The organism is Dongia soli, from assembly GCF_034044715.1.
Taxonomy (GTDB): Bacteria; Pseudomonadota; Alphaproteobacteria; order Dongiales; family Dongiaceae; genus Dongia_B; species Dongia_B soli.
Window position 1 is genome coordinate 1,089,441 of the sequence record NZ_JAXCLW010000002.1, and the last position, 57,671, is coordinate 1,147,111.

The following is a 57,671-nucleotide window of genomic DNA, read 5'->3' on the forward strand; positions in this document are numbered from 1 at the left end:
CAGATTCCCTTGCAAAAATAGGGCTTTAGGGACTTCTCCTCCACAAGCCGGGGCTTGTCTTCGGACGGGCGATGCCCAACTATGGCTTAACGTGATTCACGATCATTGGATTCTCCCGGCATGAGCGAAGCCTTTTTCCTGCTCCCCGATACCCGCAGCGTCCTTGCCCTTACCGGCGCGGACCGGGCCGCATTTCTCCAGGGCCTGATCACCAACGACACCGCCAAACTCAGCCCCGAGCGTGCGATCTATGCCGCCTTCCTGACACCGCAGGGAAAATACCTGCATGATTTCTCGATCGCCGTGCTGAAGGATGCAGATGGCGAAGAACGCTATCTGCTGGATGTCGAAGCGGCCCGCCGGGCAGATCTGCTGAAGCGCCTGTCGATGTATCGCCTGCGGTCGAAAGTCGCCCTTGCCGATGTGGGCGGCGATTTTGCCGTCGCCATTCTGTATGGCGCGGATGTCCCGGCCACCCTCGGCCTGCCCGCCGAGCCCGGTGTGACGAAGGCATTTGGCAATGGCGTCGTCTTCACCGATCCCCGTCTCGCGGCCTTGGGCGCCCGCGCGATCCTGCCGCGCGCCGAAGCGGCCGCCTGGCTGTCGAATGCCGGTCTGAAGCAAGGCGAGTTGACGGCCTATGACCGTTTGCGCCTGGGGCTCGGCGTGCCGGAAAGCGGCCGTGACCTCATTCCCGATAAATCGATCCTGCTGGAATCTGGCTTCGATGAACTGAACGCCGTCGATTGGCAGAAGGGCTGTTATATGGGCCAGGAGCTGACAGCGCGGACGAAATATCGCGGTCTGGTTCGCAAGCGCCTGCTGCCGGTGAAGATCGAGGGCGCCGCGCCGGAAACCGGCACCCCTGTCATGGCCGGCGACAAAGATATCGGCGAGATCCGCAGCCACAGCGCCGACGGCACGATCGGTCTCGCCATGCTGCGCCTCGAAGCGCTCGATGCCTTGCGCCAAGGTGGCACCGTAACGCTGCAGGCCGGCAATGCAACGCTCACCCCCCTCCTGCCGGATTGGGTGCGGCTGCCCGAAGCCGAAAGTGCGACGGGATAAACTTCCGGTTTCTTCCGATGGCGGCTAATGGCCAAGCCCGCGCGGCTCTGTTATAGAGCAGGCTCCTCTTTCATCCGTTTCGGGGGCTGACCATGAGCGTGTCTTCTGCGAAACCGCGCCTGCGCGATCTCGGCATCACTCTTGGCCAAATGGCGCCCGGATCGCTCAATGCCATTACCGATGTGGCGGGCGTCAAGGTCGGCTATACGACCGTCATCACTGATACGCCCCGTGTGGTACGCAGCGGCGTCACCGCGATCTGGCCCTCGGACAGCATCTACACCGATCACCTTTTTGCCGGCTATCATTCCTTCAACGGCAATGGCGAGATGACCGGCACCATCTGGCTACAGGAACAGGGAACCTTGGCCGGCCCGATCGGCATCACCAATACCCATGCCGTCGGCGTGGTGCGCGACGCGATCTGCCGGCTTGCCGCCGAACGCTTTGTCCAGAATCCCTGGCATCTGCCGGTGACCGGCGAGACCTGGGATGGCTGGCTGTCCGATGCCGAGACCTTCCCCATCACCACCGACCACGCCTTGGCCGCCTTCAAGACAGCGCAAGGCGGCGCCATTGCCGAAGGGAATGTCGGCGGCGGCACCGGCATGATCTGCCACGAATTCAAAGGCGGCACCGGTACCGCGTCCCGCAAGCTGAGCGAGGCGCAGGGCGGCTGGACGGTAGGCGCGCTGGTGCAGGCCAATTACGGCATGCGCGAGATGCTGCGCTGTGGTCATGCGCCGGTCGGTCTAGAGATCACCGCCGATATCGTACCCAGTTCACGCGACGAGCCGAAGGACCAAGGCTCCATTATCGTCATCCTGGCGACCGATGCCCCGCTGCTGCCGATCCAATGCCAGCGCCTTGCCCGCCGCGCAACGACCGGCCTTGCCTGGGCCGGCGGCTTCGGCGCCAATTCCAGTGGCGATATCTTCCTCGCCTTCTCTACCGGCAATGTGGTGCAGGCTGGCGCAAGGATGACCGACATCCGTATGCTCGGCCTCGATCAATGCACCCCGCTTTTCCAGGCCGCCGCCGAAGCGACCGAAGAGGCGATCTGGAATGCCATGATCGCAGCCGAGACGATGACCGGGTTCAAAGGCCGCACAGTGCATGCCATTCCGCATGATCTGCTGCGTCAGGCCGTGGCGCGTTATCGTCGGCAAGACTGACTCTCTCATCCATTTGAATGAGATGATATGAAGCAAAGTCGCTCTCCGTCATACACGTCGTGGTCGATGCATATGGCGGAGCGCGAATTTCTTTTCATTCGACATACTATTGCATGCTTGATGCTTGTGATGCCGCATCGAGCGTTGTATCCTCTCATTATCCACTGAACATGAATTTCAACCGCCGAACTTCTATGAGGTAGCGGCGCGCGTCAGACCACCGCAGCAAGAGCTGCTTTGCGTTGGCTGTACGAAGTGTGACGGCCTTGTCTCAAGCAAGGACCGATCGCTCGTACCAATGATGACGATTGGCGATCACCAATGTGGTGATTGATGGGGCGGCGCTGTTCTTCAGCGTTGCGTCACGATTTTGATCATCTCCATTTCCATTCCGCTCGTCGCTTTGCGACCGGGCATGGTTCACTTCGCCTATATGTCTGCGCTGCGACGATGACAGGAGTACGCCATGGCAAGAAATCGCGAGCTGAGGGACTTTTCGCAATTGGAACGCGAATTCGAACTCGAGATGGAGGATGCAGGCTCCATCGAGCAGGAATTCGATGATATGGAAAGCGACGAAGAATTCGAGGAAGACGAGGCAGATGACGAGGCCTTCGAACTCGATGAGCAATTCGAGCAGGATGAGGAATTCGAATCCGTCGATGATGAAAGCGGCGATGCTTCGGGACAAGACCAGGAATATGTCGAACGCTTCCTGGAAATAGCTGCGCGGGAATTCGAATCCGAAAGTGAAGTCGATCAGGCGATGAACGAAGTCTTGGACGACATGTCACGCGAATATCTTTTCGGTGGCTTGGTGCGCGGCATCAAGAAGCTCAGCAAAAACAAAATCCTGCGATCTCTCGCCAAGAAAGGGCTGAAATATGCCGCCGGCAAATTCTTTCCCGGCGTCGAAGCGGCCATGCAACTGGCCAAGGGCAATGTCAAAGGCGCCCTCCTGAATATCGGCAAGCAGGCGCTCGGCACGGTGGTCCCGGGCGGAACAGCCACGCTCGATGCCGTCAAATCCTTGGGCCTTGCCGCCAGTGAATATCCCGAACGCAATCAGCAAGCCTGGGAGAATTACGTCACCCTGGCGCGCGAAGCCTATGAATATCTTGCCGATAATGTCACCGAGAATGCCGACAGACCGGCCGAGGCCGCGCGGCTGGCAAATAACGCCATGCGCCATGCCATCACCCGGGCGCAGTCGCGGGCGGCAAGCATGCGCCGCTTACCAGGGAGAGGCATGCGGCGGCGCGGACGACATGGCTACGCGACTTCTCTCGGCCAGACGGTACAGCATGGCCAGGCGCGCGTCATTCGCCTGAAGGTCGCGCCGGGGCAGCGGATCAAGCTGATTATCATCGGCCGCTAACCCGACAAGGCGATGGTCAACCGCAGCAACTACCTGCAACAGCGGGCGGAATCCTTGCTTTTCCGCATCGGCAGTCTGAGCAGTTTGAGGCGTCTCGTGAATCTTCCGCCACAGCAGGATATTTCGGAGCGTCAATGGGCCGTCCTGGAGCCGCAACTTGCTGCCGCGACCGCCCGCCTGTCGGCGCGCGTCAAACGGGCCACCGATCAATTGCTGCCGCATATCGATGATGGCCGGGCGACACGGCGGCTGAACGCAGCTCTCGGCCAGATCGAACTGGACCTGTCGCGTGCCTTTCTCTTCTTCGACACCTACATGGATGTGCTGACCCAGCGCAATTCGGCTGAACTTGGCGCTATCCTGCGCGGTTGCGATGCGTTGGCGATGGATGCAATGCGGCGCGACCATCCGGCACTTGGCATCATCGAGCCGCCTTTGGTCTATTGCGATCGCGGCTTCGGCGCCTCCATCGTGCGTGAAAGCGTGCCCTTTCCCGATACATCGCCGAACCCGATGCCGCTGTTGCAGATTCCTTATGGCCGGCTGAAGGAGAAGCACAACCTCACCTCCATCCTGCATGAATCCGGTCACCAGGCCCTGGCGCGGCTGCAACTGGTCTCCGCTTTGGCAGATACGTTGCGGGATGCGCTGGCGCGGGCCGGCGCACCGGAACAGATCCGCCACCTTTACGCACTCTGGTCTTTCGAGATTGGCCCCGATTTCTGGGCTTTCGCACTTTCCGGCATTGCGGAGGCGGCCGCGATCCGGGACCTCTTTGCCCTGCCCTCGGGCCATGCATTGCGGGTTTCCTATCACGACCCCCATCCGCCGCCTTATCTGCGGGCGCTGCTGACCTTCGACTGGTGCCGCCGCGCCTGGGGACAAGGTGCTTGGGATGATTGGGAGAGGCAATGGCTGGCCGCCTATCCGCTCGATGCCGCGCCGACCGAGACACGGCGCGTCCTCCTGCAGGCGCGGCGCTTCATCCCCGTGGTCGGCCAGACGTTGTTTGATACGAGATTTCGCGTGCTGGGCCGGCGCCGGTTGCTCGATCTCTTCGATCTCGCACCGCTGGCGCCCAATGAATTGAAGCGCCGGGCAAGCGGCATCCGCGGCGGCAAGCTCGATCTGACCGGCCTGGCGCCGAGCGTGCAGCTCGCGGTCTTTCGCATGGTGCGCGAATGGTACCCGATCGGCGAAGCACAGCTCGACCGCCTCATGTCGGATTGGCTGATGCGGCTCGGCCGGAGCTACCGCCACAGCTTATGAGGACAGATCGCTGAAACGGCTGACAAGGAGAGGATCAAGATGGCAAAGGAAACTGAAAACCAGCAATCGGGCCAATCCTCCGCCCAATCAAATGCTGCATCAGCGGGCAATGCATCCGCCGCCCAAACCAGCCCGGCCTCTCTTGTGATCAGGATGGAGCGGCCGCCGGTCGTCAATACCACAGACCTGCTGCGGGACAAGCGTCGCCTGACCGTGGCCTTTCCGCCCTGCACGGACGAACTCCTCGCCCTGATCCGCACCAGCGATAGCGACGACGTAACCAAGTTCTTCAAGGACTATTTCAAGTTCCGCCGCCACCATATCCTGGGCCAGACAAAAATCGGTGGTTCGGGGCAATGGGAAGATATCGAGAACCATCTCGATACCGTGCTCGATCCGGCACTGCTGGATTGCCCAAACGGCATCATCCTCGAGCGGCAGGAATCAAGTGCCCATTATGATTATGACCAGCAGGACTGGCCAAGCGAATGTTGCCTCTGCTCTCCCTGCGTCACGTTGGATGGCGAGCGCAATTTGCCGCCGCAACCAACCGTGCCGAGCATTCCGAACGGTATCCGCCGGCTTTTCGTCGCCGATGCCCTATGGCTGTTCTATTTCGAGCGGATGGGCATCCAGCAGATCCTGGGCGTCATTCTGGATGCCTTTGCCTATAACGGCCGGCTGCCGATTTCCAATGGATCGCTCAGCATGGCGATCAAGGACGATATCGTCGCGCTGGTGCTGGAAGTCATGGTCAGGCAGACCAAGATGGGACTGGCGCCGACTGTGCGGGACCGGGCTTGCCTCTACCGCACCACGCTCGGCTGGACCTCGAAAACCGGCCGGGGCCTCAATCTCGATACCGAGGTCAATACCGGCTTCAGCACCCTCTTCCATCGTTTCATCGCCAATGCCTTGGATTACTACAAGGATAAGCGCCTGGCCGTCGCCATTCGCGGCACCGCCGTGCCGGACGCGCCCCCCTCGGTGGCGACGCTGATCACCATCAGCAACACGATCGACGTCCTGAAAAAACGTTTCGAGGCGTTCGCCTATGGCCGCAATTACTACAACACCCTTGCCGGCATTGTCTGGACCATTGCCGGCATGGCGATGATCCGGGAGCTGCGCGAGACACTCGGCATTCCACCCGCTTATGGCGATGCCCATGAATTCATCCCCGCCGCCTATGATATTCTCGTCCTCAAGCGGTCGGTGACCCATGGCGAGATCAATCCCTATCTGGAGCATAAACGCTGCGCCGAACATGGCCGCGACCTTCTGCTCGATCTTGAAGTGATCAATCACGAACAGAACGCCCCGGGTCAGGAATTGGATAACTGGCTTTACCAGGTCGAGACGAAAGTGGAAGCCTATCGGACCGCCTATCGCAGCCTGACCGGCGTCGATCTCGGCGCGCCGGGAACACCGACCATCGAACAGCAAGTCTGAAGACGGCTTTCACGACCGAGAGGTTCCGATGCGAGAGCGACTTCATATGGAACAGGAATTCCAGATCCTGCTGCGGGAGTTCGACAATCCGCAGGATGCGAAGAAGGCCGCACAGGCCAAGGCAGCCGCGGCAAAGGCGGCAGCGCAGGCAAAGGCGGAACGGGCGAAGAAACTCGCATCGGCGCAGAAACAAGCCAAGGAGCTTCAACCGTTTTTCAAACAGGTCCTCTCGCGGCAGATCAAACCGGGTGGCGCGAAGATCACTTATGGCCCGGCGGTCGGCGCTAAGGTCAGTCTCGCGGTCATCGCCGATGGCGATTTTGAGAAAGCCAATGAGGCCGAGGCAAAGCGTCTTGCCGCGCAGTTGCAGAAGAAGGCCTTGAAATTCGCCCCCGACTCTGTGCAACGGAGGCTGATCGCCTTCTACAACGCCCAGGGAGAAGCCTTGCCAAGCCGTTTATCGGTGGTCGATGAGAAAACCCGCCTGACGCCCGATGAAGACGCCGCTGTCTTCTCGATCGCACGCGCGATGACTATTGCTGACACCAAGAGCGAAGCCGCTAAAGTGGACGGATTCTATTCGTCCACGACGAAAGCGATCTCGCTCCGCGAATCCGCGATAACCGCCGGCGCCATCGCCCACGAAATGACCCATGCTTACGCCCATCCGAATTGGCACGATTTTATCTATCTGATGCGAGTGCGGGGCATGAAGGAAACCGACAAGCTTAATGAAGGTATGACGAGCCATCTTTCCGGCCTCGTGATCGATGCATGGTTTGCCAAACAGAGCGGCGGTACGATACCGAGCACTGGCTATGGGCCCGATTACATCGCGATCGCGAATGACTTCATCAAAGAAGTTGGACAGGAAGCCGCCTTTACAGCGTTCTTCGGCGGTTTCGTCGATTTCACCGATAACGATAAGCCGGAAGACTTCCTGCTGATCGGCAGTGCAAAAAAGAAATGGAAATGGAAGTGGCGGTGATCGCCGTCACTCTCTCCACGGCTTAACCCCGTGACCGGTCATCGACCGTTGTGTTAGCCTGCGCAACGATACACGATGCCGGCAGCGTTGCCATGTACCCGTAGCCACCGTCTCATTGGCCGGCATGCCTGAATTACCGCGACATCTATTTCCGATAGGTGGATATCATGCCAGCCAATGCTTCACTACCGGTCTCGGCCAGCGATCTGGTCGATCGTCTTGCCTTGCAGCCGCATCCCGAAGGCGGGTTCTTTCGCGAAACCTATCGCGCCTCGCTGACCTTGCCGGCCGCCGGTCTGGCGCCGCATTTCTCCGGCGCCCGCCAGGCATCGACAGCAATCTATTACCTGCTGGCGGCTGACGACCGGTCACGCTTGCACCGGATCCGCTCGGATGAGGTCTGGCATTTCTATCTGGGCGATCCGCTCCAGGTCATCGAACTGACGGAGAACGGCGAGGTCCAGGTGACGCTGCTTGGCACCGATTTCGCCGCCGGCCAGGTGCCGCAGCATGTCGTGCCGGGCGGCCGCTGGTTCGGCGCCTGCCCGGCTCCCGGCTCGGCCTATAGCCTGGTCGGCTGCACCGTGGCGCCGGGTTTCGACTTCGCCGATTTCGACATGGCCGATCGGCCGGCGCTGCTGGCGACCCATCCCGCCGCAGCCGATTGGATCAAGCGCTTGACCTGATCAGCTATTATCCGGCGCTGAACAAGCCCCAAAGAGCCCACCACACCGGCGGCGCCAGCAGGACCGCGATTGCCACAAAGGCGACCCGCGACGACCAATGAAAGAAGCGCATCTTGCGCTCGGCGATCTTGCTGTTGATGGCGATCTGCGTCATCAGGTCGTCGATATAGGCTTGCGAAATCGACTGGCCCTCGGCCGGCAGGTAGCGGGCGACGAAGTGGGCCTTGAAATCCGCGATCTCCAATGGCGCGATATCGCCGAAGAACAGCAGATTGCGGTGCTTTTCCTGCGCTTTCCCTTTCGCGCGATTCATCAGACGCGGCGCGATCGACCAGACGCTGAGCATGGCGGCAATGGCGAACAGCATCAACGCAATGGTCAGCGCAACCACATATTCCCGGGACAAGCCGCTACCGGCCTTCAGCATATTCACGCTGGCGATGATCCAGGCGGAACAGAAGGTCAGCAGCGCCGCATTCTTCGTTTCGGCAAAGCGCAGGATGTCCACCGCCCGCGCGAGATTGGCCGTTACGATGCGTTCAAAGGCCGCGTTCCTGTCATCGTTGCCCATGCCCCTTCCCCCAGATCTACAGGTTCCTGACTCGCCGTGTCTCTAATGGAAAAAGTGGAAAGATACTATCAGGAAATGGCCGGTCGGATTTCCCTCGCAACCATAGGGATAAGGCCGCGTGATCGGGCTCCCCCGGGTGTCATGTTTGCTGCAAGTGCGCGTTGGCGGACCGCCATTTTTCCCGCGTTAGGCGGTAGAGCACGTGTCGCCGCAAGGGATCACCCACTGGCAAGACAGGATGGTCGAAATCCTCGGCCGGGTCATGGCTCATACCCAGCCGCTCCATTACCGCGCGCGACCGGCGATTGACCGGCACGGTGAAGGACACGATTTCGTCGAGATCGAGGCTTGTGAAGCCATAGGCCAGCGTCGCCCGGGCCGCTCCGGTCGCATAGCCTTGACCCCAGCCCTCACGTGCAAGAAGCCAGCCGATTTCCATACAGGGTATGAAAGGCGCTTCGAAGCTCGGCCGATGCAGGCCGACGAAGCCGATGAAATCGGCGCCACCTCGCCCCTCGACCGCCCCAGAAGCCGAAATCCTGGATCGTCATCAGCGTGCGGATTCGTGCCGCCATCGCATCGCTTTCTTCGCGGCTGAGTTGCTTCGGCAGGAATTCCGTGACCTGGGGATCGGCATTCAGCGCAGCGAAAGCCGGCAGGTCGCTCTCGCGGCAGTTACGTAACAGCAGGCGCGGTGTTTCAATCATACCGTATGGTGAGTCGTCCTCGACACTGTTCTGCGCTTTCACATCCGCGCCGGACAGGCCGGCGATCTGTCGGCCGGCAATCGAAGCGGCGGCGAGTCGCCGTCAATTCGAGAACAACTGGCGTGCCGACCGCCTGTGCCAACCACAGGATAGCCGTCTCGCCGATCTTTTTCAGCGCCCATCCCGGCAACTTTTTGACCGATTGGGCAGATATCGTTTACCTGGATGACACAACCATGATAGCGTTTCCCGCCCTCTCCGACCGAGACGCCGCATGGCGTGGTGCGGGGCGCGGATGGTGAAAAACCATCGGGGAACGCAGGACGGCAAACTGGGAGACATTTGATGAGACTGCTGACGAAATCGGCCGTGGCGGCGCTGATGCTGACGCTGGCTGCTGGTAGCTATGCTGCTGGCCATGCGGCCCATGCTGCGACGCCGAAAGACATTCTGGTCATGGCCTATGTGATTGACGATCTGATCTCGCTCGATCCGGCCGAGATTTACGAATTCTCCAGCTCGGAATATCAGGCCAACGTCTACGACCATCTCGTCGTGCTCGACGTCAAGGATACCTCGAAGATCCTGAACCGCGTCGCCGAGAGCTGGACCATCGGCGACGATGGCAAGACCTGGACCTTCAAGATCCGCTCCGGCATCAAGTTCCAGTCGGGCAACGAGCTGACCGCCGAAGACGCGGCTTTCTCACTGCAGCGTTACGTGATGCTGGACAAGAGCCCCGCCTTCATCCTGGGCCAGTTCGGCCTGACCAAGGAAAATGCCAAGGAGAAGATCCGCGCGAAGGATGCCTCGACGCTCGAGGTCGAACTGGACAAGGCCTATGCCCCCAGCTTTTTCCTGAACTGCCTGACCTATGTCAGCTCGATCGTCGACAAGAAGCTGGTCATGTCGCATGAGAAGGACGGCGACATGGGCAATGGCTGGCTGAAGACCCATTATGCCGGTTCCGGCCCCTTCTTCCTGAAGGATTGGAAGCCCAACCAGTCGCTGATCCTGGAAACCAACCAGCACTATTGGAACGGCGTGCCGAAAATCAAGCGCGTCCTGATCAAGAACGTGACGGAAAGTGCGACCCAGCAATTGCTGCTGCAAAAGGGTGATGTCGATATCGCCCGCAATGTCACCGGCGACCAGTTGACGGCGCTGGAAGGCGACAAGAACGTCAAGATGGAATCCGCTTCCAAAGCGACGCTCTGGTATCTCGGCTTCAGCATGAAGAACCAGTATCTGTCGAAGCCGGAAGTGCGCAAGGCGCTCAAATATCTCGTCGATTATGACGGTCTCGCCAAGACCCTGTTCAAGGGCGTCGGCAAGCCGCACCAGACCATCCTGCCGGAAGGCCAGCTCGGTGCCTCCGACGAGATGCCGTATAAGCTGGATGTCGCCAAGGCCAAGGAATTGCTGAAGCAGGCGGGCCTCGAAAACGGCTTCAGCGTGACGATGGACACCACCAACAAGACCGAGACCATGGAACTGGCGCAGGCGATCCAGTCGACCTGGGCGCAGGCCGGGGTGAAGCTGGAAATCAAGCCGGCCGACAACAAGCAGACCCTGACGCGCTATCGCGCCCGGCAGCATGATATCTATATCGGCCAGTGGGGTTCCGACTATCAGGATCCGCATTCCAATGCGGAAGGCTATGCCACCAATGCCGATAACAGCGACAATGCCAAGAATAAGCTGCTGGCCTGGCGCAATTCCTGGTTCGTGCCGGATCTGACCAAGGAGGTCTATGCCGCGCGCGACGAAAAGGATAATGCCAAGCGCGTGGAGATGTATGGCGACATCCAGAAAAAGGTGCTGGATGACGGCCCATATCTGATCATGTTCCAGCAGATCGAAACCGCCGCCGTGAACAAGAATGTCGACGGTTTCGTCGTCGGTCCGACCTTCGATCTCAATCTCTATCACGACGTCGTCAAGCACTGACGTCGCTCAGGGATTGAGGTAGAGCGGCATGAAGGCGAGCATCCGGGTTCTAGTATCGGTCATCACGACCCTGTTCGGTCTGTTGCTGGTGACCTTCTTCATCGGCCGGGTTCTCCCGGCCGACCCGGTGCTCGCCGTTGTCGGCGACCATGCCTCGGCCGAGGTCTATGCCCGCACCCGTCAGGAAATGGGCTTGGACAAGCCGCTCTGGGAGCAATTCTTCACTTATGTGAGCCATGTGGCGCGGGGCGATCTCGGTGTTTCGCCACGGACTGGTCGGCCGATCCTCGAAGATATCGCCCAGGTTTTCCCCGCCACCTTGGAACTGGCGACGGCCGGGACGCTGATCGGCGTCATCATCGGCGTGCCGGCCGGCGTCTGGGCGGCGATACGCAAAGACAAATGGCCCGACCATCTGGTGCGCTTCCTCGGCCTGTTCGGTTATTCGGTGCCGGTCTTCTGGCTGGGCCTGATGGGCCTGCTGCTATTCTATGCGAAGCTCGAATGGCTGCCCGGTCCTGGCCGGCTCGATTTCGGCTATGAGGATATGATCGAGCCGGTCACCGGCATCATGACCATCGATACGCTGATCAGCGGCGATATGGAGATGTTCAAGAACGCCTTGATGCATTTGCTGTTGCCGGCCTCGATCCTCGGCTATTACTCGCTGGCTTATATCAGCCGCATGACCCGCTCGCTGATGCTGGGCCAGTTGCGCCAGGAATATATTTTGACGGCGCGGGTGAAAGGCGTGTCGGAAGGCAAGATCATCTGGCGCCATGCCATGGGCAATATCCTGGTGCCGCTGCTGACCGTGATCGTGCTTTCTTATGCCAGCCTGCTCGAAGGGTCGGTGCTGACCGAAACGGTCTTCGTCTGGCGCGGCCTTGGCCTTTACATCACCGACTCTCTCTTCGCCCTCGATATGACGGCGGTGCTGGGCGGAACTTTGGTGGTGGGCTGCGCCTTCATCTTCATCAATATGCTGACCGACCTCGCTTATCGCGTTCTCGATCCGAGAGCGCGATAGTCAGGTGCAAGGGTAACGCGATGAGCCTCGCCAACGACAATCTCCCGCCGTCGATGAGCTGGCGCGGCTGGCTGCTGACGGAAACCCCGCATTCGCGGATGCAGGCAAGGCTCGGCCGCGCTTATCTCGGCTGGCGCGGCTTCCTGCGCAATCCGCTCGCCATGGCAGGCCTGTTGATTTTCATCATCCTGGTGCTGACGGCGATCTTCGCACCGCTGCTCACCAGCCACGATCCACTGGCCGGCGACCTCGGCCGCCGCCTGTCGCCGCCGACCGACGCCAATATCCTCGGCACCGACCAGCAGGGCCGCGATTTGTGGAGCCGGATCGTCTACGGCTCGCGCATCACCCTGATGATCGTCTTCCTGGTCGCCATCACCGCCGCCCCGATCGGCCTCGTCATCGGCACGGTCGCCGGCTATGCTGGCGGCTGGGTGGAAGCCGTGCTGATGCGCGTCACGGATGTCTTCCTGGCCTTTCCGCGCCTCATCCTCGCCCTCGCCTTCGCCGCCGCGCTCGGACCCGGCATCGAGAATGCGGTACTGGCCATCGCGCTGACCGTCTGGCCGCCTTATGCGCGCCTCGCCCGCGCCGAGACATTGGCGGTGCGGCATTCAGACTATGTCGCCGCTGCGCGCATGAGCGGCGCCTCGCCCATACGCATCATCATCGGCCAGATCATGCCGATGTGCATGTCCTCGCTCATCGTCCGTGTTTCCCTCGACATGGCCGGCATCATCCTGACCGCCGCCGGGCTCGGCTTCCTCGGCCTCGGCGCCCAGCCGCCTTCGCCCGAATGGGGCGCGATGGTTTCCAGCGGACGCGAACATCTGCTGGACCAGTGGTGGATCTCAACCTTTCCCGGCATCGCCATTTTCGTCGTCAGCCTGGGCTTCAACCTGATCGGCGACGGCTTGCGTGACGTCTTCGATCCGCGCGAGCAGTGAGGATGGCCGGATGACGATGCCGCTGCTTCAGGTCGAGAACCTCAATATCCGCTTCGATACGCCGACTGGTGTCTCTCATGTCGTGCGCAATATGAGCTTCAGCATGGGCCGAGAGAAGCTCGCCATCGTCGGTGAATCCGGTTCCGGCAAATCCCAGAGCGTTCGCGCCATTCTCGGATTGACGCCGGGCAAGGTGACGGCCGACCGGCTGGATTTCGACGGAAAGTCCCTGCTCGGCCTCACTGCCGCGCAATGGCGGGCGATCCGCGGGAAACGCATCGCCATGGTGATGCAGGACCCGAAATATTCGCTCAACCCGGTGATGCGGATCGGCGATCAGCTGCTCGAAGCCTGCCGCGACCGCTACCGCGGCAAAGAAGCCAAGGCGCGGTCGATGGAGATGCTGGAAGCGGTGCGCATCCGCGATCCGGAACGGGTCTATCTCGCCTGGCCGCATGAATTGAGCGGCGGGATGGGGCAGCGGGCGATGATCGCCATGATGCTGATCACCGAGCCCGAACTGCTGATCGCCGACGAGCCGACCTCCGCCCTCGATGTCACGGTGCGGCTGCAGGTGCTGGCCATCCTCGACGATCTGGTGCGCAAACGCGATATGGGCCTGATCTTCATCAGTCACGATCTCAATCTGGTGGCCTCGTTCTGTGACCGGGTCCTCGTCATGTATGCCGGGCAGATCATGGAAGAGGTGAATGCCAAGCATCTCCACCAAGCGCAGCACCCCTATACAAAGGGCCTGCTCGCCTGTCTGCCAGAGCTTGGGAAGCCGATGGAAGCCTTGCGCACGCTCGCCCGCGACCCGGCCTGGAAAAAGCCGCTGCCGCAACATCCGGTGACGCGATGATCCCCGCAAATGATCCACGTGCCATCGATGACGATGCGATGATCGCCGTGCGCGACCTGACCGTCAGCTTCGGCACTGGGAAGCAGGAAGTCGCGGCGGTCAAGCAGGTCAGCTTCCAGGTCGACAAGGGCGAGAGCTTCGGTCTGGTCGGTGAGTCCGGCTCGGGTAAGTCTACAGTGCTGCGCGTGCTCGCCGGACTCAATCCCACCTGGCAGGGCAAGGTCGTCATCGCCCGCCACAGCCTGGCCGCGAGGCGCGGCAAGAATTTCTTCAAAACCGTGCAGATGGTGTTCCAGGACCCCTATGGGTCGCTGCATCCCAAGCATACCGTCGACCGCATCCTTTCAGAGCCGCTCGCCGTCCACGGCATCAAGGATGCGGAGAGCAAGGTCCGCGCGGTGCTCGATCAGGTGCAGCTCGGCTCCTCCTTCCGCTTCCGCTATCCGCATCAGCTTTCCGGCGGCCAGCGCCAGCGCGTCGCCATCGCCCGCGCCCTGATCCTGCGGCCGCAGGTGGTCCTATTGGACGAACCTACCTCTGCGCTCGATGTCTCGATCCAGGCGGAAATCCTCAACCTGCTCGCCGAACTCCGGCGCGATCTCGGCCTTACCTATCTGCTGGTCAGCCACGACCTCGCTGTGGTCGGCCAGATGTGCAGCCGCCTCGCCCTTATGCGCAAGGGCGAGATCGTCGAACTTGCCGATGCCGCGCAACTCGCCGCCGGCAACCTCACCCACCCTTATTCCAGGCAATTGCTGGTCGCCAGCAAAGGTTACGACCGCGCCGCCATCGACGCCTTCGCGGATTTTTGAACTCAGCGCTCCAGATCAGGCGACGGAATGTAATCGGCATCCTTATCGAAGGCACCGAGGAAGGTCGTGCGTTCATTGACTGCCCCACGCGTCATCCTCAGCTTTCAGGAGGGGCTATTGTTATCTCGTTTTACGATTAACAAATAAAGATGTTCTACTTTTAGAAAAACCGCTACACGCCCCTAGCATGGCCTCTGTGACCGGGCCAATCCGGCGCCGCCTCTCAGAGTTGTGCATGGGAGCCACGCCAGAAACATCATTGGCGCTTCCGAACATTATCCTGTATCAAGCGCCTTTCGCCGCTTTCGCGATGTTTCTGCTGCCGGGTCCGATTGATCGACCGGGCGTCATCTTGCGGCCCAGTTCCTGACAGATTGAAAGACAATGCCTTTTCCTGCGATCAACCCGGCTCTCGACCGCGCCCTTGCCGAGCGCAATTATCTTGAACCGACGCCGGTCCAGCTTGCCGTGCTGCAGGACGAGGCGGCCGGCCGCGATCTGCTGGTCTCGGCGCAAACCGGTTCCGGCAAGACCGTAGCTTTCGGCCTGGCTTTCGCCCCGACCATCCTGGGATCGGCAGAACGCTTCCCCCGCCCCGGCGCCCCGCTGGCCCTGATCATCGCACCGACCCGCGAACTGGCCATGCAGGTACATGGCGAATTGAGCTGGCTCTATGCCGCATCGGGTGCGCGGGTCGTTTCCTGCGTCGGCGGGATGGATGCCCGACGCGAGGCCCGCGCTTTGGCCGATGGCTGCCATATCGTGGTCGGCACGCCGGGCAGGCTGCGCGATCACCTGGAACGCGGGCAGATCGACACATCGGAATTGCGGGCGGTCGTGCTGGACGAGGCCGACGAGATGCTCGATCTCGGCTTCCGCGAGGATCTCGAATTCCTGCTGGATGCAACGCCGCCGCAACGGCGTACCCTGCTGTTCTCAGCCACCATCGCCAAGGATATCGCCGCTTTGGCGCGGGAATATCAGCGCGACGCGCTGCGCATCGACACGCTGCAACAGAATGAGCCGCATGGCGATATCGAATATCGCGCCATTCGCGTTGGCGCCCGCGATACGGAACACGCGGTCGTCAATGTGCTGCGCCATATCGAGCCGCGCGCCAGCATCATCTTCTGCCACACGCGCGAGGCGGTGCGGCGGCTGCATGGCAGCCTGCTGGAACGCGGCTTCGATGTCGTCGCCTTGTCCGGCGAGCTGACGCAGAATGAACGCAGCCATGCTTTGCAGGCGTTGCGCGACGGCCATGCCCGGGTCTGCGTCGCCACCGATGTTGCGGCGCGCGGCCTCGATCTGCCGGATCTCCGCCTTGTCATTCATGCCGATATCCCGACCAACCGGGCGACCTTGCTCCATCGCAGCGGCCGGACCGGCCGCGCCGGCCGCAAGGGCATCTGCGTGCTGATCGTGCCGCATGCGAAACGCCGCCGTGTGGAGCAGCTGTTGAACGGGGCCAATATCAAATCCGTCTGGAGCGATCCGCCGACGGCAGATGCGATCCGGGCACTTGACCGGGAGCGCATGCTGCAGGACCCCGTCCTGACCGAGCCGGTGACGGAAGAAGATCTGATCCAGGCGCGCGCGCTGCTCGACGCCCGCTCAGCCGAGGAAGTAGCGGCGGCGCTGATCCGCCTCTACCGCGCCCGCCTGCCGGAGCCGGAGGACCTGTTCATCGAACCGTTCCGGGAAGAACGTCGACGTCCGCGCTACGAGGATGATGGCGAAGGTGGCGGCCGGGGTCGTCGCCGCTCAGAAGGCCAGTCGGAAGGCCGCGTGCCGCGCGAATATCGCGATGGCGGCGAGAATATGGTGCAGTTCCGCATCAGCGCCGGCCGCCGGCAGAATGCCGATCCCAAATGGCTGCTCCCCATGCTCTGCCGGCGCGGCCAGATCTCGAAGAAGGAGATCGGTGCGATCCGCATCTTCGACAATGAGACGACCGTCGATATCACCCAGGACGTCGCCGCCCGCTTCATCGACGCGATCCGACAGACCGGCGGCAATGATGTCCGCATCGAACCGGCAGATTCGCCGCGCGGCAAACGCGGCGAACGCCCGCCACGCCCTGCGCATGCCGATGGCTCGGCGCCTGACCGGAAGGAACATGGCGAGCGGAAGGGATATGGCAAGGACAAGAAAAAAGATAAGCGTCCCGCCAATGGCGCCAAGCCGGACCGCAGCAAATCGGAAGGTGGTGACCGTCCGCCGCGCCGCGACAAGCGCGAAGCTGCCGAAGCCAACGCCAAGAAGTTCAAGAAGAAGCTGAAGAAACTTCAGAAGCGGTGATCGCGCGAAGTTCGTTCGGTACCTACGCTTACATCTCAACCGAGAATATTTTTTCATATCTCTTTTTTCAGTTGCAGATCGGATCGCCGCAATTTATTTTCCTATTGTTGGGGGAACGAATTGAAGGCGGGAGCTTTCTGCAGCCGAGAATTCCCACGTCGGCTGCCGACGCCATGAATCAAAGCCATTAGATGCGACGCTCATTCTTGGGCTGCCCTTCGCTCTTTCCCTTCGTCGTTTTAAAGCAACTAAGGGGGCAATCGTGTTGCTTAGAGCTACCAGTTTGGTCGCACTTCTTCTTACCGCGGCTTGCAGCTACCCGGTATCCGTACCACCGTCGCCAGCTTTAGACGTTTACGCTTCATATACAGATAAGATCACGGGTAAATACGCTTTGTATGTGGATGCTACATCGTTCACGCGAACCGTGTCCGCAACGGGCGAAATTTGTAGCGCGCATAATTATCCCATTAATGCCAATGATGCATTCAAGGCATCCGCCGTAAAGACACTTGAGCAACTGGTTGAAAATGTCGAAGTGGTCGACGCGCCCATCGCTCGAGAAGCGCTTGCCGAGCGGGGTTACAGGGGCATGATCGTGATCAAGTCCGACGAGTATAGTGCAAGACTGATGTTCGTACCTGGCTTCTGGCAAGCGACAGCGACAGCTTCCGCAGATATCTCCGCACGTATTCTTGTCGATGGTCCCGAAGGGCGCTTGTTCGGCACGTCGGGTTCAGCCTCACGATCCTATGATTCAAGCACCGGGAGTTGCGGCGGTGGTGCCGAAGCACTGAGCCACGCGACATCAATGGCGATGAAAGAGATGTTCGAGCGGCTGGGTGAACGTTTCGCAAATGAACCGAAACTCCGCCATCCCCAACCACAGACGGCTACCTCGCCCTCCAGCTAACGACCGCCGGCAGCGGCAGCAGGGGATGAGGCTGCTGCCGCTGCCACGGGACGCCGCGATAGCAGGGGATGAAGCTGCTATCACGCCTTGAGATGCCGTTGCCGTCGTGGCGGCCGGCAATCGGCATCCCGCCTTGGTTCGTTGAATCCGAACCCCTGGCCAACTTACACATTAGCTAACTCACAAGCCGGCTAACTGACAAAGCCGCGCTTGACTGGAATCAATTGATAAATGAGGCCAGGTTCGACGATGACCTCGCCATCGCGCATATTGCGGACATCGTAACTACCGTCATCTTTCCGCGGTGCCAAACCGGCGAAAATATAGCGATACCCCCGTTCGTCCCTCACGACATCCGTCACCGGTTTTTCCCGGAAGAAGCAAACAACATTGCCTTCCGGCTGAGCGCCAACCAACATGTAATATTCGGCCGGCGGCTCAATATTGCGATAAATAAGTGGCATAGGCCGCACGATAATCTCCGGATGAATGTTCACATCCGGGAGCAGAGATATCGCCGCCGGGGATAAAGAAACGAGATGAGGTTGCGAGCAGCCGCATTAAGCCGAAATAAACCGCGGTAGTGAGATCATAAAACGGGCTGGCAGCATAAAAACGGCATAATGTCCGGAGATTGTTACCGCCAACGTTCATCCGGCCGTCATCTAATCCGACAGAACCTCGCGCAAGCGCTTTGCCAGATCCTGCAATCGATAAGGCTTGCTGAGCAGGCCGACGGCCTCCGGATGCGGTTCGTTCCCTTGCAAAGACGCTTCGGTGAAACCCGAGGTCAGGAGCGTCTTGATGCCCGGCCGACGGCGAGAGGCTTCGGCAACCAGTTCGATGCCGTTCATCTTTCCCGGCATGACCACGTCGCTGAAGATGAGATCGACCGGCTCGCCGCGGTCGAGCACGGCCAAGGCCTCGTCGGCATTGGCCGCCGCGACGACCCGGTAGCCCAGAGCGGTCAATTGCTTGGTGACGACAGCGCGGACTTCGTCATTGTCCTCGACCGCGAGGATGCTGACATTATTGCCTTGAGAGGTCGATGTCTGCTGGGCATGTCCCAACCGCGACGCGACGTCATCCGTCGCAGCACGCGGTAGATAGAGCCGCACCGTCGTGCCATGTCCAACTTCGCTATAGACTTTGACATGACCATGGGATTGCTTGGCGAAGCCGTAGACCATGCTGAGCCCCAATCCGGTTCCGCGTCCCTCCTCCTTGGTGGTGAAGAAGGGCTCAAAAATGCGGCTGAGGATTTCCGGCGGGATCCCGTCGCCGGTATCGGAGACGGCGAGCATGACATAGGCTCCGGGCTTTACGTCGAGATTCTCGGCCGCATAGGCATCATCCAGCACCCGGTTGCCGGTTTCGATGACCAGGCAACCACCGCGCGGCATGGCGTCGCGGGCATTGACGGCAAGATTGGTCAAAGCGGATTCGACCTGCGCGGGATCGGCAAAGACCGGCCACAAATCCGGCGCCAGCTTCGACTGAACCTTGATCCCCTCGCCCAGGGTTCGCACGATCAGCTCTTCGACATCGCCAACCAAGGTGTTCAGATCGAAGGCAATTTGCTCCAAGGCCTGCTTCCTGGCAAAGGCCAGCAATTTGCGCGTCAGATCGGCGGCCCGCAAACTCGCTTTCAAGGCTCTCCCTGCCAGTGCCGTCGCTTTCTCATTGCCGCGGATTTCCTCTTCAAGCAGATCCAGATTGCCGATGATCACCGCCAGCAGGTTATTGAAGTCATGAGCGATGCCGCCGGTCAGCTGGCCGACGGTTTCCATGCGCTGGGCGTGGTTCAGCTGGCGCTGCAGCGAGCGGCTATGCGTCACATCCTCGAGCACCAGGACCGCTCCCGCGAAATTGCTTCCGGCGGTTTCGCCATCACGATAGAGGGGCGCTGCTGAAAGGCGGATCTCCTGATCTCCGGAAGGTCCGCGATGCAGCAGATCGATATCCTGCAGCAACTCGCCGCGATTCAGGCGATCGAAGAAGTCGATGAACCGGGCCTCGCCGAAAGTCTTGACGAGAGGACACGCCTGGCCAATCACATCATTCGTCGCATGACCAAAGGTCCGTTCGGCGCTGCGGTTCCAGGTCAGGACCGTGAAGTCGGCTGCGAGGCTGACGATTGCCAAAGGCGAGGATTGCAGAACGGCTTCCAGCCGCCGGTTCGCCTGCCGCGTCAATTGCAGCATTTGTTCCCGTTCCGTCACATCGCGGACCATGACCGTAAAGGTCGTATCTCCTTCCTCGGTGCTTTGGGAGATGGACAGTTCCACCGGAAATTCAGATCCGTCGCTGCGCCGTCCGATGGACCTGCGGCGCTCGATCATGCCGCTTCCTTCCTCGGCGGCGAGTTTCAAGTCGGGCAGCAGGCTACCGATGTCGCGGCCCAGCATCGTCTCATTGCGATAGGCAAACAGGATAGCTGCCGCACGATTGAAGACGGTGATGCGGTGGTCCGCATCGGCGGCGATAAAGGCGTCGGGCGCCAGGGTCAAGATCTGCTCAAAGCGCGCCTGAATGGATCTCTGCGCCGCTTCGGCCCGGGCATGGGCGCGACGCCTTTCCATGTCAGACAATCCGCGCTTGACCGCCGGCGCCAGGCGCTCAAGATTTCTCTTGGCAACGCAATCCTGGGCGCCGGCCCCCATGGCGGCGACAGCGACATCTTCGCTTATACTGTCGGATAGGAAGATGACAGGAATCTCGAGGCCGCGCCGACGTATTTCCTTCAGTGCCTCGGCGCCGTTTAAGCCCGGCATCGCGTAATCGGCGATAACGATATCCCAGCTATCTTCTTCCAACGCTACAGCGAGGTCCCCAGCGCTGTCGACGTGGCGATGATGGATCAAACCGAAATCGCCGCGCGTCAAGGCAAGCAGCGAAAGCTCCGCATCCTCTTGGGAATCGTCGATGACCAGAACGCGCAAGGACCGCATACGACACATCCTCCTTCACATCGCCTTTGCCTGGTCGGATATCGCGGACCGTCTCGATCGGAGAAACGACGCCGACTGATGACTAACTTGAGGAGATCATCCCTCCTGGGGAGCGAGCTTTCCAAAGGGCGAGGTTCCGGGGCTAAGGGACAGGGCGCCGAGCCGCTTCAGCCCTTCCCGGCCATAGCGCTCTTTGATCGCCTGCTTCAGCCAAGCCTCCGCCTGGTTATGGCGCTGAATATCCAACCGGGCATTGGCCTGCAGCCAGGCGAAATGATCGGCTGCACTGTCGATCAGTCTCGCGATCCCTTCCCCGCTGGTGGCGCTGACGGTCAGGACGGCAATCGGCCACGCTTCCGGGTCCGTCAGCGCCAGGGAAAGAGCGCCCTTCACATCGGTTTTGGCCCGGGTCGCCGCCTTCCCCATATCACCCTTCGTGACGACGACGATATCGGGAATTTCGACGATCCCGGCTTTCATGAATTGCAGGCTGTCGCCCGAACCGGGTTGGACGCAAAAGACCACCGTATCGGCGGCCATGGCGATGTCGGTTTCGGATTGGCCGACGCCGACCGTCTCCACCAGCACGATATCGAACACCGCGCGCATCAGGATCATGGCGGCATAGGTCATCTCCGCCAGCCCGCCCAATTGGTCGCGGGCCGCCATGGAACGGACGAAGATGCCATTATCTTCCGGATCGGTGCGCAGCCGCGTGCGATCGCCGAGCAGGGCGCCGCCCGATCGCCGCGAGGACGGATCGACCGCGATGACGCCGATGGCCTTGCCGCGTAACCGGTAGTCGCGGATGAGTGCGCCGATCAGGGTGGATTTTCCCACACCCGGCGGTCCGGTCAGCCCGATCACCTGGCCGAAAGGCCGGGCAAAGGCTTCATCCAACAGTGCGACCATTGCGAGATCATCCGGCGCAGCCTCCATCCTGGCCAGTGCCTGCGCCATCTGCACCTTGCCGCCCGATTTGAGCTGATCGAGGGTCAGCGCCATAGGGCATCTCCCGCTTGTCCACGCATCATCGAGCCAGCTGTCCCTCTCGCCAATTGCAATTGCATGTCAGCCAGATTGTGCTGTTCGGTCAAGCACTTCCATCGCCGCGCCGACTTCGCTAGAAAGGCATGGCCGGCCGGTTCTGAAGAGAGACCGACCGCTAGCGCGGCGACATAAGGATTTACGATGAAACGCCTGATCACCGGCCTGCTTCTCGTCGTATTCGCGGGTGCCTTGCTGGGCGGCTGCAGCGAGACCGTGCTGACCCGCGGCCAAGCCGCTAATGTCAAGACGGTTGGCGTCATTTCAGCCATCGGCAATGAACTGACGGTCCGGGATATCGTCGCGCAAGACCCGGCCGGCAGCCAGGGATCGCTGGCGGCATTCGGCCTCGACCATTATGCCATCGAGCAGGTCAATCGCTTGCTGGCCGACCGCTACAGCCTCATTCCCATCGCATATCAACCGGACGACTTTTATCAGAGCGAAAAGGAGCGCGCGGTCCAGAGCTTTCTGATCGGCGGCGTGCCGGTCGGCCAGATCATCAGCCATCGCACGCAAATACCAACCGGCACAACCGCCGATACGGGTCTTGGCGCGGATATCTATGTCGTACTGCTTCCAGGCAAGGCCGCGCTCGAGGATGTCGAGAAGCCGCTTTACGGCGCCAGCCTGGTCCGGCTGGCAGGCGGCCCAAATCTTGGCATCGTCTATCGCATCATCGTCGTCGACGGCCATACCTTGCAGCCGATCGCAAATGTCGACGCGATGGCGGATCATGCAGTCGATAACAGCTATTGGGCCGAGAGCTTCGCTGCGCTCAGCGAGAGCCAGAAGCAGCAGATCGCCGACACCTGGAAACAACGCCTCGACCGCAGCCTGAAGCCGGCTTTGCAGAAACTGAACCTCCTTCCCTAAAGCAGGTTTCGAGCCGGCAACTCATCCCGCAAAAACATTAGGCCCCGCTTCAAGCGGGGCCCGAGTTTTTCGAACAGAAGCTGCTTCGGTGAGCGATCAGCCTTCGCCCTTGCGACCATCGCCTGACGAGGTCAAAGCGGCCTGGGCTGCTGCCAGCTTGGCGATCGGCACCCGATAGGGCGAGCAGGAGACGTAGTTCAATCCCTGCTGGGCGCAGAAATGGATCGAGGCCGGATCGCCGCCATGTTCGCCGCAGATGCCGAGCTTGATATCGGGCCGCGTCTTGCGGCCGCGTTCCGCCGCCAGTTTCACCAATTCGCCAACGCCATCGGCGTCGAGGGTGATGAAGGGATCGCGAGCCAGAATACCCTGGCGTTCATAGGCCTGGATGAAGCGCGCGGCATCATCGCGGCTGAGGCCGAAGGTCGTTTGCGTCAGATCGTTGGTACCGAAGCTGAAGAAGGCCGCATCCTTGGCAATCTCACCCGCCAGCAAAGCGGCACGCGGCAATTCGATCATGGTGCCGACGGAGTAAGGCAGCTTCACTTTGCTTTCAGCCTCCACCTCCGCTGCGACGCGATCGATGATCGCCTTCATCAGCGTCAGTTCCTTCGGGATGCCGACCAGCGGGATCATGATCTCGGCTTCCGCCGTGTCGCCGGAGGTCTGCTTGACATGTGCGAGGGCCTCGAAAATCGCGCGGGCCTGCATCTCGTAGATTTCCGGATAGGTGATGCCGAGGCGGCAGCCGCGATGGCCCAGCATCGGATTGCTTTCATGCAGGGCGGCTGCGCGGGCCGCCACCGCATCCACCGGAACACCGGCCGCAGCAGCCACTTCGGCCATTTCCTCGGCGGAATGCGGCAGGAATTCGTGCAGCGGCGGATCCAGCAGACGGATCGTCACCGGCAGACCCTTCATGATCTCGAACAATTCGACGAAGTCCTGGCGCTGCATCGGCAGGATCTTGGCCAGGGCCTTCTTCCGGCCCTCGACATCCTCAGCCATGATCATTTCGCGCATGGCGACAATGCGGTCACCATCGAAGAACATGTGCTCGGTGCGGCAAAGGCCGATGCCCTCGGCGCCGAATTTCCGCGCCGTGCGGGCATCCAGCGGAGTCTCGGCATTGGTGCGGATCTTCAGTTTCCGCGCTTCGTCGGCCCAGCCCATCAGCGTGGCGAAATCGCCGGAAAGCTGCGGCTCGATGGTCGGCACGGCCCCCGCCATCACCTCGCCGGTCCCGCCATCGATGGTGATCAGGTCGCCTTCCTGAATCTTGTGACCCTTGACGATCATCACCTTGGCCTTGCCGTCGATGCGCAATTCACCCGCACCCGAGACGCAGGGACGGCCCATGCCGCGCGCCACCACAGCCGCGTGGCTGGTCATGCCGCCACGCGTCGTCAGAATACCGACCGCCGCATGCATGCCATGAATGTCTTCGGGGCTGGTCTCGACACGAACCAGGATCACCTTGTCGCCCTTGGCCGCGCGGTCTTCGGCGTCGTCGGCAGTAAAGACCACCTTGCCCGAAGCGGCGCCCGGGCTGGCCGGCAGGCCGCGCGCGATGACTTCCCGCTTCGCCTTGGGATCGAGGGTCGGATGCAGCAATTGATCCAGCGAGGCGGGATCGATCCGCGCAACCGCGGTCTTCTTGTCGATCAGGCCCTCGTTGCAGAGGTCTACCGCAATCTTCAGCGCCGCCTGGGCGGTGCGCTTGCCGTTGCGGGTCTGCAGCATATAGAGCTTGCCCTTCTGGACCGTGAACTCGATATCCTGCATGTCGCGATAATGCGTTTCCAGTTGCTGGCGCACATCGTTGAGCTGGCTGAAAACCTCCGGCATCACCTCTTCCATCGCCGGCAGCGTGGAATTGTTCGCCTTCTTGCCGGCGAGCGTCAGATGCTGCGGCGTGCGGATGCCGGCAACGACATCTTCGCCCTGCGCATTGACGAGATATTCGCCGTAGAATTCTTTCTCGCCGGTCGAGGGATTGCGGGTGAAGGCAACGCCAGTGGCGCAATCATTCCCCATATTGCCGAAGACCATGGCCTGGACGTTGACGGCCGTGCCCCAATCTTCCGGAATGTTGTTCAGTTTGCGATAGGTGATGGCGCGCGGGATGTTCCAACTGGCGAAAACGGCGCCGATCGCACCCCAGAGCTGGGTGCGGGGATCCTGCGGGAACGGCTTGCCGAGCTCCTCCTCCACCTTCGCCTTGTATTCGGCAATCACCTTCTTCCAGTTCTCGGCAGTCAGGTCGGTATCCAGCGAAACGCCGAGATCGCTCTTATGCAGATCGAGGATCTCCTCGAAATGATGGTGCTCCACGCCAAGCACGACATTGCCGTACATCTGGATAAAGCGGCGATAGGAATCATAGGCAAAACGCTCGTCACCCGATTGTTTGGCAAGGCCGGCAGCGGTTTCATCGTTGAGGCCGAGATTGAGAACGGTGTCCATCATGCCCGGCATCGAGACGCGCGCACCTGAGCGAACGGAAACCAGCAAGGGCGCATTGGGATCGCCGAACTTCATGCCGACGATCTTCTCGATATGGGCGACGCCGTCATCGACCTGCTTCTTGAGATCGTCCGGGAAGCCCTTGTCATGGGCGTAATAGTAAGTGCAGACCTCGGTCGTGATGGAGAAGCCCGGCGGCACCGGCAGGCCCAGGCTGCTCATCTCCGCCAGATTGGCTCCCTTGCCACCCAGCAGATTGCGCATATCCGCGCGACCTTCCGCCATGCCATCGCCAAAGCGGTACACCCATTTCGCCATGATCTCTCTCACCCTTCGATCTTGGAAAAGTCAGCAACCTTGTTCAGTGTCGAACGAATTGCCGACAGCAATCTAAGCCTATTGATCCGTTTTTGCGGGTCATCACAATTCACCGTGACCTTGTCGAAGAAGGCATCGACAGGGCGCCGCAAATGCGCCAGAGCGGACATCGCGGAAGCGTAATCTTCCTTAATGATCGCCTGCTCAGCTTGGCCCGCCGCCGAGGCCAAAGCAATCTGAAGTTCTTTTTCTTCCATTTGCTCCAGCAAGGCGGCATCGATCATGCCGTCATGGCTGACGCCGTCTTTCTTTTCCTCGATGCGGACGATATTGCTGGCGCGTTTATAGGCGGTCAGCAAATTGGCGCCATCCTCGCTTTCGACGAAAGCTTTCAACGCATCGACGCGGGCCAGCAAGCGTACGAGATCGTCTTCATTGCCAAGCGCGAAGACGGCGCTGATCAGATCATGGCGCGTCCCCTGTTCCTTCAGCGCGACCTTCAAGCGATCGGCGAAGAATTCCATCAGCTCGGCAATCACCGCCTTCGGCTGGTTTTTTTCGAAACCGCCATCCTTCGACCCGCCATTGTCATAGTAGCCGCTATAGGCGCGGGCCAAAACATCGCGCAGCTTCAGGCGCAGCTTGTTTTCGATGATGAGGCGGATGATCCCAAGAGCCGCCCGGCGCAGCGCAAAGGGATCTTTTGACCCGGTCGGCTTCTCATCGATGGCGAAAAAGCCGGTCAAGGTATCGATCTTATCGGCCAGGGCCACGGCGATGCTCACCGGAGCGTTGGGGCAGGTGTCGGTCGGCCCCAGGGGCTTGTAGTGATCGGCGATGGCATCGGCGACGGCATCCGGCAATTTCTCCAACTGCGCGTAGTAACGTCCCATAATGCCCTGAAGTTCCGGGAACTCTCCGACCATGCCGGAGACCAGGTCGGCCTTGGCAAGCCGCGCCGCCTGTTTCGCCAAATCGATATCGGCGCCGATATCCTTGGCCAACTCGCCGGCCAGGTCGATATTCCGCGCCACCTTCTGGCCGACGGATCCAAGTTTGGCATGGTAGGTGATGCTGCCCAGCGACCCCACCCGGTCGGCCAGCTTCACCTTCTGGTCCTGGCTCCAGAAGAATTCCGCATCGGAGAGACGGGCCCGCAGCACCCGCTCATTGCCGGCGATGATCTGCGCGCCGCCGTCGCTGGCCTCGATATTGGCGACCACGAGGAAATGCGGCGCCAGCTTCCCATCCTTGCTTTCGACCGCGAAATATTTCTGGTGGGTGCGCATGGAGGTCGTCAGTACTTCCGCCGGCACCGACATGAATTGCTGATCGATGCCGCCCATCAGGACGACCGGCCATTCCACCAGCCCGGTCACCTCGTCCAGCAAGCCATCATCCGCCTTCACCTCGAGGCCCTGCTTGGCTGCCAGCTCATCGGCCTGACGCTTGATCGAAGCTCGGCGCTCGGCCTGGTCGAGGATGACCTTGGCTGCGCGCAATTTCGCCTGATAACCGGCAAAATTGCTGACGGTGATTTCTCCCTGCGAGAGGAAGCGATGGCCGCGCGTCACGCGATCGAAGGTGACGGCGCTGCCGCCAAGATCGAATTTGCCTTCCAGGACCTTGCCGTCGAACAAGGCGATGATGCCATGCAACGGCCGCACCCAGCGCTGGGTGTAATCCGCCCAGCGCATGGATTTCGGCCAGGGCAGAGCCGCCATGGAATCCAGGATGGTGCCGGGCAGAACGGCGGCGGTCGCGGCGCCCTTCTTTTCGATCACGGCGAAATAGAAGACGCCCTTGCCGGTATCGCGTTCCTCACACTGATCGAGCGAGGCCAGGCCGGCGGATTTCAGGAAGCCGTCCACCGCCTGTTGCGGCGAGCCAACCCGAGGGCCCTTCTTCTCTTCCTTCACATCCGCCTGGGTAACCGGCAGACCGTCGACCACCAGCGCCAGGCGCCGCGGGGTCACATAGGCATCGGCCCGTTTGAACGCGAGGCCGGCGGATTTCAGCTTCTCGGTGACGAGGCGTTTCAGATCCTCCGCCGCGCGCGCCTGCATGCGGGCGGGAATTTCTTCGGAGAAAATCTCTAAAAGCAATTCGGCCATGATCTTACCCGGCCTTATTCATGTTGGCTTCAGCCGGGCGCTGGGTCGCTTCCCAGGCCTCGCAGCAGGATTTCGCGAGTGCCCGGACGCGGCCGATATAGGCCTGGCGCTCGGTCACGGAGATCACGCCGCGCGCATCCAGCAGATTGAACAGATGACTGGCCTTCAGGCACTGGTCATAGGCCGGCAAGGGCAGCGCCTTGGACAGGTTCAGCAGCGCGGCACATTCCTTTTCAGCATCCTGAAAATGCTGAAATAACAGCGCAGTATCCGCATGTTCGAAATTAAAAGCTGAATATTCCTGCTCGGCCTGGAGATAGATGTCGCCGTAAGACAGTCCGGCCGGGCCCTCAACCCCGTTGAAGTCGAGGTCATAGACGTTCTCGACGCCTTGCACATACATGAAGAGCCGTTCGAGACCATAGGTCAGCTCGGTTGAGACCGGGTCACATTCCAGACCGCCAACCTGCTGAAAATACGTGAATTGGCTGACTTCCATCCCGTCCAGCCAAACCTCCCAGCCGAGGCCCCAGGCCCCGAGGGTCGGACTCTCCCAATCATCCTCGACGAAACGGATGTCGTGCTTCAGCGGATCGATGCCGATCGCCTCCAGACTGCCAAGATAAAGCTCCTGGCTGTTTGCCGGCGATGGCTTCAGGATCACCTGGAACTGATAGTAATGCTGCAGCCGGTTGGGATTCTCGCCATACCGGCCATCTTTCGGCCGGCGCGAGGGCTGGACATAGGCGGCGCGCCAGGGCTTGGGGCCAAGCGAGCGCAAAGTGGTTGCCCAATGGAAAGTCCCGGCGCCGACTTCCATGTCGTAAGGCTGCAGGATGGCGCAGCCCTGGTTCGACCAGTAATTCTGAAGTTTCAGGATGAGCGCCTGAACGCATGTTTCCGGATTGGCGATACGCGCCATTGGGAACCCTTTCTGACTCCGTCCGGACAGCCCCCACAGCACCGGCCCGGCTCTTCATAGTGCACCGCAAAATAATGGGGCAAGCCTCAAGAATCAAGGAAACTACGCCCTAGATCTGGGAGCCGGACTGGTAGCGCAAACAGGCTGCCCGCTGCTGCGGCAGCCCGCCTTTGTCAGCTAGCTTATTTGCCGTTTTTGCAATCGCAAGCGCTGCCGGCGGCGATATAGGTGCCGCAGGACGGGCATTTCACCAGATCTTCGACAGCCTTTTGCTTTGCCGCGCCCGCGTTAGGCGCTGCGCTGCGTCGATTGCCGTTCCGGACCTGCGACTCGCTGCGATCGGACTGCACGGCCGGACGACGGAACCACCACCAGACGACGGCAACGACCGCAACGACGAGGAAGAGTTTGGGAAAGCTGGGTAGACTGAACATGATGCCGCCATTTAGCGGCGCGGTCACAAAGCGGTCAAGCAGCATCCCGGCGCTCATGCCGGATTGTTACACTTTATTGGCCCGACTGCCGGATAATGATTTCCTCGCAACAGCAGCTACGTAATTTCGCCCGTGAACCCGCAATTTGCGCGCGAGGTCGACCGCGAATTGTTCCTTCAGAACCGAACCGATCTCATCGTGTTTGCGAACCAGATCGTGCAAATCATCGGCAGGAATCGAAAAACACCGACAATTATCGCCGGCACGGACCGTGGCAGATGCCTTGCCATCACCTAGAAAGGCCATCTCGCCGATATAGGCGCCGGGCAGGATGCTGGCGATCGGGTCCCCATCGATATCGACCGTCGCCCTGCCGCGCACCAGCAGATGGACCATCTCGACCGGCTCGGCCTGGCGCGTCAGCTCGGTGCCAGCCTGATAATCATGCCATCCGCCCACGGATAGCAGCCGGCCGAAATTGACATGGTCGAGTTTGCCAAAGGCGCTTTCGTGCAACATCCTCTCCTCCTCGGTCAGCTTGACCCGCATCCGGGCCCGGACGAGAAGCGCCAATTGAACGATGTTGATCGCAACGAAAACGCAGGACCAAAGGATCCCGACCCAGAGCTCGCGATCGCCGGCCATATAAAAGTAGATTGCTTCGGCGACGATGGCGATGATGGCCAGCATGCGCAGCCAATACATATTGGTGACAAGATAGGAGGCGGCCAAGACAACGTAGCTCGCGGTCCCGATCCAATCGCTCCAATCCATCGTCATGTCTTACCTGTTCCGCCGTCAGGGCGGTCTCATAGGGCAAGCGCTGCCGCCGCCCGAAGAACCGCTTCAGCCTCTGCGGTAAAGCGGCCGTCGGCCTCATGCAACACGACAGGCGCGAGCAGCCTGGACGGGGCACGGCTGCCCCGCTGTCCCCGCACCAAAACACGGCGGGCCGGCTCGTCCGGTTTCGGCTGGATCGGCAGGATCGCGAGGCCGCCGATGCATTCCTGCATCAAAGACAGCAATTCCGGTAGGCGGTCGGCCCGGTGGATGAAGGTGACATGACCGCGCGGCGCCACGATGGCGCGGGCGGCGGCGACCCAATCAGCCAGCACCGCATCGGATTCCACATTCGCGAGCGCCTTGACCGGGTGATCCGAGACGCTGGCCCGGCCCCGTGGCAGATAAGGCGGATTGGCGATGACATGATCGGCAGGGCCGACGTCGCGGAGGCGTCGGTGATCGAGGATATTGCCCTCAATCGCCCGGTAGCGACCGGCAAGCCCGCTGGCCGCCGCATTCCTGTTGGCAAGATCGACCAAGGCCGGCTGGACATCGATACCGAGACAGGAAACATCCGGCAGCCGCGCCAAAAGACACAGCCCGGCAGTCCCGACGCCACAGCCGAGATCGACGATGCGCCCCGCTCCCCCCGCTGTCATCGTGCTGGCCGGAACAGAGGCTGCCAGCAGCACAGGATCGATGGCGGCGCGATAGCCCTCGATCGGCTGGAACAAGCTCACCCGGCCGCCCAGGACCTGGTCGAGGGTCAGTTCGACATTCTCCGGCATCAATTGCTCAGCCATCAATCCTCATCGCCTGCATCTTCCGCAGCCGATACCGGCTGCAAAATCGCTGCTTCCGCGTCACGCATCAGGCGCGTTGCGCGGCTAAGATCCTGCTCAGCCACCATCAGGCGCTGTTCCAGCATATTAAGACTGCCCTGAACGATGCTGGTATGGCTGTCCAGGATAACGCTCTCGATACCCGCTTCCGAAAGCAGGGAGGTCAGAAAGGACAGTCTGATCGGGTCGTTGCTCCGGGTCAGTTCCCGCATTCCTCACCTTTCACTGCTAGAGCCGGATCGTTTTAGACGGAATCGCTTCGCGATTTGTCTGAAACGTGAATCCGCCTCTCATCAATAAGATAGAGAGCGATTCACGTCTTTGATGGAAGCACAATGCTTCCGTCAAAGACGATCGCGTTCTTATGCGCGCATTGGTCGCAGAATGGGGCAACATGCCACCACCCTTGACCTATCATATTATGTTTCTATGCTCGGCGGCCATAAGGCCGGCCATCGGAAAATTGCGATCACCGGAACGCGACCCTGAATCAAACAGTTAGTAAAGAAATCGGGGGCATGATCCGGCGGGCTGGCATAAGGTATAAGGAATGATAACGTGGCGGTGATCATCAACCTCGACCAGGAACGCGAGAAAGAACAACCGGACGCCCTGACCCGTCTCTGCGATCTGGTGCAGGACGATCTGGAAAACGTCAATCGCCTGATCATCGAGAACATGCACAGCCCGGTCGAGCTGATCCCCCAGCTTGCCGGCCATATCATTGCTGCCGGCGGCAAAAGGCTGCGCCCGGTCCTGACCCTCGCGGCCGCCCAGATGTGCGGCTATCACGGGCAGCGTCATGCCGCCCTCGCCGCCTGCGTCGAATTCATTCATACCGCCACCCTGCTGCATGACGATGTCGTCGATGAAAGCACCCTGCGCCGTGGCGAAGCTTCCGCCAATGTGCTCTGGGGCAATAAAGCAAGCGTCCTGGTCGGCGACTTCCTGTTCAGCCGCGCCTTTCAGCTGATGGTCGCCGACGGCAATCTGCGGGTGCTGGAAATTCTTTCGGCCGCCTCCGCCATTATCGCCGAGGGCGAGGTGCTGCAGCTCATGACCAGTAACGACACGGCGACTTCCGAACAGGCCTATCTCGAAGTGATCATGGGCAAGACCGCCGCCTTGTTCGCCGCTGCTTGCGAAGTCGGTGCCGTGGTTGCGGACCGGCCGAAGAAGGAGCATGAAGCACTTGGCTCCTATGGCATGAATCTCGGCATCGCCTTCCAGCTGATCGACGATGCGCTGGACTATTCCGCCAAGCAGGAAAATCTCGGCAAGACCATCGGCGACGATTTCCGCGAGGGCAAGATCACCCTGCCGGTCATCCTGGCCTTCCTGCGGGGCGACGAATCGGAGCGCGATTTCTGGCGCCGGACCTTGGAACGACAGGAACAGGACGACGCCGATCTGCGTCAGGCGATCCAGCTCATGGAACGTCACGGCACCTTGAAAGACACAGTGCAGCGCGCCGCCCATTACGGCGCCATCGCCCGCGACGCTTTGGGTATTTTCCCCGATAGCGCCGAAAAACGCGCTTTGACCGATGTGGTGGAATTCGTTATCCGGCGCGGCCACTAAGTCCTGGGAATGGCCGGCGCCAAGCCCCGCGGCCTAGGTTAATTTCCCCCATCGAAGGGCTTGCACTGTCACCGGCTTGTCGCTATAACCCGCGTCACCCTACGGGGGCGCCAGCGCCCTACTGAAGCGTGTCGGAGTGTAGCTCAGCCTGGTAGAGCACTACGTTCGGGACGTAGGGGCCGGAGGTTCGAATCCTCTCACTCCGACCATCCATTCAAACCAGCGACTTCTCCCTCCATAAGCAGTTCTCGCGTGATCGGAAATGGATCATCGCAAGAATGGTTTTCGTTTGCTCGCGCGCGCGGCCCTATTAGAAGATCAAACGAAAGCAACCGGGGAACCGTCATGAGTTTATGGGCTGCGTGGCTGGCTGTGGGCCTCACGATCTCCCTGAACGTCTATAGCCAGATTGCTATAAAGAAGGGGGTCCTGCGCGTGGGGCTTGGCGGGCGTGTCTACCGGTTTGCCCGGGTTTATCTGGATCCTTGGATCCTGAGCGGCCTCGGCGCCGCCGTGCTGGGCAGCTTCTGCTGGATCGCGGCGATGACCAAGCTTCCGCTGAGCCTGGCCTATCCCTTTACCAGCCTGGGGTTTGTTTTGGTTTCGGTATCCGGCGCCCTGTTCTTTGACGAGCCGATCAGCTGGAAGCGGCTGGCAGGTTTGGCACTGGTCGTCACGGGCTTGTCGCTGGTCGCGATATCGAGTTAGCAGAGGAACTCCGTTTCGATCCGTCCCGTCTCCGGCCCACTCGTCTTGAAAAGCCAAGGGAGCGATCTAGATAATTGACGACATACCGGCGGGACGACCCGGCGGACTTCGACGACGAGTCGGGGACGACCCTGGCAGCATTAATGTGGAATGAATGATGCCTTGGGTTCTTCTTCTCGCCGCCGGCGGCCTGGAAATCGTCTGGGCTATCGGTCTTAAGCAAAGTCACGGCTTCACCCGCCTTCTCCCCAGCCTCGTTACCATCATTGCGATGCTCGGCAGCTTCGGCCTGCTTGGCCTGGCCGTCCGCGATCTGCCGATGGGCATTGCCTATGCGGTCTGGACCGGTATCGGAACGCTCGGCGTCGTGCTGATCGGCGCGCTGTGGCTGCGCGAAGGACTGAGCATTGCGCAAATGCTCTGCATCTTCGCGATTGGCGGCGGCATTCTCGGGCTTAAGCTGCTGACCCGCGCTTAATCTCAGGCCGCGAGCTGATTGAGCTTGGATAGGAGATAATCAAGATCTTCGGCCGCAAGGTCTTCAAACTGCGTGAGGATGCGTTCGATGACCTTGGCGGCGAAGCGCCGGCGATCTTCGTCGCCGCCGTCGTAATCCGCTTCCCGTGCCACATCGAAAGCGACCCGGAAGGCCGGATAGAGATTTTGCGGCAGGCTGGTATGGGCATAGATCGTCTTCAGGCCCAACCGTCCCTCATCGTGAATGAGCAAACGCGCATTGACGATCGCTGTATTGGAGAGAACCGCGAGGCTCGCCTCAAAAAAGGCGATGTCGCCGGTGCAGAGCGTGCGGAGGATCAGCGACGGTGTCAGCCGGCGATTGTCGCGCAGCTGCTTCACCAGCTCCACCACATCGGTGCTGTTCATGCCGCTCGGCAACAAGCTGACCGTCGCCCGCTCGCGCGCCTGGATCACCAGATCGGCTGCCATTTCGGATGACAGGTCGCGCTGGTCGACCAGGAAATCCCGCAGCCGTTCGGAGGCCATGTTGACCAGGCGTTCTGCGATCGTGATGGGCAATTGGCCACGGCCCAATACGGCATTGGTGACACCGATGTCTTCGCCGTGCTTGTCGAGCGCTTTCTTATATTCCGCTTCGCCGAGATCGGCACCCTGATTGCGCATCAATGCAGCGACCACGGCCGCATTCTTGCTGTGATCGATCAGGGCATTGGCGAGTTCGCTGGAAACGGTTTCACGTTGTGCGACCGCCTGCTGCTTTTCGGCGCTGGCGGTGCGGACGATCTCGATCAGATCCGCATCGCTGAGGACCTTTGAAAATTCCAGCACCGGTAGGGAGACAGATTCGATATCGCGCGCCAGTGCAATGGCGACGTCGCGCGGTAATTCGGAACTGGCTTTGAGATGACTGGCCAAAGCACCGCGCACCATGGCTTCGGCATCCTTGGCCATGACGCGGAGAATCTGCTTGGCGAGATCGCGTTCCTTATCGGAGAGGCCGACGGTGTTGAAGGCTTGGGATACCTTGATTGCCGTCGCTGCGCGCACATCGCTGGATGGGCTGGTGATCAGCCGTTGCACATCCGCTTGCGTGAGGATTCCCCCCATCCAACCATCTCCGTCCAAGTCGCCCTCCCGGGGCTGATATCCGGGACTACATGAGCAGGACCGGCGACCGGCCGGCCGTCTCACGCCATCTGATCAGATGAAACATCGAGAAAGTTAATATTCTGATACCAAGCATGGCGGAAATGGCCCTGGATGTTTGCCCAAAGCTCCGTTTGGGAACGGAAAAGGTCACAATCTTCAAGGGTTGGACATTATCGCGGCGACGCCGATAGCCCGCCTGGCCGCCCGAGGGCCTTAACCATGAGCGGGCAGCGGGGAGCCAGATCAAGCCCCTCGCCCCAGGACCTGGCCGATCGCCAGGGAGAGCTTGTCCACCAATTCGTCGAGCTGGCTGTCGGTAATATTATAGGGAGGCGCCAGGACGATGTGATCGCCGTTCCGGCCGTCGACGCAACCGCCGGAAGGATAGCACATCAAGCCCTGCTCCATCGCCGTCTGCCGGATTTTCAGCCAAATGCGTTTTGCCGGGTCGAAGCAGGCTTTGCTCTCCCGGTCCGCCACCAGTTCCAAGCCCAGGAACAGGCCTCGCCCGCGGATATCGCCGATATGGGGATGTTGGCCGAATCTGTCCTGCAGCCGTGCCGTGAGCTTCGCTCCCTGCTCGCGCACCTGGGCGAGCAGGCCTTCCTCGGCGATCACTTTCTGGACCGCCAAGGCACCGGCGCAGGCTAAAGTATGCCCGGCATAGGTATGGCCATGCTTCAACGCGCCGGAACCTTCGGCGATGGCGCGGTAGATCCGCCCATGGATCAATAATCCGCCGATCGGCATATAACCACCGCCCAAGCCCTTGGCCGTGGTGATGATATCCGGCGTGACCCCATCTTCCAGACAGGCATACATATGGCCGGTGCGCCCCATGCCGCACATCACCTCGTCAAAGACCAGCAGGACGCCATAGCGGTCGCAGATATCCCGGATGCGTTTCAGATAGCCGGGCACCGCCGGAGCGCAGCCGAGGCTCGCCCCCACCACCGGTTCGCAGAAGAAGGCGGCGACATTCTCGGGACCCTGGGCCAAGATCGCCGCCTCCAATTCATCGGCCACGCGCAAGCCATAGGCTTCAGCACTTTCGTCAGGCCGACGGTCGCGATATTCATAGCAGGGCGCGATATGGGTGACGGATTGCAGCAGCGGTTCGTAGGGCTGGCGGCGGACGGTATCGCCCCCCAAGGCCAAGGCGCCGAGCGTATTGCCGTGATAGCTGCGCCGGCGCGCGATGAAGCGATGACGGCTCGGCTGGCCGATTTCGAGGAAATACTGCCGGGCAAGCTTCAGCGCCGCTTCGACCGCCTCGGAACCACCGCTGACGAAAAAGGCCTTCTCGATCCCTGCTGGTGCCTGGGTCACCAGGGTTTCGGCCAATTCCTCGATGACCGGCGTGGTGAAGAACAGCGAATAGGCATAGGAAACCGCCGCCGCCTGTTGCTGGATCGCCGCTGTGACCGCCGGATGATTATGCCCGAGACAGGAAACTGCCGGCCCGCCCGAGGCATCGAGATAGCGCCTCCCCTGATCATCGATCAGGTAACTGCCCTCCCCCCGCAAGATCGTCGGCGGGGTGGTCTTCATGTCGCGTGGAAAGAGGTAGCTCATGATCCCTCGGCGTCTTGATGGGTCAGGCGGATCGACACTGGGCGTCAGCCGGCTTGCATCGCTTTTAGCGTTTCGGTCACGATCTGCTCAAGGACCGGCGCCAAGGCTGCTTCGAAAGCGGCGACCACCTGCAGGATATCACTGCCGCTGGCTTTCACCTTCTGCTCTGCATTAATGATGGAAACGATCTTGCGGTCGGACATGCGCACCAATTTGGCGGTGAGACGGATATGGGCGCCGACGAAACTGCCATTGGTATATTCCGCCTGGAAATCACGCAATTCGGATTGCAGGACATAGTCCGGAATAAGGCCCGCGACATCCCGGCCGACCGCGACGCTATTCGTCTTCTCGAATGCCTCGAGCAGCTTGCTCTGGATGAGATTGGGACCGTTATCGGTCCAGGCCGCATTGGCGAAATATTCCGTCACGCCGGTGCTGCGACGCAGAGCGATCCGGGCGGTATCCAAATCGGCATCGGCATTGGGCACCGAGACCACCAATTGCGTGTCGATCTTCGGCAGAGGTTTGTCGAAGCTGATCTGCGGCCGCAGATTATAAAGCGGCACCGGCGTATTGACATTGCTGAGCACCGTACAGCCCATCAGCCCGGCACCACCGAACGTAAACGCCGTTATCAGCAGCATTCGGCGGCATATGTTTCCCGGCTTCGTCATTTCACCTCCACGCCTTTGGAACGGTCACCCAGCAGGAACCGCGCAGGGTCGCGCTCAATTTGCTGGGCAATACGCGACATTGAAGAAACAAGCTGTCGCAACTGCGTCACCAGTTCCGTCGTTTCATAGAGCGCCGACCCGGTGAAGTGTTTCAGCGGCGCGCGGTTTTCGTCGATCGTTTGCGACAGATTGTCTGCGGCCTTGCTGAAATTCTGCGCCATCTTGGAGACGTCCTGTGTGGTGCGGTGAACATCGCCCTGAACCCCGCTCACTGTGCCCTGCAGATCGGCTGCCAGTTTCTGGAATTGCAGGCTGGCCTTGGAAATGTTCTCCATAGCCTGTCCGGCCGTCTGGGTGACCTGGGGAATGTTCTCCGTCGCCTTGGCGAGATTGTCGGTGAGACGTTGCAGGTTCTGGACCGAGGCCGTGAAGGCCGCCTGGTTTTCCTCGCTGAGCATGCCATTCAACCGGTCCGCCACCCGGTTCGCCTTGTCCAGCAGATTGGGCATCTGGCGCTGCAACCGCTCCAGAGCCGAGGGGGTGGATTCAATTTCGTTCCCGGGCTTCAGAAGATCGGCGGTTCGGCTGCCGCGGGAGATCTGCAATGCCACGCCGCCGGCCAATCCCTGCATTTCTAGCGAGGCGGTCGAATCCTGGCGGATCGGTGTGCCGTTGCGGATATCGACATCGACCCGCGCCAATTCACTGTTCTCCGGATCGATCCGCACATCGACCACCCGCCCCACGGGGATGCCGCCGAAGAGCACAGCGCTATCGACGCGCAATTGCGCGACCGAGCCGCTGAACCGCGTGAAATAGCGGGTATAATCGCTCTTGGTCTGCACATTGGCCGCCCAGAGACAGAAGCCGGCGATCGCGAGCAGCAGGATCAGCACAAAGATGCCGACCGTGATATGTTTGGCGCGCGTTTCCATCACTCGATCCTCATCACTCGCATCTCAAGGTCAGCCCATCATCGCGGCGGATGATCGGTTGTCGCCGGATGGCCATTCGCTTCCTGACGGCTATCCCCCGTCTTCCCCATGCCGGCAGCACGCGCACGCGGACCATGGAAATACTCCTGCATCCAGGGATGCGGGTCGCGCATCAATTCGGCCATGGTGCCGACGCGAATTTTCTTGTCCAGCAAGACGGCGATACGGTCGCAGATCGCCACCAGGCTGTCCAGGTCATGGGTGACCATGACGACCGTGACTCCCAGGCTGCGTTGGAGACTGAGGATAAGCTGGTCGAAATCCGCGGCCCCTACCGGATCGAGGCCGGCGGTAGGCTCGTCGAGGAAGATGATTTCCGGGTCCAGGGACAAAGCGCGCGCAAGGCCGGCGCGTTTCTTCATACCGCCCGAGAGCTGCGAGGGATATTTATCGCCGGCGCTGAGCGGCAGGCCGACCAGTTGGATCTTCAAGGCGGCGAGCTGGTCCATCAGATCGTCATCGAGATCGCTGTGCTCGCGCATCGGCGCTTCGATGTTTTCCGCCACGGTCAGCGAACTGAATAGAGCACCGCTCTGATAGAGGACACCGCAGCGCGCCTGAACGCGCCGCCATTCGTGTTCGTCGAGATCGCGCTGTTTTTCGCCCAGCAGCATGATATCGCCTTCAGCGGCTATGTTCAGCCCGAGGATGGTCCGCAGCAGAACCGATTTGCCGGTGCCAGAGCCGCCGACGATGCCCAGCACCTCGCCGCGCTTGATATCGAGATCGAGCCCGTCATGCACCACCTGCGTGCCGAAGCGATTGACGAGGCCGCGGATCGACACGGCAAAATCCTTGCGATCACCGGGGAGGGTCGAACCGAGCTTGAATTCCGGGTCGTCGGAGACCGCCATCTCAGACTCCCAGCAATGAGAACAGGATGGAGAAGAAGGCATCGAAGACGATGACGAGGAAGATGCCTTCCACCACCGACCGTGTCGTCAGCTTGCCGACGCTTTCCGCGCTGCCACTCACACGCATGCCTTCGAAGCAACCGATCAGCGAGATGAGCAGCGCAAAGACGGGCGCCTTGATCATGCCGACCCAGAATTGCGACAGGGTGATCGCCTGGTTGAGCAAGGTCAAATACTGCTTGAAGCTCATATCGACCAGCAGCACGCACATCACGCCGCCGCCGAGGAGACCGAGGACATCGGCGAAGAAGGTCAGCAGCGGCAGCGCGATCACCAGGGCAATAACGCGCGGCAGAACCAGGACCTCCATGGGCGTCAGGCCCATGGTTTCCATCGCATCCACTTCCTCATTGACCTTCATGGTGCCGATCTGCGCCGTGAAGGCGGAACCGGAACGGCCGGCAACGACGATGGAGGTCAGGAGGATGCCCATTTCGCGCAGCACCGATATCCCCACCATGTTGACGGTGAAGATCTGCGCGCCGAAGCGGGCGAGCTGATCCGCGCCTTGATAGGCCAGGACGACACCGACCAGGAAGGAGATCAGGCCGACGATCGGCATGGCGTTGAGGCCGGTCTGCTCGATATGGCTGACGATGGAATTGATCCGAAGGCGCCGGGGATTGGCAATGACACGCAGGAAGACCTGGCAGAACGCGCCGAAGAAGGCGAGCAGGTCCAGCAGCTGGTCCCAGATCTCATAGACCGCCTCGCCGATCTGGGCGATCCAGTCAAGGAGCGTGCGCGGGGGCGGTACCGGTGGCTTGCCCGAGGGCGCCGCTTCGATCACCCGCTGCATCAGGTCGTTCATTCTGGGATCGAGATCGCGCAGACTGACCTCAGCCCCGGATGTACGCAGGGTATTGGCGCTGCGCAGCACCAGCCAGGCGCCGGCGGAATCCAGGCTGCTGATACCGGCCATATTGAAAACGACGTCGCCGCCCCGCTCGCCGGCGGCGATCTTGGCGGAGAGTTCGCGATTGATTTTCTCGGCATGATGCACGGTCCATTCGCCCTGCAGCGACCAGACCGTTTTGGCACCCTGGCGGGCTGAACTGACCCAGCTTTCCGCCATCGCCATTACGCTTGTCTTCCCTTCACCAACCGGCGACCCCGCAACCATCGATTCATCGGTTTCGACGAACCGATTTTCAACTGATGCGAACAGGAGATGCGGAGTTGCGGACAAAAGTCAATATCGGCGGGCGGCACAGCCCCGGGCCCCCGCCGCAGCCTGTGGCGGCGCTCACACTTTTATGATGCCGGGAACGAACCTTCGTTCGAACCGGCAGTTCTGGGATTGCCGGGAGAGGCGGGCGGCCGCCTCCCCCCAACCAAGTCAGATGTAATAAGCTTTCAGCGGCTCGAAACCGTTGAAGTTAACCGCGGAATAGGTGGTGGTATAGGCGCCGGTCGAGAAGATCCGCACCCGGTCGCCGATCTTCAGATTGACCGGCATTTCATATTTCGCCTTGTCGTAAAGGATGTCGGCGGAATCGCAGGTCGGGCCGGCGAGCACAACCGGCCGCGAATTGCCGTCGATCTGACGCGAGGGCTCGATGCGATAGCGGATCGCCTCACCTTCCGTCTCCGCCAGACCGCCGAAACGGCCGATATCCAGATAGACCCAATGGCGGTCTTCCGCGCTGTAGGATTTCTGCGAGATCAGGACCACCTCGGCTTCCAGCACGCCGGCATCCCCTACCATGTAACGGCCCGGCTCGACGATGATGCGCGGCAGGCGATTGCCGAAATGCTTGGTCATGGCCTCCATGATCGACTGGCCATAAGCCTCGATGCCAACGGTGCCGGTGGTATAGCTGGCCGGGAAGCCGCCGCCCAGATCGACCATCTTCAACTCGATGCCGCTTGCCGCGAGCTTGTCGAAGATCGCCTTGGCATGGCTGATCGGCCGATCCCACTGATTGGTGTCGAGCTGCTGCGACCCGACATGGAAGGAAATGCCGTGGGGTTCCAGACCGAGTGTCGCTGCCTTGGCCAACAGGGCCGCCGCCATGTCGGGCACGCAGCCGAATTTGCGGTTGAGCGGCCACAGGGCGCCTTCCGCCTCGACCAGGATACGGCAAAACACCTGGGCGCCGGGCGCATGGGCGGCGATCTTTTCCAGTTCGGCCTCGCTGTCGAAGGCATAGAGACGGACACCTTGGGCATGGGCCCAGGCGATGTCGGATGCCTTCTTGATGGTGTTGCCGAAGGAAATCCGTTCTCCCGGCACGCCATGAGCGAGGACGGACCGGATCTCGCCGGCCGAGGCGGTGTCGAAGCTGGCGCCAAGCTTGGCCAGGCGGCCGAGGATTTCCGGCGCGGGATTGGCCTTGACCGCATAGAAGACTTCGGAAAGCGGCAGGTTTTGCGTCAGGCCGAGATACTTCCTCTCGACGACGTCAAGATCGACGACCAGGCACGGCGTGGCCGGCTGGGTCTCTTCCAGGAACTTCACAGCACGATCTGACATCGCAACCTCCACTCTTTTTCTTGCCGGGCGCTTCCTCTGGCCCGGTCGGCCCGATCAATTCTGGTGCGGCCAAGAAAAATCGCCGCGCTGGTGCAGCCCAACCGTTCCCGAAGACTGTCGGGTCAGTTCAAGGTGCGCCTGCGCGGCGATTGCCGTCTTGGCTTGAGAAATAAATAGGGTCGAATTGTGAGGATTTGCTTTCGATCTTACCCGGCGATGCAGAATAATTGCGCAGTCGAAGACCGTTTGATGACGAATCTGAGTCGCATCTCTGTCACATTGGCGGGAAGACCGACCTAGCCCTCCTCGTCCTCGTCTTCGACCGGCCCGGCCGGTTCACTCTGACAGGCCCAGAGCAGGGCACGCTCCGGATCACGGAAGTAACGGTGACGGGCAAAACCGAATAGATCGCCAATGATCTTGAGCACCGTATCGAAGAGCGGATCGCGCGTGACATAAGCAATGCGCTGGCTTGGCGGAGCAACCTCCCGCCCGATTTCCGTTCCCCTATCCGCCGGCAGCATGCCGCGAATAATGCGGACCGCCGGCCAGTCGATCGTGCCGCTGAAATCCAGCAGGTCGACGACTGTCGGCGAAGCCGTCGGCACCAGGCCGGCGGCAAAAGCGTCGCGCAGACAATTGACGATATCGGCGGATTGCGGCTCACGCTCCAGCTTGATCCACAAGACGCCCCGGTCCGAGCGCAGGGTGATCCGCCCTGTTGATGTGCCGTAGGAAATCACTGGTCGGGCATCCCGGGCTTTGCGCTGATGCGTGCGGCGATGATTTGTTGCATGGTGTTGCCGGTTATCGACAAACAGCTCTCAACTTCTGGTAGTATGTGATCGGCGATATGCAAGATAGTCTTCAATCGTCGGATGGAGCGGTTTCGTCGACCCAGTAGAGCGGCTGCGGGAGCGGGTTCCCATCGGTTGACGGAGCCGGGAGATTCACGCCATAGGCACGAAATACCAGGCTTTGAACATAACGGGCAACTTGCCGCGTCAGTTCAGATGCATAGACGGTGACCAGCCGGGCTTCCTCATGCGACTGGACCTGGGCCAGCAGCCAACTGCCTTTGGCATAAGGCTCGACCAGATCCTTCGCCTGTTCCCAAGTGAAAATCGACGACATATCGCTGGTGAGTTCGGCAACCAGCGTGGCTGCCGCGGCAGCCCGATGATCGGGCGACGTCGTCCGAAGCTCGGTCTGGTTATCGAGCTTCTCATCGAGCGCTGCCTGAATCTGCCGCGTCAGTTTGGCTTTCAGATCGAGACACATCTCGCGGATACTGGCGCGACTGAGAAAAAGATAGCGCGCCTCTATCGCCAGATTGGCTTCGAGCCATTCATTCGGACCGAATCCCCGCGGATCGTAGCCGAGCGAATCGAACACGCCCGGATCGAATGTCTCTGGATGATTATCATTCGAATCGCTTTGCCAGGATGTGGACGGATGAGAGACTTCGGCTTCAGCGGATGTGGGCTGATCAGCAGCAGCCGGGCGATCGGCGCGTTCCGACAGCTTTGCCGCTTGGGCCAGAGCCTGCGCCAACTTGGCCTGCGCCAATTTGGATTCCATCGCCTCGCCTGTCTGCTTGCCGTCGGTAGCCGTATCAGCCGGTTACGTGATCGGTTGGTTGACGTTCGTCTTTAGTTTTCGGCAACGAAAATGTGTCACTGTACGGCAACTTGAAGAGCGTTCTAACAACCGACAGCAGCAGCATCACATGCGCGTGTAATTAAACAAATATTTTACAAGAGTCAAATAGTCATTCAATAATAGTATTGATCGGTTCAATGAAACAGAAACGCTCGCATCCCTCGAAGCAGCATGAAACCAGTTACAACAGGCTGGATTCCGCGTCCCGCCAGCGACAACTCATCGAGGCAACCAGCCAAGTCATCGTCAAGGTCGGCATCTCCGGTGTTACACTACAACGTGTGGCCGAGGTCGCAGACATTACTGCAGGAATGGTCAATTTCCATTTCAAAAGCAAGGATGCGTTGTTGAAGGCGACCTTGGAATCGCTTGTTAGCGATTACATCGAACAATTGGCCAGCGCGTTGGAGAAGGCCGCCACCAGTCCGGCCGAGTCGCTACGCATCATCGCCGAGCAGCATTTCTCCGCCCCGCTCATGACACGGGACAAATTGACGCTTTGGTACGCTTACTGGGGCGAAACCCAGGCCCATGGCAGCTATCGGCAGATCTGCTCTTCGGCGAAGGATTTCCTCCATGACCTCATCAATAATCTGGTGATGCAGCTTCAGGCGCCGAACGGGAATACGGAACTGGCGCGTGCGATTACCGCCGGTTTCATCGGCATCATCAGCCATCTCAGTCAGGAATACTTCGCGGCCCCCGAACGCGTCGACCTCCGCGCCTCGATCGCGACCTGCCTTGCCTATCTCGCCCATGCCTTCCCCGAACACGGTTTCGAGAAACCCAAAGATGACCGGCAAGCGGCGCAGGACACAAGTGACGACAAGGGCGCGAACCGCATGATCCCGGCGATACCGATGTCGCCGGATTGGGTTGTCGCCACCTTGCGCGACATCGACCTTAATCTGGCGCGCGGCATTGCCTTGCAGGATATCTGCCGGCGCCAGCATCTCGATCTGAAGATGATCGACTCGCTGCGGCGCAAATTCCAAGGCATGTCCGCTTACCAGATTCGCTATGTCATGACGCTGGAAAACCGTAACCTGAAGCTCATGGATTCGCTTGCCGATCAACTGACGGCGAAGCATACGGCCCGCTCTACCGCTGCGCGCCGCAGCCGAAAGGCCTAACGCGGGCTCGCGTCAATCAGGTTTCGTTTCAGCCGGCTCGATTAATTCGCGCAGTGGATAACCAGCGAATTTCTTGGTTTCCGACATGATCACATTCGTGGTCACCGAGGCGATATTCGGCTCGTCCTCGATCAGCCGGTGATGCAGGTCGACATAATCCGACACGCTGCGGCAGACGAAATGCACGATATAGTCGAAGTTGCCTGAGATCTGATAGCAGGCGATAGCCTGGCTGGTCCCTTCGATCAGTTTCTCGAAGGCACCCTGCTGGGTCCGCCCATGCTTGTGCAGCGTCACGAAACTGAGGATTTCGACATAATCTGTCAGCTTGGCCAGATCGATATCGGCACGATAACCGTGGATGATGCCGCTTTTCTCCAGGGCCCGGTGGCGATTATGGCAAGGGCTCGGCGACAGGCCGACCTTCGCGGCGAGTTCGAGGTTGGAGCTGCGCCCCTTATCCTGCAACGCCGACAAAATCTTCAAATCGATCCGGTCGACCTTCTGCGACTTGCGTGCCATTGAGCTTCGTTTTCCCCTCTCGGCCGTGCCAATTCCCCGCCCTCCCTTTTACAAGACAGGCAAATGCCTTATACACCAAGCATCGGATGCAGCCCAAGAGCGCGTCTTTCTGCCCGACCTTTACGCGACAGAGCTTAAGCCATGGATTTGAAGCAACATATCCGACACGTGCCGGATTTTCCCAAGCCGGGAATCCTGTTCTATGACATCTCCACCCTGATCGCCCATGGCGGTGCCTGGAAGGAAACGGTGAATCGGCTGGTGACCGCGGTCACGCCGATGGAACCGGAATTGCTGGTTGGGATCGAATCGCGCGGCTTCCTCGTCGCGGCCCCCCTTGCTTATCTGATGGGCACCGGTTTCACCATGGTGCGCAAGCGCGGCAAGCTGCCCGGCGGGACCATCCATCATGTCTATGATCTCGAATACGGCCAGGATGTGGTCGAGATCCAGGCCGATGCGATCCGCCCCGGCCAGCGTGTCGTGGTGCTGGATGATCTGCTGGCAACTGGCGGCACCTTGCATGCCGCCGTCGATCTGCTGCGCAAGGTCGGCGCCAATGTCGTCGGCGCCGCCTGTATCGTCGAGCTCACCTTCCTCGGCGGCCGCGATCGCTTGGACATTCCAGTTAATACGCTCGTCTCTTACGATTCCTGACGGTTCCTGAGTATCTAAAGCACCTCGCAACGTCACTGCATGCCAGCAAAGCGCATTGTCGCCGCTTTTGCATCACTTTATGGACAACTTTTACGATATAATATATTTTTATATTCTATCCTTTCGGAAAGCACTCGACATGCTGCGCTGCTTGCATATAACCGCCTTTGCCCGAAACCTCGGATACGTTGGCCTTCTATCGGCATATTTCATCTCACCGGCGTTAGCGGATCAGCCAGCATCATTGGAGCGCCTACGAGCTGATTGTCTTAAGCGTGAGGGGAGCCCCGCTGTCGTTGACGCCTGCACCAAATTGCTGGCGCGCACCGATGTCACACAGCGGCAGCAGATTGAAGCCCTCACCTATCGCGGTGGCTCCTATCAAATGCTGGGCAACTATGATCGTGCTTTGGTCGATTTGACCAATGCCGTAGATCTGTGGCCGGACAGTGCGATCCCATTGATCAACCGCGCCGTTACCTATCAAGCTAAAGGCGATTATAAGAGCGCTCTTGACGATCTCAACGATGCCGTGAAGCTGGACCCGAACGATAAGACAGCCCGGTTCGAGCGTGCCGTTACCTATAACTTCCTTGGTAACAGCGCGCGGGCCATCGCTGAATATGGCGAAGCGCTCCGCATCGATCCGGTCTATTGGGAAGCCTGGTACGAGCGCGGTTACACCTATCACGACCGAAGGGAATATCCCCATGCTATCGCGGACTACAGCCAAGCTCTGACGCTCAATGCGCGATCAACAGAGGTCCTGAACAGTCGCGGCCTCGCTTACCTGGATAGCGGTGACAGCAAACGTGCTCTGTCTGACTTCAATGAGGCACTTCATCTCGACCCTGAGATGGCAGCCGCATGGTTCAACCGCGGTTTGCTTTATCTCCACGAGAAAAATTTCGACCTTGCCATTGCGGATTTCGGGCAATCGATCAAAATCGATCCGACACGTGCTGAACCCTGGTATCACCGTGGGCGTGCCTTTTTCGAGATGGGCGACGGGGCCCAGGCCCAACGGGACTATAACGAAGCGAAGCGCCTCTCCAGTGAGAAAGATATTCTCTGGTATGCCGATGTCGCGGTCAACCAGGAAACGCCACCCCCACCATCGGCAGCATCTGTGGAGGCTGCCCCATCCATCCCCAAAGCCGTGGCCGTCGATGATCTTAGCGCATGCCGCGCTGCCGCCGGTGCAGGTGCTATCGATGCCTGCACCCGCTTGGTCAAAAGCGGCGCCTATCACGGAGAGACCTTGGCAGAGATCTATATCAATCGAGGATCGGCTTATTACAATGCCGACGACCTCCGAGCAGCATTAGCGGATTATAGTGAGAGCATCCGGATTGCTCCTGGTATCGTCACTGCATGGACCAATCGCGCCGATATTTACGATACTTTGGGAGAAACGGAGAAAGCGATCGCGGATTATGGCGAAGCGATCAAACGCGACGCGCGAAATGATGAGTGGTGGCTCAGCCGTGGAGCCGACTATGCCGAACAAGAAGATTACCTGAATGCCATACGTGATTATAGCGAGGCAATTAGGCTCAACCCGGATAATGGCAATGCCTGGTATAATCGTGGCATTGCTTATGGAATGATGGAAAACTACGATGCTGCCATTGCTGATAACAATGAAGCCATCCGTATTAATCCAAACGACAGTGAAGCCTTAAGCAATCGTGGCTTGTCATATTATCGCAAAGGCGAATTCAGTCCCGCCATTGCCGATCTCAGTAAAGCCATCAGCCTTGATCCGAGCTATGTCTTCGCTTTTCACAACCGTGGTCTCGCCTATCGCGATAAAGGCGATTATAACCGTGCCATTGCCGATTTCGATCGTGCGATCCAGCTCGATCCGACGGATGCTGCCGCCTGGACCAACCGCAGCCGCACCTATATGTTGGCTGGTAAGCCCGACCTTGCGATCGCAGATGCCGAAAAGGCCATCGAACTATCTCCAACCTGGTGGCGGCCCTGGATCGACAATGGGCTTGCCTATGAGAAGAAGGGCAATCTCGATAGCGCCGCCAGCAGTCTCAGCAAGGCGGTTCAGCTTTCACCTGATCAGCTTGAAGTCTGGCAAACCCGTGCTGCCTTTCGTGAACGTCGCCGCGAGTTTGCAGACGCCTTAGATGACCTACGCCACGCAGCCCAAGTCGCGCCTGATAACAAGGCTATTCAGGACAAAATCTCATACCTGGAAGCGGAACTGCAACAGTGACGGCCGACCGAAACGGCTTACTGTCGATCTATTCTGGCGGCCGTCCCGATCACTCGAGCTTGATGTCGCCGTCGATGGTGATGTTCAGAGACGTATGGCCGAGTGTCAGGGTCATTTTGGCCGGCAGTGTCTCATTGCCTTGCAGGCTGCCCTGAGCGATCGCGTCACGAACGGCTTGTTCGATATCGCGCTGTGAGGTGATGCCGACTTTCTTCAGGAACTGGCGAACGCTCATATTGAAGACGTCTTCGTTCATTTCAGTCTCCTTCTCAGCTTCTTGAGGAGGGCATGGCTGCGCAATCTTGCCAGAACCTCTTGAAGCATGTCCAATCGCCCGATCTTCGGTAATGCGGTGAGGCGTAATTGGTTCCGCTGACGGCTGATGAACGCCCGCTCAGTCCTATCCTGGTGCTGGCCACGGCATCGACCGGTGCGATCGATTCCATCTGCGTGCCGTATTCTGGCGTCTTCGTCGCCTATATGGCGGCACGATCATCCTGGTCGGCCTGCAATTCATTGGCGCCGACAAGAGCGCTCCGGCCGACGGCTTGATCAGCCTCGCCTGCTTCGCACTCTGTGGCATGCTCCAGCGACGGAAAACTGAAGAGACCGGATCAAGCCGCGACCCGGGCCGCCACCTGCTCAGCCAGTGCCAGCAAGGCACGGTCGCTGCCGCGCCGTCCGATCAGAGACAGGCCAACCGGCGCTTTGCCGTGATCATCGGCGGCGAGGCCGATCGGTATCTGCACTTGCGGCAAGCGCGCGAGGCCGGAGATACTCGTCAGGCTGAGGATACGATCATGCAAATCGGCGAAAACCTCTGCCGGCGCATCCTTGAGTGGCGCAGGGCAAGGGGCCGTCGGAACGACGACGACCGCGCCATCGAGCAGGTGGTCCATCGCCGCCGTCACGCGATCGCGCAGGCCGTCTTCGTCGGTGACGGGAATACCGGCAAGCTGTTTTGCCCGTTTGAGCCGTGCATCGATGTCTGGTGCAAAACGCGGCGAAACACGATCAATCCACGCGCCATGGCAGGCCCAGACCTCGCGCGGCTGATGGCCGAGGAACCATTGTATCCAGTCCTTCAATCCCTGACCGGTCGGCGACAGATCCGCATTATCTTCCGGCGCGAGCATCACGCTCTCCTGCTGCGCGAAAAGGCCGGCGATACGGCCGACCGCCTGGCGCACTTTGGCCGCAACCGCATCTGTAGCGAAGGTAAAAGCATCCTCGGCAATCAGCAATTTCGGCATCGGCGCCAGGTCATGCCGATCCGGCGGCAGCAACACATCGCCGATGCGCTTGAGGATATCGGCCGAGCGGGCGAACCAGCCCACCGTGTCGAAGCTGGGCGCCAAAGGCATGACGCCCTCCAGCGAAACCGCGCCATGGCTTGGACGGATGCCGAAAATGCCGTTGAAAGCTGCCGGAATGCGGACGGAACCGCCCGTGTCGCTGCCGATGGCAAAATCCACTGCCTTCCCCGCAACGGCGGCAGCCGAGCCGGAAGACGATCCGCCGGGGATACGATCGGGATCCGCGCCGTTGCGCGGCGTACCATAATGGAAATTCTGCCCGTTGAGGCTGAAGGCAATTTCCTCGGTCAACGTCTTGCCGCGCAAATTTGCCCCGGCGCGCAGCAAATCATCGATCATCGGCGCCGTCTTCTTGGCGGGATCATGACTGGCCAGCCAGTCGGGGTTACCGCAGCAACAGGTCTCGCCTGCAATATCGAAAATATCCTTGGCGGCAAAGCTTAGGCCCTTCAACGGTCCCGTTGCCGCTCCATCGATCAGGATTCGGGAATGGCGACAGAAGGCATTTAGATGATCGGCGAAAAGATCAGATTGCATGATGCTCGAATCTGCAAGGTGAGGAACTGTCGCAGCATAAATCGACGCAGATAAGACGGAAGTGATCTTCATCACGCCGCCCTACAACTTTCCACAATGGCAAAGTCAAGCGGCTATATTTAGCTTTCATCCAGCTTCTCCACCTTGCAGGGGATGGATCGGGCTTGTTATCTCTCGCATGGAGAAGGAGAGATCATGTTCCAGGTCAGACACGCCCCCTCGATGAAGTCACTCGTAGGCTCGCTCATTCTTCTCTCTTGCATCGCTTCCGTTCAGGCCAAGGCCGAGGGCAGCCATCACGGACATTACGATTTCGGGGAGCCCGGCCAGGCCGATGCCGTGACGCGGACCGTGAAAATGGAAGCGGTCGATGCCAATGGCGAGATGCGTTTCAAACATGCGCCGCGTTCCATCACGCTGGGTGAGACGATCAGGTTCGTGGTCACCAACAAAGGCCAGGTACCGCACGAATTCATCATCGGCGACGCCGCCTCGCAGCGCGCCCATGCGGCGATGATGCGGGAGATGCCGGACATGGAGCACGAAGACGATGCCAGCGCCATCACCCTCCAGCCGGGCGAGACCAAGGAACTGATCTGGCACTTCAGCAAACCTGTCCATGGCGATATCGAATTGGCCTGTCAGATACCAGGGCATTACGAAGCCGGCATGGTCAGCAAGGTACCGCTGATCCAGTGAGTGTTCTCAAAAATGATGCTTTCACAAAATTGCGAATTAGGATTCGGCGCCCGTTTGCGCTATAATTAATACAGATAATCCTAGATGTAAGACGCATTAATAATCGCGATCGGGACTCTATTAATAGCTGAAACTTATCCGTGACATGGCGTGCGGCTCTACCGGATTCGGTTCGGAACCGCCTCGACATGGCGCAATATACTGCCGCCATTTGACCACAGGCATATCCCACCCACCGAGTATTCGCGGTTCTGGGAACGCAACCCACAGCGTGATGGGTCATGTAACAGCACGCGCCTAGATCAAATCAGCACAGCGACGACCGCCCGAGCGGTCGGACGATTGTGTGCCGGACGATTTGTGTCTGGACGAAGAACTTCCGTGATTGCCGATATATCCAGCAAGTGCGAAAGGAAGTCGACATGAGCGTCGATATTGATACCCTCCCCCTCCTGACCGCCACGACAGGCAATGAGAAACTCGCCACCGAAAAAGTCTCCGATGGCTCCGCCGCCGCGCTCAGATTGCGCACCTTCATCGGTGATAGCGGCGAGGAAAACCGAGTCTTCAACGTCGTCTATTTCGGCGCCGACCGCACCGGCACCGCAGATGCCCTCGCGGCCTTTAATTCCGCCATCGCCGCCGCGGTCGCCGCCGGCGGCGGTACGGTCTATGTACCGCCGGGAAACTACAAAATTTCCGATGTCATCAAGATTCCCTCCAATGTGCATTTAAAGGGCGCCGGTAAGGATCTCAGCAAGCTGGTCAAGACGGCGGGGGCAACGGCGGGTGGCGGCGTTGGCGCCTATGCCACCGTGGCGATGCTGGGCGCCACCAATGCGTCGGTTGAGCATCTTTGGGTCGATCACGCCACCAATGGCGCCCTCGTCAACGGCATCGCCATGCTGCGATCCAATCTCTCGACGGAAACCGGTCCTTTCTGCGATGGCTGCGACGTGCTGAACTGCCGTATCACCGGCTTCAACAGCCATCAATATCTCATCTGGTCGCATGGCGCCAAGAATGCCCGCATCCTGTTCAACGAGGTCGATGGCGGGGTCGTCACCTATGATGCTGCCTCAGCGCAGGAAGGTATCGAGGTCTTCGGCGGCGAAAACGTTCTGGTCGCCTTTAACCGCGTCATCAACGTCGGTGCGAACGGCATATATATGGGCATTTCCACGGGTGTCGCTGGATATTTTAACAAGAACGTCACCGCTGCCTATAACGCCATACGGAGTTGCAGAATCGGCGTGCATGTAAATGCCACCTGGGATGCCGTCGCCGGAGTCAATGCCTCGGAAGACATTAGGGTGGCGTTCAATCAGGTGAGTTCCTGCCATCGCGGCCATATCCTCATGCGCTATACCACCAAGGGGGCGCCGGCCAATTCAGTCGTTTTTCGAAACATCGCCGTCACGCACAATCAAATAAATGCCGACGTCCTCACCAACAATCCCTTTACCATCCAGTATGATATGCAGGACAAGTCCGGCAACGCCGTCGCCCAGAACATTCGTATCACCAATAATCAGTGCCTGGGCGGCAAGTCATTGAACACCGCGAGCGATCCAAGCGTCGCGCCCTTCCAGGTCAGATATGGCCAGGACATCCTCGTCGCCAATAACCAGTTCCGCAACATCGGTGCCGGAAGCGATGCGGCCATCCTGATTCACGGCGACGGCTCGACGATCGCGGATGGCGTTCAACTGATCGGCAATATCGTCGATAACTGCCCGCGCGGCGCGGTTTTAGTCAGAGGCGTGCAACGCTGCGCGGTAATCGGCAACCGGTTTTCAAACTACTATACGGAGGCGACCGGCACCTTCAATGCAATCACCCTGACAAGTGCCGATTACGCGACCATCTCCAACAACCGGTTCAAGCATGCCGGCACCGAAATCCGCGCCATTCAGTTCGACCAGGGCTCGACCGAAGTCACCATCGGCGCCAACATACTTGAATACAATCCCGCTTTAGCCACCTATAACGGCGATCCGCTACAATTCGACCAGACGGGAGCATTTGCCGCCAATTGCTCGCGCGGCCGGGCGAAGATCATCATCGGTGCCACCGCCGTCACCTTGAGTAACAGCAGAGTACAGCAGGGTTCGCGTCTGACCGTATTACAAAGAGCCGGCACACCGCAGGCCTTTCGTGTGACCCTTACCGACGGCCAATTCACCATCACCATGGCGGCAGCGGTGGCCGGCAGCGATGCTATTTTCGACTGGGAAATCCGGCAATAAGGAGGGCTGGCCATGATCATCACTTTCGGCGGCCAGGAAGTGACTTTCGGCGGGCAATCGATCGAATTCGGCCCACCGGAAATGCCGCTGGCATCAGCCCCACTGGCGTCAGCCTCACCGCCCTCCGGCTCTCCAGCATCCGGCGACCTGGAAGCGAACAAATCCGCAAGCGACGAGCCGCCAACATCGTAGCCGGCCGCCGCCAAGTATGTGGTGAAACTTAAACCGCCGGCGTCAGGTCGATCTGATAGAGATCGCGGTTCTTCAGGTCCTTCAGGGTGACGGTCATCACCTCGGTGGCGCCGTCGATTTTGACATGGCCGAAGAACTGCATCTCGTCCAGTGGCGAGAGATTTTCCTGACCTGCCGCCGGCGCCTTGATGAACTTCAGTTCCGGCCCGAAGGTGCCATCCAGTTTATTGGGACCGTAGGTACCGGCATTGAGCGGGCCGGAAACGAATTCCCAGAAGGGCGCGAAGTCCTGGAACTTCGCCTTGTCCGGATTGTAGTAATGCGCTGCCGTGTAATGCACATCGGCGGTGAGCCAGACGGTATTGACGATGCCGTTCTGCTTGATGAAGCGCAGCAAATCGGCCAGCTCCAATTCGCGTCCCTTGGCCGGGCCGTCATCCTGGTTGGCGATGGCTTCGAAATTGAGCGTGCCATCTTTCTGCTTGTCCGGCACCACGACGCCGAGCGGCATGTCGGAGGCCAGCACCTTCCAGGTCGCATTGCTGGCGAGTAGCGCCTGTTTCAGCCAGCGGATCTGTTGCGGTCCCATAAAGGCGGTGTCAGCGCCTGGCTTGTCCTGGAGATCCTTGCTGTTGTCGCCGCGATAGCTGCGCTGGTCCAGCATGAAGACATCGAGCGACGGGCCGTAGTGGATGACGCGGTAGACCTGCTCCGGCCGGTTGGCATCGAGCCGTATCGGCATATATTCGTGCCAGGCGCGGCTGGCATGGGCAGACAGCAGCGCGAGACTTTTGATCTTGTAGCGGTCGTCGTCGAGAATTTGCTGCGGATACCAGTTGTTGCGGGTCTCATGGTCGTCCCATTGCGCCAAAATCGGGACGCCTGCATTGAAGCCGCGCAGATTTTCATCCATCAGATTGTATCGGTAGTTGCCGCGATATTCCGCCAGTGTCTCCGCGACCTTCGATTTTTCCTCGGTGACGATATTGGTCCAGACCTTGCCGTTCGGCAGTGTCACTTTTGGCGTCACGATACCATCGGCATAGATACTGTCGCCGGAATGAATGAAGAAGTCTGGATTGAGCGAGGCCATCTCTTTCCAGATCGTCATGCCGCCGATTTCGGGATTGATGCCCCAGCCTTGGCCGACGACATCGCCGCTCCAGACAAAGGTGATATCCCGCTTGCCCGCCGGCGCGGTGCGGAAGCGACCACTCACCGGCTCGCTGAGACTTTTGAGATCACTTAAATCCTCAAACTGCACCCGGTAGAACACATCCTGTCCCGCCGGCAGACCTTGCAGAACGGCGCGGGCGGTAAAATCGGTCACGTCCAAGGCAGCCGGGCCCACGAGACGCCGCGTATCCTTGAAGCTTTCCGTCGTGGCGTAGTCGACGATCATGCGCGCCGGCCGATCGACCCGAGCCCAGACCACCCCGCCATCGGCGCCGATATCGCCGCTTTGCACACCATGACCGATGACCGGCCGGTCCAATGCCGCCAGGCTCGGTTTCGGAAAAAGCGAGCCGCCGAAACCGAGCGCAGCGGCGCCACCGCCGAGCAATCCGGCACGCAAGACCTGCCGGCGGGATCGCGGCAGCAGCATTTGAGAAGGTTTGGACAAAGGGCGATACATCGCGGTCTCCTTCTTCCGGCAGAGAAAGATAGGAGCCGCAGCCTAGCGAGCCGTCGGTTGCAGCGGCGTGACCATTGGGTTGCTTTTTGACGTCTGCCCGCGTTGCGCTGGTGCTAACCTTCAGCAGGTTTTTCCTTAAAATTCCACTTAACTTTTAACGGAAGCGTAACACGCCCGTCATCGGCTCTCTCCACGTCTCCCTGTTGAGCCCAGATCCACCGGCACGAGCTCATCCCGCTTTGCCGGCGTTTATCGTGGCGACTACTGGGGGAATTCGGATGACACAAACTTCAGTTAATACGGCCCACCTGCGGCCAGGGCGGTCGAGCTTGGTCGCGGGGGGGCGCCTTTGCGGCGATCATCGCGATCGGCGTTGCCTATTCGGCGGCGCATCTCATTCAGGATCTGTCGATTGCCCCGGCATCGACCGCCCTGCCCTATATCCTGCTCGGCGTCGCCCTGCTGATTGCCCTCGGCTTCGAATTCGTGAATGGCTTTCACGATACCGCCAATGCGGTGGCCACGGTCATCTATACCAACTCGCTTAGCCCGAATATCGCCGTGGTCTGGTCCGGCTTCTGGAACTTCATCGGCGTGCTGACCTCCAGCGGCGCGGTCGCTTTCGGCATCGTCTCCCTGCTGCCGGTCGAACTGATCCTGCAGGTGGGCAGCCAGGCCGGCTTCGCCATGGTCTTCGCCCTGCTGATCGCCGCGATCATCTGGAATTTCGGCACTTGGTATTTCGGCCTGCGCTCTTCCAGCTCGCATACGCTGATCGGCTCGATCATCGGCGTCGGCCTGATGAACCAGTTGATGGCGGCCGATGCCAACGGCACCAGCGGCGTCGGAAATGGAGGCAGCCGGTCTGCGCCCGGCGGTCGAACCGCTGGACATGCTTGGCCATGATCTCGATCTCCTGAAGGATCGGGCCAGGCGGCTGCAGGATGAGATTGCCAATAAACAGGCCGAACGGACCACCACAATCTCTATATCCTGTCGATCGTCACCACGATCTTCCTGCCGATCACGCTGATCACCGGCGTCTTCGGCATGAATGTCGGCGGCTTGCCCGGCCTGCAGAATGTCGAGGGCTTCTGGTGGGTAATGCTGGGGATGGCACTGACCGCGATCTGTTCGCTCATCCTGCTCTATTGGAAAAAGCTGTTCTGAACGCCTTCAGTTCTTCCTGCCGGGGGCGATACTCAGTACCGCGACCAGGCCGGCGGCATCATAGGGCTTGCGCAATTGCGCCACATTGGGATGGTCGAACTTTCCATCGACATCCTGCCCTGAGGCGAAGACTACATATAACTCAGGATGCTGGTCGCGGGCCTTCTGCGCCAATTCAAGGCCGGACATTTCCGGCAAGGCGATATCGGTCAAGAGCACATCCACCGCATCGCTCGCAAGAAGGCGGAGCGCATCGGCGGCATTCGTTGCTGCGACCACCGAATGCCCCAGGCTGACCAGCAGTTCCGAGGTTGTGGCGCACACCAGATCGTCGTCCTCCACCAGCAGGATACGGAAGGCGCCGGCGGTCAAGCCATCCGGCCTCGCCATATCGCCTTTTGCTAGGAAGGCCTTCCCGTCAACCGCACGCTGCTGCTGGTTGCGCAATACATGACGGATCTTCCTGGCCAGCGCTTCGCGTGTATAGGGCTTGCTCAGCAATTCGATACCTTCATCGAGCCGTCCGCCATGCACAATGGCATTGTCGGTATAGCCCGAGGTGAACAGCACCGCGATATTGGGGAGCCGCTCCCGCGCCTTCTTTGCCAGGACGGGACTGCGCAAGGGGCCCGGCATGACGACATCGGTGAACAGCAAATCGACCGGCATGCCGCTCTCGATGATGGCAAGGGCGTTTTGCGCATCCCGTGCCTTCAAGACCCGGTAGCCGAAATCCACCAGCATCTCGACCACGGTGGTGCGGACTTCCTCGTCGTCCTCAACAACCAGCACTGTCTCCGTACCGCCGGTCACGGGACCGGCCTCGATCTCGGTCGCGACATCCTCCTCCTGCCGCACGCGCGGCAAGTAGAGGCGCACCGTCGTTCCATGTCCCGGCTCGCTATAGATTTTGATATGGCCGTCCGACTGCTTCACGAAACCATAGACCATGCTAAGGCCAAGACCAGTGCCCTGCCCTTCAGGCTTAGTTGTGAAAAAGGGTTCGAAGACATGTTCCATGACCTCGGCCGGAATGCCGCAGCCGGTATCGGTTACCGCCAGCATGACATATTGACCCGGGCTGACATCGGCATGGCGGTCGGTATAGAGATCATCGAGCGAGGCATTGCCGGCTTCGATGGTCAGCTTGCCGTGCCCATTCATGGCATCGCGCGCATTGATCGCCAGGTTGAGCAGCGCATTTTCGACCTGGGACGGATCGACCAGGGTGTTCCACAAGCCACCGGCAATCACCGTCTCGATCTCGATGCCATCGCCCAGCGCGCGCCGCAGCATGTCGTCGAGCCCGCGCACGAAACGGCCGAGATTGACAACTTTCGGCGCCAGCGGCTGGCGGCGGCCGAAGGCAAGCAGCTGCGCGGCAAGCTTGGAGCCGCGGGAAACGCCGGCCAAGGCATTGCGCACGCGCCGTTCCGCCTTCTCATTCCCGGCCAGGTCCCGGGCGAGCAATTGCAAATTGCCGCCGATCACCTGCAACAGATTATTGAAGTCATGGGCGACACCGCCGGTCAGCTTGCCCACGGCTTCCATCTTCTGCGCGACGCGCAGCGCTTCCTCGGCGCGCTTGACGGCCAGGGCAGCTTCCTTGTCCGCGGTGACGTCGCGGCCTACGCCATGCACGAGATCGCTGCCGGGATCGGGCGACAAGGTCCAAGAGATCCAGCGCCAATTGCCGTCAGCCGTGCGCACCTGATTTTCATGATGCACCGGATGGCCGCGATCCCACATACCTTCAAAAACCGCCGACATCCGTTCGACATCATCGGGATGAACGAGGGCGGAAAAGCGGCGGGTCAGCAAAGAATAGCGGTCGTAACCCAGCACCCGCGACCAGGACGGACTGACCCGCAGCAACCGCCCCTGATGATCGGCCACGACCAGGAGGTCCTCGCTCAAGTCCCAAAGACGGTCGCGTTCGGCGACAGTGCTGGTGACGCGCTGTTCCAGCGTATCGTTGAGTTCTCGCAGCGCCGCTTCGGCCTTCTTGCGTTCTCCAATCTCGCTCTGCGCCGCCTGATAGAGCCGGGCGTTGTCGATGGCGATTGCAGCCTGGGCCGCTATGCCGATAAGTATCCGCTCGGCACGCTCGGTGAAGATGCCGGCTTCGGGGTGGCCGAAAAAGAGACCGCCCAAAACCTCACCGGAGCGCGAGACGACCGGCGCAGCGAGATAACTGCAGACCGGCAGATGCCCCTTCGGCATACCGAAATGCGGATCGTTTTTTCCG

Annotated in this window: 53 protein-coding genes and 1 tRNA gene (1 of these 54 only partly in view); 27 read left to right on the top strand and 27 right to left on the bottom strand. The window is 60.1% G+C overall.

The window, feature by feature from the left end; all coding sequences use genetic code 11:
- The first annotated feature begins 120 nt into the window (after positions 1-120).
- The 7 genes from ygfZ to SMD27_RS11595 all read left to right on the top strand — a co-directional run bounded on the left by ygfZ (position 121) and on the right by SMD27_RS11595 (position 8,016).
- Complete coding sequence (ygfZ, locus tag SMD27_RS11565; RefSeq protein ID WP_320508518.1) at positions 121-1,068, top strand: CAF17-like 4Fe-4S cluster assembly/insertion protein YgfZ; 948 nt, start codon at positions 121-123, stop codon at positions 1,066-1,068.
- A 92-nt stretch (positions 1,069-1,160) separates the two neighbouring features.
- The gene (locus tag SMD27_RS11570) at positions 1,161-2,243 is read left to right on the top strand and encodes a DmpA family aminopeptidase (RefSeq protein WP_320508519.1); all 1,083 of its coding nucleotides are present in this window, start codon (positions 1,161-1,163) and stop codon (positions 2,241-2,243) included.
- 466 nt (positions 2,244-2,709) lie between these two features.
- Positions 2,710-3,621 carry a hypothetical protein gene (locus tag SMD27_RS11575; RefSeq protein ID WP_320508520.1) on the top strand — a complete coding sequence of 304 codons (912 nt, stop codon included), beginning with the start codon at positions 2,710-2,712 and terminating at the stop codon, positions 3,619-3,621.
- A gap of 96 nt (positions 3,622-3,717) precedes the next feature.
- The gene (locus SMD27_RS11580; RefSeq protein WP_320508521.1) at positions 3,718-4,890 is read left to right on the top strand and encodes a hypothetical protein; all 1,173 of its coding nucleotides are present in this window, start codon (positions 3,718-3,720) and stop codon (positions 4,888-4,890) included.
- A 39-nt stretch (positions 4,891-4,929) separates the two neighbouring features.
- Positions 4,930-6,342 carry a hypothetical protein gene (locus SMD27_RS11585; protein WP_320508522.1) on the top strand — a complete coding sequence of 471 codons (1,413 nt, stop codon included), beginning with the start codon at positions 4,930-4,932 and terminating at the stop codon, positions 6,340-6,342.
- Between the two features lie 28 nt (positions 6,343-6,370).
- Entirely contained in the window at positions 6,371-7,330 is a 960-nt protein-coding gene (locus tag SMD27_RS11590) for a hypothetical protein (RefSeq protein ID WP_320508523.1), read from the top strand.
- A 167-nt stretch (positions 7,331-7,497) separates the two neighbouring features.
- Positions 7,498-8,016 (top strand): cupin domain-containing protein, encoded by a 519-nt coding sequence (locus SMD27_RS11595; RefSeq protein WP_320508524.1) that lies wholly within the window; start codon positions 7,498-7,500, stop codon positions 8,014-8,016.
- Positions 8,017-8,023: 7 nt separating this feature from the next.
- On the opposite strand, the gene SMD27_RS11600 is transcribed toward SMD27_RS11595, so the two are convergent.
- The 3 genes from SMD27_RS11600 to SMD27_RS11610 all read right to left on the bottom strand — a co-directional run bounded on the left by SMD27_RS11600 (position 8,024) and on the right by SMD27_RS11610 (position 9,294).
- On the bottom strand, positions 8,024-8,587 hold the full coding sequence (locus SMD27_RS11600) for a Pycsar system effector family protein (protein ID WP_320508525.1): 564 nt from the start codon (positions 8,585-8,587) through the stop codon (positions 8,024-8,026).
- Between the two features lie 139 nt (positions 8,588-8,726).
- Complete coding sequence (locus tag SMD27_RS11605; RefSeq protein ID WP_320508673.1) at positions 8,727-9,080, bottom strand: GNAT family N-acetyltransferase; 354 nt, start codon at positions 9,078-9,080, stop codon at positions 8,727-8,729.
- Complete coding sequence (locus SMD27_RS11610; RefSeq protein ID WP_320508526.1) at positions 8,998-9,294, bottom strand: GNAT family N-acetyltransferase; 297 nt, start codon at positions 9,292-9,294, stop codon at positions 8,998-9,000. The genes SMD27_RS11605 and SMD27_RS11610 overlap by 83 nt, the downstream gene beginning before the upstream one ends.
- A 345-nt stretch (positions 9,295-9,639) precedes the next feature.
- Here SMD27_RS11610 and SMD27_RS11615 point away from each other — a divergent pair, with 345 nt between their 5' ends.
- From SMD27_RS11615 to SMD27_RS11645, 7 genes are all read left to right on the top strand, one after another.
- Positions 9,640-11,244 (top strand): ABC transporter substrate-binding protein, encoded by a 1,605-nt coding sequence (locus tag SMD27_RS11615; protein ID WP_320508527.1) that lies wholly within the window; start codon positions 9,640-9,642, stop codon positions 11,242-11,244.
- A 28-nt stretch (positions 11,245-11,272) separates the two neighbouring features.
- Positions 11,273-12,274, top strand: a complete 1,002-nt coding sequence (locus tag SMD27_RS11620) for an ABC transporter permease (RefSeq protein ID WP_320508528.1) — start codon at positions 11,273-11,275, stop codon at positions 12,272-12,274.
- Between the two features lie 20 nt (positions 12,275-12,294).
- Positions 12,295-13,221, top strand: coding sequence for an ABC transporter permease (locus SMD27_RS11625; RefSeq protein ID WP_320508529.1), 927 nt, complete (start codon positions 12,295-12,297; stop codon positions 13,219-13,221).
- 10 nt (positions 13,222-13,231) lie between these two features.
- Positions 13,232-14,083 (top strand): ABC transporter ATP-binding protein, encoded by an 852-nt coding sequence (locus tag SMD27_RS11630; protein WP_320508530.1) that lies wholly within the window; start codon positions 13,232-13,234, stop codon positions 14,081-14,083.
- The gene (locus tag SMD27_RS11635; RefSeq protein WP_379990516.1) at positions 14,080-14,895 is read left to right on the top strand and encodes an ABC transporter ATP-binding protein; all 816 of its coding nucleotides are present in this window, start codon (positions 14,080-14,082) and stop codon (positions 14,893-14,895) included. Before SMD27_RS11630 ends, SMD27_RS11635 begins: the two co-directional genes overlap by 4 nt.
- 384 nt (positions 14,896-15,279) lie before the next feature.
- A complete protein-coding gene (locus SMD27_RS11640; protein WP_320508531.1) occupies positions 15,280-17,196 on the top strand; it encodes a DEAD/DEAH box helicase in 1,917 nt (638 codons plus the stop codon).
- Positions 17,197-17,479: 283 nt separating this feature from the next.
- Positions 17,480-18,109: a hypothetical protein gene (locus SMD27_RS11645; RefSeq protein ID WP_320508532.1), complete on the top strand. Its 630-nt coding sequence runs from the start codon at positions 17,480-17,482 to the stop codon at positions 18,107-18,109.
- A 191-nt stretch (positions 18,110-18,300) separates the two neighbouring features.
- On the opposite strand, the gene SMD27_RS11650 is transcribed toward SMD27_RS11645, so the two are convergent.
- The 3 genes from SMD27_RS11650 to SMD27_RS11660 all read right to left on the bottom strand — a co-directional run bounded on the left by SMD27_RS11650 (position 18,301) and on the right by SMD27_RS11660 (position 22,065).
- Complete coding sequence (locus SMD27_RS11650; RefSeq protein WP_320508533.1) at positions 18,301-18,582, bottom strand: hypothetical protein; 282 nt, start codon at positions 18,580-18,582, stop codon at positions 18,301-18,303.
- A 192-nt stretch (positions 18,583-18,774) separates the two neighbouring features.
- Positions 18,775-21,060, bottom strand: a complete 2,286-nt coding sequence (locus tag SMD27_RS11655) for a hybrid sensor histidine kinase/response regulator (RefSeq protein WP_320508534.1) — start codon at positions 21,058-21,060, stop codon at positions 18,775-18,777.
- Positions 21,061-21,156: 96 nt separating this feature from the next.
- The gene (locus SMD27_RS11660; RefSeq protein ID WP_320508535.1) at positions 21,157-22,065 is read right to left on the bottom strand and encodes an ArgK/MeaB family GTPase; all 909 of its coding nucleotides are present in this window, start codon (positions 22,063-22,065) and stop codon (positions 21,157-21,159) included.
- Positions 22,066-22,251: 186 nt separating this feature from the next.
- Between SMD27_RS11660 and SMD27_RS11665 the strand changes: the two genes are divergently transcribed.
- Positions 22,252-22,983, top strand: coding sequence for a hypothetical protein (locus SMD27_RS11665; protein WP_320508536.1), 732 nt, complete (start codon positions 22,252-22,254; stop codon positions 22,981-22,983).
- A 96-nt stretch (positions 22,984-23,079) separates the two neighbouring features.
- On the opposite strand, the gene ppdK is transcribed toward SMD27_RS11665, so the two are convergent.
- The 7 genes from ppdK to SMD27_RS11700 form a co-directional block, all read right to left on the bottom strand.
- Entirely contained in the window at positions 23,080-25,767 is a 2,688-nt protein-coding gene (gene ppdK / locus SMD27_RS11670) for a pyruvate, phosphate dikinase (RefSeq protein WP_320508537.1), read from the bottom strand.
- Positions 25,768-25,775: 8 nt separating this feature from the next.
- Positions 25,776-27,881 (bottom strand): glycine--tRNA ligase subunit beta, encoded by a 2,106-nt coding sequence (glyS, locus tag SMD27_RS11675; RefSeq protein ID WP_320508538.1) that lies wholly within the window; start codon positions 27,879-27,881, stop codon positions 25,776-25,778.
- Between the two features lie 4 nt (positions 27,882-27,885).
- Positions 27,886-28,803 carry a glycine--tRNA ligase subunit alpha gene (locus SMD27_RS11680; RefSeq protein ID WP_320508539.1) on the bottom strand — a complete coding sequence of 306 codons (918 nt, stop codon included), beginning with the start codon at positions 28,801-28,803 and terminating at the stop codon, positions 27,886-27,888.
- Positions 28,804-28,985: 182 nt separating this feature from the next.
- Positions 28,986-29,282 (bottom strand): hypothetical protein, encoded by a 297-nt coding sequence (locus SMD27_RS11685; RefSeq protein WP_320508540.1) that lies wholly within the window; start codon positions 29,280-29,282, stop codon positions 28,986-28,988.
- Between the two features lie 21 nt (positions 29,283-29,303).
- The gene (locus SMD27_RS11690; protein ID WP_320508541.1) at positions 29,304-30,017 is read right to left on the bottom strand and encodes a cyclic nucleotide-binding domain-containing protein; all 714 of its coding nucleotides are present in this window, start codon (positions 30,015-30,017) and stop codon (positions 29,304-29,306) included.
- 29 nt (positions 30,018-30,046) lie between these two features.
- On the bottom strand, positions 30,047-30,823 hold the full coding sequence (locus SMD27_RS11695) for a tRNA1(Val) (adenine(37)-N6)-methyltransferase (protein WP_320508542.1): 777 nt from the start codon (positions 30,821-30,823) through the stop codon (positions 30,047-30,049).
- Positions 30,823-31,074 (bottom strand): putative signal transducing protein, encoded by a 252-nt coding sequence (locus SMD27_RS11700; protein WP_320508543.1) that lies wholly within the window; start codon positions 31,072-31,074, stop codon positions 30,823-30,825. The genes SMD27_RS11695 and SMD27_RS11700 overlap by 1 nt, the downstream gene beginning before the upstream one ends.
- 346 nt (positions 31,075-31,420) lie before the next feature.
- On the opposite strand from SMD27_RS11700, the gene SMD27_RS11705 reads away from it, so the two are divergent.
- The 4 genes from SMD27_RS11705 to SMD27_RS11720 all read left to right on the top strand — a co-directional run bounded on the left by SMD27_RS11705 (position 31,421) and on the right by SMD27_RS11720 (position 33,629).
- Positions 31,421-32,443 carry a polyprenyl synthetase family protein gene (locus SMD27_RS11705; protein ID WP_320508544.1) on the top strand — a complete coding sequence of 341 codons (1,023 nt, stop codon included), beginning with the start codon at positions 31,421-31,423 and terminating at the stop codon, positions 32,441-32,443.
- 132 nt (positions 32,444-32,575) lie between these two features.
- Positions 32,576-32,652, top strand: a tRNA-Pro gene (locus tag SMD27_RS11710).
- Between the two features lie 136 nt (positions 32,653-32,788).
- Positions 32,789-33,151, top strand: coding sequence for a DMT family transporter (locus SMD27_RS11715; protein ID WP_320508545.1), 363 nt, complete (start codon positions 32,789-32,791; stop codon positions 33,149-33,151).
- Positions 33,152-33,305: 154 nt separating this feature from the next.
- Complete coding sequence (locus tag SMD27_RS11720) at positions 33,306-33,629, top strand: DMT family transporter (RefSeq protein WP_320508546.1); 324 nt, start codon at positions 33,306-33,308, stop codon at positions 33,627-33,629.
- Between the two features lie 2 nt (positions 33,630-33,631).
- On the opposite strand, the gene SMD27_RS11725 is transcribed toward SMD27_RS11720, so the two are convergent.
- The 9 genes from SMD27_RS11725 to SMD27_RS11765 all read right to left on the bottom strand — a co-directional run bounded on the left by SMD27_RS11725 (position 33,632) and on the right by SMD27_RS11765 (position 42,998).
- Positions 33,632-34,738 (bottom strand): DUF2336 domain-containing protein, encoded by a 1,107-nt coding sequence (locus SMD27_RS11725; protein WP_320508547.1) that lies wholly within the window; start codon positions 34,736-34,738, stop codon positions 33,632-33,634.
- 285 nt (positions 34,739-35,023) lie between these two features.
- Entirely contained in the window at positions 35,024-36,355 is a 1,332-nt protein-coding gene (locus SMD27_RS11730; RefSeq protein ID WP_320508548.1) for an aspartate aminotransferase family protein, read from the bottom strand.
- A 44-nt stretch (positions 36,356-36,399) separates the two neighbouring features.
- The gene (locus tag SMD27_RS11735; RefSeq protein ID WP_320508549.1) at positions 36,400-37,032 is read right to left on the bottom strand and encodes an ABC-type transport auxiliary lipoprotein family protein; all 633 of its coding nucleotides are present in this window, start codon (positions 37,030-37,032) and stop codon (positions 36,400-36,402) included.
- The gene (locus tag SMD27_RS11740; protein ID WP_320508550.1) at positions 37,029-37,967 is read right to left on the bottom strand and encodes an MlaD family protein; all 939 of its coding nucleotides are present in this window, start codon (positions 37,965-37,967) and stop codon (positions 37,029-37,031) included. Before SMD27_RS11740 ends, SMD27_RS11735 begins: the two co-directional genes overlap by 4 nt.
- 38 nt (positions 37,968-38,005) lie before the next feature.
- Complete coding sequence (locus tag SMD27_RS11745; RefSeq protein WP_320508551.1) at positions 38,006-38,881, bottom strand: ABC transporter ATP-binding protein; 876 nt, start codon at positions 38,879-38,881, stop codon at positions 38,006-38,008.
- A gap of 1 nt (position 38,882) precedes the next feature.
- Complete coding sequence (locus SMD27_RS11750; RefSeq protein WP_320508552.1) at positions 38,883-40,022, bottom strand: MlaE family lipid ABC transporter permease subunit; 1,140 nt, start codon at positions 40,020-40,022, stop codon at positions 38,883-38,885.
- A gap of 258 nt (positions 40,023-40,280) precedes the next feature.
- On the bottom strand, positions 40,281-41,417 hold the full coding sequence (locus SMD27_RS11755; protein ID WP_320508553.1) for a type III PLP-dependent enzyme: 1,137 nt from the start codon (positions 41,415-41,417) through the stop codon (positions 40,281-40,283).
- A gap of 296 nt (positions 41,418-41,713) precedes the next feature.
- The gene (locus SMD27_RS11760) at positions 41,714-42,160 is read right to left on the bottom strand and encodes a hypothetical protein (protein WP_320508554.1); all 447 of its coding nucleotides are present in this window, start codon (positions 42,158-42,160) and stop codon (positions 41,714-41,716) included.
- A gap of 124 nt (positions 42,161-42,284) precedes the next feature.
- Positions 42,285-42,998: a hypothetical protein gene (locus SMD27_RS11765; RefSeq protein WP_320508555.1), complete on the bottom strand. Its 714-nt coding sequence runs from the start codon at positions 42,996-42,998 to the stop codon at positions 42,285-42,287.
- Positions 42,999-43,216: 218 nt separating this feature from the next.
- Here SMD27_RS11765 and SMD27_RS11770 point away from each other — a divergent pair, with 218 nt between their 5' ends.
- Positions 43,217-44,212 (top strand): TetR/AcrR family transcriptional regulator, encoded by a 996-nt coding sequence (locus tag SMD27_RS11770; protein ID WP_320508556.1) that lies wholly within the window; start codon positions 43,217-43,219, stop codon positions 44,210-44,212.
- A gap of 12 nt (positions 44,213-44,224) precedes the next feature.
- Here the strand turns inward: SMD27_RS11770 and SMD27_RS11775 are convergent, their stop codons facing one another.
- Positions 44,225-44,734 carry an Lrp/AsnC family transcriptional regulator gene (locus SMD27_RS11775; RefSeq protein ID WP_320508557.1) on the bottom strand — a complete coding sequence of 170 codons (510 nt, stop codon included), beginning with the start codon at positions 44,732-44,734 and terminating at the stop codon, positions 44,225-44,227.
- Between the two features lie 141 nt (positions 44,735-44,875).
- Here SMD27_RS11775 and SMD27_RS11780 point away from each other — a divergent pair, with 141 nt between their 5' ends.
- Positions 44,876-45,391 carry an adenine phosphoribosyltransferase gene (locus SMD27_RS11780; RefSeq protein WP_320508558.1) on the top strand — a complete coding sequence of 172 codons (516 nt, stop codon included), beginning with the start codon at positions 44,876-44,878 and terminating at the stop codon, positions 45,389-45,391.
- Between the two features lie 55 nt (positions 45,392-45,446).
- Positions 45,447-47,624, top strand: coding sequence for a tetratricopeptide repeat protein (locus SMD27_RS11785; RefSeq protein ID WP_320508559.1), 2,178 nt, complete (start codon positions 45,447-45,449; stop codon positions 47,622-47,624).
- A gap of 49 nt (positions 47,625-47,673) precedes the next feature.
- Here SMD27_RS11785 and SMD27_RS11790 read toward each other — a convergent pair whose 3' ends face one another.
- Both SMD27_RS11790 and SMD27_RS11795 read right to left on the bottom strand, forming a co-directional pair.
- The gene (locus SMD27_RS11790) at positions 47,674-47,880 is read right to left on the bottom strand and encodes a DUF6494 family protein (RefSeq protein WP_320508560.1); all 207 of its coding nucleotides are present in this window, start codon (positions 47,878-47,880) and stop codon (positions 47,674-47,676) included.
- 358 nt (positions 47,881-48,238) lie between these two features.
- Positions 48,239-49,477, bottom strand: a complete 1,239-nt coding sequence (locus tag SMD27_RS11795) for an amidase (RefSeq protein WP_320508561.1) — start codon at positions 49,475-49,477, stop codon at positions 48,239-48,241.
- Between the two features lie 195 nt (positions 49,478-49,672).
- Here SMD27_RS11795 and SMD27_RS11800 point away from each other — a divergent pair, with 195 nt between their 5' ends.
- From SMD27_RS11800 to SMD27_RS11810, 3 genes are all read left to right on the top strand, one after another.
- The gene (locus SMD27_RS11800; RefSeq protein ID WP_320508562.1) at positions 49,673-50,176 is read left to right on the top strand and encodes a cupredoxin domain-containing protein; all 504 of its coding nucleotides are present in this window, start codon (positions 49,673-49,675) and stop codon (positions 50,174-50,176) included.
- 422 nt (positions 50,177-50,598) lie between these two features.
- Complete coding sequence (locus tag SMD27_RS11805; RefSeq protein ID WP_320508563.1) at positions 50,599-52,425, top strand: glycosyl hydrolase family 28-related protein; 1,827 nt, start codon at positions 50,599-50,601, stop codon at positions 52,423-52,425.
- Positions 52,426-52,437: 12 nt separating this feature from the next.
- On the top strand, positions 52,438-52,617 hold the full coding sequence (locus tag SMD27_RS11810; RefSeq protein ID WP_320508564.1) for a hypothetical protein: 180 nt from the start codon (positions 52,438-52,440) through the stop codon (positions 52,615-52,617).
- A gap of 28 nt (positions 52,618-52,645) precedes the next feature.
- Here the strand turns inward: SMD27_RS11810 and SMD27_RS11815 are convergent, their stop codons facing one another.
- Complete coding sequence (locus SMD27_RS11815; RefSeq protein WP_320508565.1) at positions 52,646-54,253, bottom strand: alkaline phosphatase D family protein; 1,608 nt, start codon at positions 54,251-54,253, stop codon at positions 52,646-52,648.
- A gap of 486 nt (positions 54,254-54,739) precedes the next feature.
- Here SMD27_RS11815 and SMD27_RS11820 point away from each other — a divergent pair, with 486 nt between their 5' ends.
- Positions 54,740-55,159, top strand: a complete 420-nt coding sequence (locus SMD27_RS11820) for an inorganic phosphate transporter (RefSeq protein ID WP_452094328.1) — start codon at positions 54,740-54,742, stop codon at positions 55,157-55,159.
- Between the two features lie 84 nt (positions 55,160-55,243).
- Positions 55,244-55,423, top strand: a complete 180-nt coding sequence (locus SMD27_RS11825) for a CorA family divalent cation transporter (RefSeq protein WP_379990553.1) — start codon at positions 55,244-55,246, stop codon at positions 55,421-55,423.
- 6 nt (positions 55,424-55,429) lie between these two features.
- Here the strand turns inward: SMD27_RS11825 and SMD27_RS11830 are convergent, their stop codons facing one another.
- Positions 55,430-57,671, bottom strand: partial view of a response regulator gene (locus tag SMD27_RS11830; protein WP_320508566.1) — the 3' portion only. The gene runs 2,579 nt beyond the window's last position; 2,242 of the gene's 4,821 nt are visible here — the last part of the coding sequence; its start codon lies off the right edge, out of view — the gene reads right to left on this strand; it ends in the stop codon at positions 55,430-55,432.

Bases quoted from the DNA above. Each gene is read 5' to 3' on its own strand.
- ygfZ (WP_320508518.1), top strand. From the start codon at position 121: ATGAGCGAAGCCTTTTTCCTGCTCCCCGATACCCGCAGCGTCCTTGCC.
- SMD27_RS11570 (WP_320508519.1), top strand. From the start codon at position 1,161: ATGAGCGTGTCTTCTGCGAAACCGCGCCTGCGCGATCTCGGCATCACT.
- SMD27_RS11575 (WP_320508520.1), top strand. From the start codon at position 2,710: ATGGCAAGAAATCGCGAGCTGAGGGACTTTTCGCAATTGGAACGCGAA.
- SMD27_RS11585 (WP_320508522.1), top strand. From the start codon at position 4,930: ATGGCAAAGGAAACTGAAAACCAGCAATCGGGCCAATCCTCCGCCCAA.
- SMD27_RS11590 (WP_320508523.1), top strand. From the start codon at position 6,371: ATGCGAGAGCGACTTCATATGGAACAGGAATTCCAGATCCTGCTGCGG.
- SMD27_RS11595 (WP_320508524.1), top strand. From the start codon at position 7,498: ATGCCAGCCAATGCTTCACTACCGGTCTCGGCCAGCGATCTGGTCGAT.
- SMD27_RS11600 (WP_320508525.1), bottom strand. From the start codon at position 8,587: ATGGGCAACGATGACAGGAACGCGGCCTTTGAACGCATCGTAACGGCC.
- SMD27_RS11610 (WP_320508526.1), bottom strand. From the start codon at position 9,294: ATGATTGAAACACCGCGCCTGCTGTTACGTAACTGCCGCGAGAGCGAC.
- SMD27_RS11615 (WP_320508527.1), top strand. From the start codon at position 9,640: ATGAGACTGCTGACGAAATCGGCCGTGGCGGCGCTGATGCTGACGCTG.
- SMD27_RS11620 (WP_320508528.1), top strand. From the start codon at position 11,273: ATGAAGGCGAGCATCCGGGTTCTAGTATCGGTCATCACGACCCTGTTC.
- SMD27_RS11625 (WP_320508529.1), top strand. From the start codon at position 12,295: ATGAGCCTCGCCAACGACAATCTCCCGCCGTCGATGAGCTGGCGCGGC.
- SMD27_RS11630 (WP_320508530.1), top strand. From the start codon at position 13,232: ATGACGATGCCGCTGCTTCAGGTCGAGAACCTCAATATCCGCTTCGAT.
- SMD27_RS11635 (WP_379990516.1), top strand. From the start codon at position 14,080: ATGATCCCCGCAAATGATCCACGTGCCATCGATGACGATGCGATGATC.
- SMD27_RS11640 (WP_320508531.1), top strand. From the start codon at position 15,280: ATGCCTTTTCCTGCGATCAACCCGGCTCTCGACCGCGCCCTTGCCGAG.
- SMD27_RS11655 (WP_320508534.1), bottom strand. From the start codon at position 21,060: ATGCGGTCCTTGCGCGTTCTGGTCATCGACGATTCCCAAGAGGATGCG.
- SMD27_RS11660 (WP_320508535.1), bottom strand. From the start codon at position 22,065: ATGGCGCTGACCCTCGATCAGCTCAAATCGGGCGGCAAGGTGCAGATG.
- SMD27_RS11665 (WP_320508536.1), top strand. From the start codon at position 22,252: ATGAAACGCCTGATCACCGGCCTGCTTCTCGTCGTATTCGCGGGTGCC.
- ppdK (WP_320508537.1), bottom strand. From the start codon at position 25,767: ATGGCGAAATGGGTGTACCGCTTTGGCGATGGCATGGCGGAAGGTCGC.
- glyS (WP_320508538.1), bottom strand. From the start codon at position 27,881: ATGGCCGAATTGCTTTTAGAGATTTTCTCCGAAGAAATTCCCGCCCGC.
- SMD27_RS11680 (WP_320508539.1), bottom strand. From the start codon at position 28,803: ATGGCGCGTATCGCCAATCCGGAAACATGCGTTCAGGCGCTCATCCTG.
- SMD27_RS11685 (WP_320508540.1), bottom strand. From the start codon at position 29,282: ATGCTGCTTGACCGCTTTGTGACCGCGCCGCTAAATGGCGGCATCATG.
- SMD27_RS11690 (WP_320508541.1), bottom strand. From the start codon at position 30,017: ATGACGATGGATTGGAGCGATTGGATCGGGACCGCGAGCTACGTTGTC.
- SMD27_RS11695 (WP_320508542.1), bottom strand. From the start codon at position 30,823: ATGGCTGAGCAATTGATGCCGGAGAATGTCGAACTGACCCTCGACCAG.
- SMD27_RS11700 (WP_320508543.1), bottom strand. From the start codon at position 31,074: ATGCGGGAACTGACCCGGAGCAACGACCCGATCAGACTGTCCTTTCTG.
- SMD27_RS11715 (WP_320508545.1), top strand. From the start codon at position 32,789: ATGAGTTTATGGGCTGCGTGGCTGGCTGTGGGCCTCACGATCTCCCTG.
- SMD27_RS11720 (WP_320508546.1), top strand. From the start codon at position 33,306: ATGATGCCTTGGGTTCTTCTTCTCGCCGCCGGCGGCCTGGAAATCGTC.
- SMD27_RS11725 (WP_320508547.1), bottom strand. From the start codon at position 34,738: ATGGGGGGAATCCTCACGCAAGCGGATGTGCAACGGCTGATCACCAGC.
- SMD27_RS11730 (WP_320508548.1), bottom strand. From the start codon at position 36,355: ATGAGCTACCTCTTTCCACGCGACATGAAGACCACCCCGCCGACGATC.
- SMD27_RS11735 (WP_320508549.1), bottom strand. From the start codon at position 37,032: ATGACGAAGCCGGGAAACATATGCCGCCGAATGCTGCTGATAACGGCG.
- SMD27_RS11740 (WP_320508550.1), bottom strand. From the start codon at position 37,967: ATGGAAACGCGCGCCAAACATATCACGGTCGGCATCTTTGTGCTGATC.
- SMD27_RS11745 (WP_320508551.1), bottom strand. From the start codon at position 38,881: ATGGCGGTCTCCGACGACCCGGAATTCAAGCTCGGTTCGACCCTCCCC.
- SMD27_RS11750 (WP_320508552.1), bottom strand. From the start codon at position 40,022: ATGGCGATGGCGGAAAGCTGGGTCAGTTCAGCCCGCCAGGGTGCCAAA.
- SMD27_RS11755 (WP_320508553.1), bottom strand. From the start codon at position 41,417: ATGTCAGATCGTGCTGTGAAGTTCCTGGAAGAGACCCAGCCGGCCACG.
- SMD27_RS11765 (WP_320508555.1), bottom strand. From the start codon at position 42,998: ATGGAATCCAAATTGGCGCAGGCCAAGTTGGCGCAGGCTCTGGCCCAA.
- SMD27_RS11770 (WP_320508556.1), top strand. From the start codon at position 43,217: ATGAAACAGAAACGCTCGCATCCCTCGAAGCAGCATGAAACCAGTTAC.
- SMD27_RS11775 (WP_320508557.1), bottom strand. From the start codon at position 44,734: ATGGCACGCAAGTCGCAGAAGGTCGACCGGATCGATTTGAAGATTTTG.
- SMD27_RS11780 (WP_320508558.1), top strand. From the start codon at position 44,876: ATGGATTTGAAGCAACATATCCGACACGTGCCGGATTTTCCCAAGCCG.
- SMD27_RS11790 (WP_320508560.1), bottom strand. From the start codon at position 47,880: ATGAACGAAGACGTCTTCAATATGAGCGTTCGCCAGTTCCTGAAGAAA.
- SMD27_RS11795 (WP_320508561.1), bottom strand. From the start codon at position 49,477: ATGCAATCTGATCTTTTCGCCGATCATCTAAATGCCTTCTGTCGCCAT.
- SMD27_RS11800 (WP_320508562.1), top strand. From the start codon at position 49,673: ATGTTCCAGGTCAGACACGCCCCCTCGATGAAGTCACTCGTAGGCTCG.
- SMD27_RS11805 (WP_320508563.1), top strand. From the start codon at position 50,599: ATGAGCGTCGATATTGATACCCTCCCCCTCCTGACCGCCACGACAGGC.
- SMD27_RS11810 (WP_320508564.1), top strand. From the start codon at position 52,438: ATGATCATCACTTTCGGCGGCCAGGAAGTGACTTTCGGCGGGCAATCG.
- SMD27_RS11815 (WP_320508565.1), bottom strand. From the start codon at position 54,253: ATGTATCGCCCTTTGTCCAAACCTTCTCAAATGCTGCTGCCGCGATCC.